At 68.8% G+C, this 57,671-nt stretch carries 47 protein-coding genes (1 of these 47 running past the window's edge); 23 read left to right on the top strand and 24 right to left on the bottom strand.

The window, feature by feature from the left end; all coding sequences use genetic code 11:
* Positions 1 to 99: 99 nt before the first annotated feature.
* Positions 100 to 516 carry a hypothetical protein gene (locus CAP_RS34430; protein WP_231511855.1) on the top strand — a complete coding sequence of 139 codons (417 nt, stop codon included), beginning with the start codon at positions 100 to 102 and terminating at the stop codon, positions 514 to 516.
* 68 nt (positions 517 to 584) lie between these two features.
* Here the strand turns inward: CAP_RS34430 and CAP_RS34435 are convergent, their stop codons facing one another.
* Entirely contained in the window at positions 585 to 1,688 is a 1,104-nt protein-coding gene (locus CAP_RS34435) for a hypothetical protein (RefSeq protein ID WP_044248744.1), read from the bottom strand.
* A gap of 268 nt (positions 1,689 to 1,956) precedes the next feature.
* On the opposite strand from CAP_RS34435, the gene CAP_RS34440 reads away from it, so the two are divergent.
* On the top strand, positions 1,957 to 2,475 hold the full coding sequence (locus tag CAP_RS34440) for a tRNA (cytidine(34)-2'-O)-methyltransferase (protein WP_044248746.1): 519 nt from the start codon (positions 1,957 to 1,959) through the stop codon (positions 2,473 to 2,475).
* A gap of 284 nt (positions 2,476 to 2,759) precedes the next feature.
* A complete protein-coding gene (locus CAP_RS49095) occupies positions 2,760 to 3,122 on the top strand; it encodes a hypothetical protein (protein WP_231511856.1) in 363 nt (120 codons plus the stop codon).
* A 75-nt stretch (positions 3,123 to 3,197) separates the two neighbouring features.
* Here the strand turns inward: CAP_RS49095 and CAP_RS34445 are convergent, their stop codons facing one another.
* The 3 genes from CAP_RS34445 to CAP_RS49100 form a co-directional block, all read right to left on the bottom strand.
* Positions 3,198 to 3,704 carry a CarD family transcriptional regulator gene (locus CAP_RS34445; protein WP_044248748.1) on the bottom strand — a complete coding sequence of 169 codons (507 nt, stop codon included), beginning with the start codon at positions 3,702 to 3,704 and terminating at the stop codon, positions 3,198 to 3,200.
* 720 nt (positions 3,705 to 4,424) lie between these two features.
* On the bottom strand, positions 4,425 to 5,336 hold the full coding sequence (locus CAP_RS34450) for a Ppx/GppA phosphatase family protein (RefSeq protein WP_231511857.1): 912 nt from the start codon (positions 5,334 to 5,336) through the stop codon (positions 4,425 to 4,427).
* A 40-nt stretch (positions 5,337 to 5,376) separates the two neighbouring features.
* Positions 5,377 to 6,201: an OmpA/MotB family protein gene (locus tag CAP_RS49100; RefSeq protein ID WP_081865563.1), complete on the bottom strand. Its 825-nt coding sequence runs from the start codon at positions 6,199 to 6,201 to the stop codon at positions 5,377 to 5,379.
* A gap of 416 nt (positions 6,202 to 6,617) precedes the next feature.
* Between CAP_RS49100 and CAP_RS34460 the strand changes: the two genes are divergently transcribed.
* The gene (locus CAP_RS34460; RefSeq protein WP_044248754.1) at positions 6,618 to 7,004 is read left to right on the top strand and encodes a hypothetical protein; all 387 of its coding nucleotides are present in this window, start codon (positions 6,618 to 6,620) and stop codon (positions 7,002 to 7,004) included.
* A gap of 397 nt (positions 7,005 to 7,401) precedes the next feature.
* Here the strand turns inward: CAP_RS34460 and CAP_RS34465 are convergent, their stop codons facing one another.
* Together CAP_RS34465 and CAP_RS52840 are read right to left on the bottom strand one after the other, a co-directional pair.
* Positions 7,402 to 8,991 (bottom strand): hypothetical protein, encoded by a 1,590-nt coding sequence (locus CAP_RS34465; protein ID WP_156041400.1) that lies wholly within the window; start codon positions 8,989 to 8,991, stop codon positions 7,402 to 7,404.
* 35 nt (positions 8,992 to 9,026) lie between these two features.
* On the bottom strand, positions 9,027 to 9,407 hold the full coding sequence (locus CAP_RS52840; RefSeq protein WP_044248761.1) for an AgmX/PglI C-terminal domain-containing protein: 381 nt from the start codon (positions 9,405 to 9,407) through the stop codon (positions 9,027 to 9,029).
* Between the two features lie 843 nt (positions 9,408 to 10,250).
* Between CAP_RS52840 and CAP_RS52845 the strand changes: the two genes are divergently transcribed.
* Positions 10,251 to 10,760: a hypothetical protein gene (locus tag CAP_RS52845; protein WP_197041483.1), complete on the top strand. Its 510-nt coding sequence runs from the start codon at positions 10,251 to 10,253 to the stop codon at positions 10,758 to 10,760.
* Here the strand turns inward: CAP_RS52845 and CAP_RS34475 are convergent.
* Positions 10,720 to 11,364 (bottom strand): HNH endonuclease, encoded by a 645-nt coding sequence (locus CAP_RS34475; RefSeq protein WP_231511858.1) that lies wholly within the window; start codon positions 11,362 to 11,364, stop codon positions 10,720 to 10,722. The two genes, CAP_RS52845 and CAP_RS34475, sit on opposite strands and share 41 nt — an antisense overlap.
* Positions 11,365 to 11,574: 210 nt before the next feature.
* Here CAP_RS34475 and CAP_RS49110 point away from each other — a divergent pair, with 210 nt between their 5' ends.
* The 3 genes from CAP_RS49110 to coaD all read left to right on the top strand — a co-directional run bounded on the left by CAP_RS49110 (position 11,575) and on the right by coaD (position 14,559).
* On the top strand, positions 11,575 to 12,489 hold the full coding sequence (locus tag CAP_RS49110; RefSeq protein ID WP_081865564.1) for a 3'-5' exonuclease: 915 nt from the start codon (positions 11,575 to 11,577) through the stop codon (positions 12,487 to 12,489).
* 116 nt (positions 12,490 to 12,605) lie between these two features.
* Positions 12,606 to 14,045, top strand: coding sequence for a tetratricopeptide repeat protein (locus CAP_RS34485; RefSeq protein WP_156041402.1), 1,440 nt, complete (start codon positions 12,606 to 12,608; stop codon positions 14,043 to 14,045).
* 13 nt (positions 14,046 to 14,058) lie between these two features.
* On the top strand, positions 14,059 to 14,559 hold the full coding sequence (gene coaD / locus CAP_RS34490; protein WP_044248769.1) for a pantetheine-phosphate adenylyltransferase: 501 nt from the start codon (positions 14,059 to 14,061) through the stop codon (positions 14,557 to 14,559).
* Positions 14,560 to 14,671: 112 nt separating this feature from the next.
* Here the strand turns inward: coaD and CAP_RS34495 are convergent, their stop codons facing one another.
* Positions 14,672 to 15,619, bottom strand: coding sequence for a site-2 protease family protein (locus tag CAP_RS34495; RefSeq protein ID WP_156041403.1), 948 nt, complete (start codon positions 15,617 to 15,619; stop codon positions 14,672 to 14,674).
* Positions 15,620 to 15,849: 230 nt separating this feature from the next.
* Here CAP_RS34495 and CAP_RS34500 point away from each other — a divergent pair, with 230 nt between their 5' ends.
* The 5 genes from CAP_RS34500 (at position 15,850) to CAP_RS34520 (ending at position 21,181) form a co-directional block, all read left to right on the top strand.
* Positions 15,850 to 16,914, top strand: a complete 1,065-nt coding sequence (locus CAP_RS34500) for a serine/threonine-protein kinase (protein ID WP_052376519.1) — start codon at positions 15,850 to 15,852, stop codon at positions 16,912 to 16,914.
* Between the two features lie 190 nt (positions 16,915 to 17,104).
* Positions 17,105 to 18,619, top strand: a complete 1,515-nt coding sequence (pcnB, locus tag CAP_RS34505; RefSeq protein ID WP_231511859.1) for a polynucleotide adenylyltransferase PcnB — start codon at positions 17,105 to 17,107, stop codon at positions 18,617 to 18,619.
* Positions 18,620 to 18,669: 50 nt separating this feature from the next.
* Positions 18,670 to 20,331, top strand: coding sequence for a transglutaminase family protein (locus tag CAP_RS55325; RefSeq protein WP_081865565.1), 1,662 nt, complete (start codon positions 18,670 to 18,672; stop codon positions 20,329 to 20,331).
* Between the two features lie 44 nt (positions 20,332 to 20,375).
* Positions 20,376 to 20,792 (top strand): NUDIX hydrolase, encoded by a 417-nt coding sequence (locus tag CAP_RS34515; RefSeq protein ID WP_231511860.1) that lies wholly within the window; start codon positions 20,376 to 20,378, stop codon positions 20,790 to 20,792.
* On the top strand, positions 20,789 to 21,181 hold the full coding sequence (locus CAP_RS34520) for a hypothetical protein (protein WP_044248775.1): 393 nt from the start codon (positions 20,789 to 20,791) through the stop codon (positions 21,179 to 21,181). The genes CAP_RS34515 and CAP_RS34520 overlap by 4 nt, the downstream gene beginning before the upstream one ends.
* Here the strand turns inward: CAP_RS34520 and CAP_RS34525 are convergent.
* The 11 genes from CAP_RS34525 to CAP_RS34570 form a co-directional block, all read right to left on the bottom strand.
* Positions 21,141 to 23,300, bottom strand: coding sequence for a carboxypeptidase-like regulatory domain-containing protein (locus tag CAP_RS34525; RefSeq protein WP_063748795.1), 2,160 nt, complete (start codon positions 23,298 to 23,300; stop codon positions 21,141 to 21,143). The genes CAP_RS34520 and CAP_RS34525 overlap by 41 nt on opposite strands.
* A gap of 194 nt (positions 23,301 to 23,494) precedes the next feature.
* Entirely contained in the window at positions 23,495 to 25,018 is a 1,524-nt protein-coding gene (locus CAP_RS52850; protein WP_081865566.1) for a radical SAM protein, read from the bottom strand.
* Positions 25,005 to 25,907, bottom strand: a complete 903-nt coding sequence (locus tag CAP_RS34535) for a hypothetical protein (RefSeq protein ID WP_156041404.1) — start codon at positions 25,905 to 25,907, stop codon at positions 25,005 to 25,007. Before CAP_RS34535 ends, CAP_RS52850 begins: the two co-directional genes overlap by 14 nt.
* On the bottom strand, positions 25,907 to 28,102 hold the full coding sequence (locus CAP_RS34540; protein ID WP_081865567.1) for a C1 family peptidase: 2,196 nt from the start codon (positions 28,100 to 28,102) through the stop codon (positions 25,907 to 25,909). The genes CAP_RS34535 and CAP_RS34540 overlap by 1 nt, the downstream gene beginning before the upstream one ends.
* Positions 28,103 to 28,356: 254 nt before the next feature.
* Positions 28,357 to 28,653, bottom strand: a complete 297-nt coding sequence (locus CAP_RS34545) for a hypothetical protein (RefSeq protein WP_156041405.1) — start codon at positions 28,651 to 28,653, stop codon at positions 28,357 to 28,359.
* 799 nt (positions 28,654 to 29,452) lie between these two features.
* Positions 29,453 to 30,070, bottom strand: a complete 618-nt coding sequence (locus CAP_RS49115) for a DUF488 family protein (protein ID WP_156041406.1) — start codon at positions 30,068 to 30,070, stop codon at positions 29,453 to 29,455.
* A gap of 3 nt (positions 30,071 to 30,073) precedes the next feature.
* Positions 30,074 to 31,636, bottom strand: a complete 1,563-nt coding sequence (locus CAP_RS49120) for an anti-phage dCTP deaminase (protein ID WP_081865569.1) — start codon at positions 31,634 to 31,636, stop codon at positions 30,074 to 30,076.
* A 223-nt stretch (positions 31,637 to 31,859) separates the two neighbouring features.
* Complete coding sequence (locus CAP_RS34550; RefSeq protein WP_231511864.1) at positions 31,860 to 32,750, bottom strand: phytanoyl-CoA dioxygenase family protein; 891 nt, start codon at positions 32,748 to 32,750, stop codon at positions 31,860 to 31,862.
* The gene (locus tag CAP_RS46195) at positions 32,750 to 34,021 is read right to left on the bottom strand and encodes an aromatic ring-hydroxylating oxygenase subunit alpha (protein ID WP_052376520.1); all 1,272 of its coding nucleotides are present in this window, start codon (positions 34,019 to 34,021) and stop codon (positions 32,750 to 32,752) included. Before CAP_RS46195 ends, CAP_RS34550 begins: the two co-directional genes overlap by 1 nt.
* Positions 34,018 to 35,052 (bottom strand): hypothetical protein, encoded by a 1,035-nt coding sequence (locus tag CAP_RS34565; RefSeq protein WP_156041407.1) that lies wholly within the window; start codon positions 35,050 to 35,052, stop codon positions 34,018 to 34,020. Before CAP_RS34565 ends, CAP_RS46195 begins: the two co-directional genes overlap by 4 nt.
* The gene (locus tag CAP_RS34570; RefSeq protein ID WP_052376521.1) at positions 35,049 to 37,022 is read right to left on the bottom strand and encodes a B12-binding domain-containing radical SAM protein; all 1,974 of its coding nucleotides are present in this window, start codon (positions 37,020 to 37,022) and stop codon (positions 35,049 to 35,051) included. The genes CAP_RS34565 and CAP_RS34570 overlap by 4 nt, the downstream gene beginning before the upstream one ends.
* Positions 37,023 to 37,216: 194 nt before the next feature.
* Here CAP_RS34570 and CAP_RS54390 point away from each other — a divergent pair, with 194 nt between their 5' ends.
* Entirely contained in the window at positions 37,217 to 37,555 is a 339-nt protein-coding gene (locus tag CAP_RS54390) for a response regulator (RefSeq protein WP_231511861.1), read from the top strand.
* A 176-nt stretch (positions 37,556 to 37,731) separates the two neighbouring features.
* Here the strand turns inward: CAP_RS54390 and CAP_RS34580 are convergent, their stop codons facing one another.
* The gene (locus CAP_RS34580; protein WP_231511862.1) at positions 37,732 to 38,373 is read right to left on the bottom strand and encodes a TetR/AcrR family transcriptional regulator; all 642 of its coding nucleotides are present in this window, start codon (positions 38,371 to 38,373) and stop codon (positions 37,732 to 37,734) included.
* 205 nt (positions 38,374 to 38,578) lie between these two features.
* On the opposite strand from CAP_RS34580, the gene CAP_RS34585 reads away from it, so the two are divergent.
* The 3 genes from CAP_RS34585 to CAP_RS34595 all read left to right on the top strand — a co-directional run bounded on the left by CAP_RS34585 (position 38,579) and on the right by CAP_RS34595 (position 41,972).
* Entirely contained in the window at positions 38,579 to 40,477 is a 1,899-nt protein-coding gene (locus CAP_RS34585; RefSeq protein ID WP_044248798.1) for a potassium transporter Kup, read from the top strand.
* A 146-nt stretch (positions 40,478 to 40,623) separates the two neighbouring features.
* Positions 40,624 to 41,328 (top strand): hypothetical protein, encoded by a 705-nt coding sequence (locus CAP_RS34590; RefSeq protein WP_156041408.1) that lies wholly within the window; start codon positions 40,624 to 40,626, stop codon positions 41,326 to 41,328.
* Positions 41,325 to 41,972 carry an RES family NAD+ phosphorylase gene (locus CAP_RS34595; protein WP_044248801.1) on the top strand — a complete coding sequence of 216 codons (648 nt, stop codon included), beginning with the start codon at positions 41,325 to 41,327 and terminating at the stop codon, positions 41,970 to 41,972. The genes CAP_RS34590 and CAP_RS34595 overlap by 4 nt, the downstream gene beginning before the upstream one ends.
* On the opposite strand, the gene CAP_RS34600 is transcribed toward CAP_RS34595, so the two are convergent.
* On the bottom strand, positions 41,942 to 43,447 hold the full coding sequence (locus CAP_RS34600; RefSeq protein WP_231511863.1) for a citrate synthase family protein: 1,506 nt from the start codon (positions 43,445 to 43,447) through the stop codon (positions 41,942 to 41,944). The two genes, CAP_RS34595 and CAP_RS34600, sit on opposite strands and share 31 nt — an antisense overlap.
* 276 nt (positions 43,448 to 43,723) lie before the next feature.
* On the opposite strand from CAP_RS34600, the gene CAP_RS34605 reads away from it, so the two are divergent.
* The gene (locus tag CAP_RS34605) at positions 43,724 to 44,914 is read left to right on the top strand and encodes a citrate synthase (protein WP_081865571.1); all 1,191 of its coding nucleotides are present in this window, start codon (positions 43,724 to 43,726) and stop codon (positions 44,912 to 44,914) included.
* Between the two features lie 72 nt (positions 44,915 to 44,986).
* On the opposite strand, the gene CAP_RS54395 is transcribed toward CAP_RS34605, so the two are convergent.
* Positions 44,987 to 45,589: a methylated-DNA--[protein]-cysteine S-methyltransferase gene (locus tag CAP_RS54395; protein WP_044248803.1), complete on the bottom strand. Its 603-nt coding sequence runs from the start codon at positions 45,587 to 45,589 to the stop codon at positions 44,987 to 44,989.
* Between the two features lie 65 nt (positions 45,590 to 45,654).
* Here CAP_RS54395 and CAP_RS34615 point away from each other — a divergent pair, with 65 nt between their 5' ends.
* The gene (locus tag CAP_RS34615; protein WP_081865572.1) at positions 45,655 to 46,557 is read left to right on the top strand and encodes a class I SAM-dependent methyltransferase; all 903 of its coding nucleotides are present in this window, start codon (positions 45,655 to 45,657) and stop codon (positions 46,555 to 46,557) included.
* A 64-nt stretch (positions 46,558 to 46,621) separates the two neighbouring features.
* On the opposite strand, the gene CAP_RS34620 is transcribed toward CAP_RS34615, so the two are convergent.
* A complete protein-coding gene (locus CAP_RS34620) occupies positions 46,622 to 47,881 on the bottom strand; it encodes a TCR/Tet family MFS transporter (protein ID WP_044248806.1) in 1,260 nt (419 codons plus the stop codon).
* Positions 47,882 to 48,338: 457 nt separating this feature from the next.
* Complete coding sequence (locus tag CAP_RS34625; RefSeq protein ID WP_044248809.1) at positions 48,339 to 48,986, bottom strand: hypothetical protein; 648 nt, start codon at positions 48,984 to 48,986, stop codon at positions 48,339 to 48,341.
* 174 nt (positions 48,987 to 49,160) lie between these two features.
* On the opposite strand from CAP_RS34625, the gene CAP_RS46200 reads away from it, so the two are divergent.
* From CAP_RS46200 to CAP_RS34645, 4 genes are all read left to right on the top strand, one after another.
* On the top strand, positions 49,161 to 49,982 hold the full coding sequence (locus CAP_RS46200; RefSeq protein WP_052376523.1) for an ImuA'/RecA-like NTPase: 822 nt from the start codon (positions 49,161 to 49,163) through the stop codon (positions 49,980 to 49,982).
* 10 nt (positions 49,983 to 49,992) lie between these two features.
* Positions 49,993 to 51,849 carry a DinB/UmuC family translesion DNA polymerase gene (locus CAP_RS55330; RefSeq protein WP_156041409.1) on the top strand — a complete coding sequence of 619 codons (1,857 nt, stop codon included), beginning with the start codon at positions 49,993 to 49,995 and terminating at the stop codon, positions 51,847 to 51,849.
* Entirely contained in the window at positions 51,846 to 55,163 is a 3,318-nt protein-coding gene (locus CAP_RS34640) for an error-prone DNA polymerase (protein ID WP_052376524.1), read from the top strand. The genes CAP_RS55330 and CAP_RS34640 overlap by 4 nt, the downstream gene beginning before the upstream one ends.
* A gap of 113 nt (positions 55,164 to 55,276) precedes the next feature.
* Positions 55,277 to 57,671: the 5' portion of a PEP/pyruvate-binding domain-containing protein gene (locus tag CAP_RS34645; RefSeq protein ID WP_081865574.1), read on the top strand. Its footprint extends 92 nt past the window's final position; only the first 2,395 of its 2,487 coding nucleotides appear in the window; it begins with the start codon at positions 55,277 to 55,279; its stop codon lies off the right edge, out of view.

Below are 57,671 nucleotides of genomic sequence, written 5' to 3' on the forward strand. Positions count from 1 at the left end.
GGGAGGGATGGAGACGGGTGGGGGAGGGATGGAGACGGAGGGGGGGACGGGGGCGCCGCCGTCCCGTAGCTTGGGCGATGTGGCAGTGAGGTCGGAGTGATGGGAAAGGTCTTCGTTGCGTTCGCGCTCATGCTCTCGGGGTTGCTGTTCGCGCTGCCAACGTGGGCTGGTAGCTACCTGGACCGGGCATCTTTGTTGCTGGATGAGGCGCGGCGGGAAGGAGATCTGCTGCAGCCTCGGACGCACGATCGGGAGCTGGTGCTCGTGATCCAGGCGCTGGCCGAGGCGCGCGTGAAGGCGGCGCGCAAGATGGAGTGCCCGGCGGCGGTGGCGAAGGTGCACCCTCACCTGCTGCTGGTGATGGAGAACAGTGAACGGGCAGCGGATGCGGCGGTGCAGGGGAACTTCAAGAAGTTCATGGAGCACCTGACGGCGGCGCGGAACGAGGAGCGCGCGTTCCGGGCGATGCTCTCACAGCTCGGGTTCACGCTGCCGGAGTCGGAGTCGCGGCGCTGAGGCGGCGAGAGGCCTAGCGCTGGAGGAGCCCCTTCCAAGGGGGCGCCGGCGTGGGCGAGAGGCGTGGGTCAGAAGACGGCGCCGAGATCGAGGGCCAGGGTCCACTGGCGGCCGACGCCTGCGAACTTGTTGGCTCCGTCGATTTCGTAGTCCTGGCCCTGGTTGGCATCCTCTGCGCTGGTGAGGTCGGTGATGAAGTGCATCCCGAACTTCACCATCTGGAACCGGAGCTGGGCGCCGAAGTTCAGGCGGTGGCGCGTGAGCCGCACGGCGTCGAAGACGACGGTGTTGTTGAAGTCGGCGCTGGAGCCTGCGCCGCAGACGGGCTGACCATCGTAGGCGCCCGTGGTGCCCCCAGGGGTGGCAGGGGTGTTGGCGCCGCGGAAGTCGCAGTAGTCGAGGGCGTCGGTGTTGGGGGTGGTGTCGATCAGGCCGGAGTCACCGAAGATGCGGATCCACTGGTAGCCGACGTAGGGGGTGAGCACGACCGTGCCGGCGATGGGGAGAGGTTTCGAGATCTGCGCGTCCACGCCCGCGACAGTGAGCTGGAAGTCCTCGGTGCCCGTGATGGTGCGGACGCTGCCACCGACGGCGATCTCAGGGAAGATGGCGGGGATGCCCGTGCGGAAGCCCTCAAAGACGGACATGCGGACGTCGGCGCCAGCGGTGACGATGCTGGTGTTGCCCAGAAAGCCGACGGCGCTCGCGAGCTCGAGACCGAACGGGAAACCCTTCCTGACCTTGAGGGCGTAGTGCTGAAGGAGGCTGTTAGGCTCCTTGTTGTAGTACGAGGACTCCTTGGTGGTGGGATCCTGGGGGCCTCGGGTTCCCTGCTTCCAGTACTCGGCGTCGCTATCGATCTTGGTGTACGCCGCTTCCACCCCCAGCTCGAAGCCGCCGTACCCGGTCGTTCGAGCGGAGTGCATTGCGGTCGGCGCGACAGCGAAGCCGTACTGAGCGATGAGCTTGGCGAACGAGGCATTGTCAGGCTGGCAGCGGGTGAAGCCTGACTGAGGATTGTAGAAGAGTCCGCCATCCGGCCCGGCGGTTCGACAACCGGCGTTCGTGACCAGGCGCGAGATAGCCGGGTCCATGGTGTCTGCGGCCGCCGCTGAGGACAGCGCTGCACCTGCAATGGCGGTTGCCAGGGCGAGCCAGGAGGTTGCGCGCATGACGTGTCTCCGAGCGGGAGGCTACGTTTGCGTTTGCGCGGTCGTCAAGCCAGCAGACGAGGCACTTGGCTTTTGTCTGCAGGCTCAAGGCTAGCTGGGCTGTTCGGCGCACGTGGTTCCGTAAGCCGAAGGGTTCGGCTCCTGACTGGGTGGTTGCGTCCGGGTGCCGCTGGTGGGTGTGTCGGAAGAGGCGTGGTCCAACGCTGGCGACGCTCGTTGAGCAGCGGCGGGTCCTTGCGTCGAGGCCGTGGCTCGTGGAGAAGAGGGTGTGGCCAACGAGCACCGACCTCGCCTCCGTGCGGCACCACTCGATCCGCCTTTCAGGATCGTGCTGGTCGAGCCAGAGATTCCGCAGAACACGGGCAACATTGGCCGCATCGCAGCCGCGACGCAGAGCCCTCTGCATCTCATCGGTCGGCTTGGCTTTCGAATCGATGAGCATGCGGTGCGTCGGGCTGGGCTCGACTACTGGCCCCTGGTTCAGCTTGAGCAGCACGTTCACCTGGACCACTTCCATCACCGCTACCCCGAGGCACGGCCGCGGCTCTTCAGCGCATCCGGCGAGCGGAGCTATCTCGAAGCGGACTTTCGCCCTGGAGATGCATTGATCTTCGGCAAGGAAAGCACCGGCCTCGATCAGGAACTGCTCGACCGGATGCGGAGCTCCGTGTTCGCCATCCCTTTGCTAGGCGCGGTACGGTCGCTCAATCTGGCGAATGCGGTCTCCATTGTACTCTATGAAGCATTGAGACAAGTGGGAGCGTTGGGAAAGGTAGTTCCGGAATGAACGTGCCGGGGTGCGAGTGAGAAGACCACCAGCGGTCCATTCATTCACGCAACCAGCAAGCTGAGGCGCCGCCCAGCAAGCTCCATCGGTATTCGGGATTTACGATGAATGACAGCAAGAACAGACGGTGACCGGCAGTGCTGACGGCCGATGTACGAACAGTGAAGCGACAGCACGAGCGGGCAAGAGCACGGTGGGTACGGCTCGCACTCTCCTGCATGGCCTTCGTTGTTGCCAGCACGGGGTGCGGCCGCAGACCACCGCATGCGACCCCGGACGGATCCGTGCGTGAGTTTGTCGAGCGTATGAGACAACTGCAGGGGGGGCCGGGCGATGCAAAGAGCGTGTATGAACTGCTCTCGCAACGCGCACGAGACAACCTGAGCGCTCGAGCGCAGCGCTATAGCGCTGCTACAGGAAAGATGATCGCGCCTGAAGCGATGCTCGTCCCGTCGCATTTTCAGCTACGATTCGAGCCGCAGCACTACACCGCTCAGATATCAGGTATGCACGGTATCGTCGAAGTGGCCGGGATTTTGCCCAGTGAGCGAGCGCAGATCCCATGCCTCTTCGAGGATTCTGCTTGGAGGGTTGATCTGATGTTGCCGCCGCTTCCGGCAGTGCAGGTGCGACCAGGAAGCGAGTGATGGGTGCGCCTTGAACCCGTCCCGGGGACAGTTGCGGCGAATCGAAAGGCGCTACGAGGAGGAGCGTGCCTGTCTTCAGTTGGCCATGAAGATGGCTTCGATCTCGTTCTTCACTTGTTCTTCAGTCTGGCCGCGCGCAATGGCGATCTCTTTGACGATGAGGGTACGAGCGGTGTCAAGCATTCGGCGCTCTCCGAAGGAGAGCTGCTTGTCCGTCTTGAGCCTGTACAGATCCCGTAGGACTTCCGCCACGTCGTAGATCGACCCAGTTTTGATCTTGTCCATGAAGCCGCGGTAGCGGCGGTTCCACGTCTGGTTGTCGAAGGCGATCGTTCGTTCGCGCAAAATGTCGAAGATCTCTCGGATTTCCTGCTCAGAGATGACTTGACGAAGGCCAACGGCGCTGGCGTTGCTTACGGGAACCATGATCTTTCGGTCGGTATCGAGGATGCGCAGGACGTAGAACCGCTGACGGTTACCAGCGATGTCCTTCTCCTCGATGTTTACAACCTCGGCAACGCCTTGAGCGGGATACACAGCCTTGTCGCCAACCTTGAACTGGATCTCCGTACGAGCCTGCATATTCTCTCCTTTGACTCCCACCCTTGCATCCGCAGTTTCCTCAGATTTCTTATTGCTTGGACGATTCCCTTGAGTCATCGCCCACTCACCTCACCTGCAGGATCGGCCGATGAAACAGATTCGACCCGCCCGACATTCCTGAAGAAGCACCAAGTGTGACACGAGTCAGTGGGTTGTGACGGGGCATGGGATGGACTCGGGGGAGCCTAGCGGCCTGAGGCGACGAGGGGGGACTTCGCCGATGTACGCGAAGCAAGATTCTGAAACTGGAATATACCACCCAAGCCGAGTGAGCCACGCGGCACAGGTCTCAGTGTTCGATCAACGGACCGAAGGTGTATGACTGGATTGCGCAGGGCGCGCGCAATCTAGTCAGATTGACACGCAACGTCAACAAAAAAGTGTTGACCGGTCTGGTACGTTTGGCTCCTTCGCAATTTGATCTCGAACTGTAGCCCAATGAGATTGCTGCGAAGTTGACGGCGAGAGCGAGGGGAGACGCAAGTGAATACGCCAGCGAGCTTCCCACCTGGCAAGCTGCGAGTGAGCTTCAGAGATGTATACGAGTTCGTGGCAAGAACGACGGGCGGTCGTACGTGCGGCGACGGCAGCCCCAAGCGCGCCGTGCCACGACGTCCACATCTCTGTGCTAACGGGAGGAAGTGGGCGGATTCACTGCCGTCGTGGCAGAGATTCACTGCTTCCTTAGAAGAGGCTCCGTTAAGCCAGGCCCGCAAGCTGCAGGGCCAGACCCCAGCGTACGCCCCTGCCAGAGATTGTGAGTTCGCTACTGGATTGACCAAAGAACTCCTCTGACCAGCGCAATAGTTCTTCGACGATCATGCTGCCGGCCACGATGACATCTGCACGAGCGGGGTCGATCGCCTGCAGTTGCCGTCGACGAGCCAGCGGCAGAGACGCCACACGCGCCGCCACCTCTTCAACCTCTTTGCGACCAATCTTTGCACCATGAAGGGACGGGGCATCGTGAGCATCGAGGTTGAGAGCAAGTGTGGCGATTGTCGTCACGGTGCCCGCAACACCGACCAGCAGAGGCTGCGAGTCCCTGGGTGGGCTGGGTAGATGCACCGAGGTGAGCGCAGCGCGGATGTCGGCACGTATCGCCTCGAGTTCGGCATGCGCAGGTGGATCCGTTCGCACATGGCGCTCGGTCAATCGAACGCTGCCGATATTCAGGCTGAACGCCTCCAGATCAGGCCTCTCGTGAGCGAGATTGGCGATGATCTCCGTGCTGCCGCCACCGACATCGAAGACGATGCAAGGACAGGCGTTGGCGGAGATCCCCGCCATGGCACCCTGGAAGGAGAGAGCAGCTTCTTCCTCTCCCGAAATGACTCTGGGCGTTGTGCCGATGAGATGGCGCGCTTGGGCGAGGAAGGTGTCGGTGCCAACGGCATCTCGCATGGCGCTGGTGCCCACGGCATCGACACGGTCGACAGTATGGCGACGAATCTCCTCTCCGTAGCGCGCCAAGCACGAGAGTGTACGTTCGACGGCATCTGGAGAGAGAGCGCCCGTCCTGTCGACCCCCTGCCCGAGCCGAGTGATGGTTGCCCGGTCGACAAGAGGCACGAGTTCGGTCGCGCTCTGCTCGGCGATGAGCAGCAACACGGAGTTCGTGCCAATGTCGATCGCAGCAACTCGCATTGGTCTATTGAATCAACGTTTTCAGGTCGAGCATCTCCTCGACATTGGGCACCACCACGATCTCGCAGCGACGATTCGCTTGCTTGTTTTCGGGTGAGTCGTTGGTCTTTATCGGGTCGGTCTCCCCATAGCCAGAAGCACTCCAGCGTGTAGGATTGAGTCCTCCTCCTCCTTTCTCAACCGGGGTGACGAGGAATGCCAGAACTTCGCGAGCTCGCATCACGCTCAATCCCCAGTTGTCCTTGAACCTACCGCCTTGTAGCGGAGCATCGTCCGTGTGACCGGCTACCTGGAAAGTACGTGATGCCAATCCAGCGTCGCTACGAATGACCTCTGCTACCTTGAGGATGATGTCCTGCCCATCCTTCTTGAGGGTCTCTCGGCCCGAATCGAAGAGGACATCTCCTGGCATCTGGATCACCATGCGGTTGTTACGCACGGTGACGTTGAGTCCGAGCTTGGTGAGAGCTTGCAGTTTCTCACGCAGGAGCTCGAAGCGCTTCTTGATGGCTTCGAGCTGCTCGGCACGCTTTCGATAGTCTTCCAGTGCTCGAGCCTGCTGCTCCAGGTTGGCATTGAGATTGGAGATGTCGACTCCTGCTGCTTTGAGCTGAGCCTTGAGTTGACCGACCTTCGTGGCGGCCTCCTCGATTTCTGCGCGTGCCTTCTTGTTTTGAGCTTGTTCTTTGCTGAGTTCGGCCTGCAGGTCGTTGATCTCTCGGAGTTTCGCCTGCATCTCCTCCTCGGAATAGCCGCATCCAATCACTCCCAAGCCTGAGAGGAGCGTGATGCCCAAGAACAAAGCCCGTGTTGAGCTACGAAGCCGCATCGGTTTCCTCCTGAAGAACCAGCAAACAGATTTCCGTTGTCACGGTAGCAGTGGAAAGCGCTCGGACCCTACTCACACCCCTCAAGGGGTACAAGCTCCCTTGAAGGCCTGACTGCTCAGCCAGCAAGCGTTCGCCTTCAGGGCACCAAGGGGGGTGCAGTGCGCAACGCTCAGGTCCCCTGGTTACGCACTGGTGGGCAGCGAGGAGCCCTGCTCTGGCGTTTACCCCCCCGCAAGCCTTGCAGGGTGATTCCGCCCAAAGGCGAGGGGGAAGCAACTATAGGCCACGCAACAATTTCCTTGACCATCACCATGCATGGCAATATATGTCTCGCAACATCTGTTGTTCTGGTGGGCGGTCGGCGCGTTCAAACCCTACGCGGCCGTCAGCTAGGACACATGCAGGAGGATTCCCGATGGCTACGAAGAAGACGGCAAAGACCGGGAGGAAGGCCGCGAAGAAGGTGACCAAGTCGGCCAAGAAGCCGGCCGCTGCGAAGGCTGCGAAGGTCGCCAAGAAGACGCCGGCCCGTAAGGCTGCGAAGAAGACGACCGCAAAGCGCGGCGCGGCGAAGAAGACGACCAAGCGCGTGGCCGCGAAGAAGGCGCCGAAGAAGGCAGCCACCAAGCGCAAGCCGCGTGCCGCAGCGAAGCGGACGGCAGCGCCCCGCAAGGCTGCTGCTACCCGCAGCACTCGCTCGGCCGGGAAGCGCGCTTCGAAGGGGAGCACGCGTGCCCCGAAGGCAGCGGCTGCTCCGGCTCCCGCTCAGTCCTCGCAGGGCGGCGGCGACGAGTCCGAATAGTCATCCAGTCGCCGACCGCTCGTGTAGGTCGGCTTGACTGCATGGCGTTACGATTCCCTGTTCGCGGCACTCCCAATACCCTCTGAGGCCGCGCGGTCTGTTCTTCAATGAGGGTGGCGATAAGCAGAGTCGCTGGTCGCCTGGTCGAGTACATCCCAGTTAAATGGTGGACTGGCTGAGCCGAACGACGGTTTGGCTGGTTGATGCTACCAGCTCGACGAGTTCGTCGTGGCCACGCTGAGCGCGTGAGTTCTGTCTGTGAGCAGGCCGGGGGCGTTTGAGACCAGCCTGCTTCCCGGCACCCGTGAGATCATCATCGGGCGGCGTTCGAGTTCACCACTCCTGGTCGTCTCTCAACGATTGAGAGACCTTTCTGCCCTTCAGGTGGGGTGCTGCTTCAAGAGCGTTCGCCCAGGTAAAGGCGCAGGGCACGCGCGGCATCTTTGCGATCAAAAGCAACGCCCGCCAGCTCGTCTCGCTTGGAGATCTGCTCGAAGAGAGTCGTCAGGAACTCGTAAAACGCTTCGGATTCGAGGATGGCGGCTTCCATGGTTGCCGGATCGAGCAGGTCGGTCTCTTCCAGGCGACTCATTGCAGCCATGAAGGTATCAACGCGCGGATAGTCGCCCACCCGCAAAAGCGGGTAACCCATGGCACGGAAGTAAGACAAGAACTCGCGTATGAAGGCGAAGCTCGTGATCCCCGTCCAGCGGTCTGGTGCAGGGCCCGTGTGTCGGGCTTTGCTGGCGAATGCGCGGGCGATCTGGGCGAACATCCATACGTCGCGTCTGAGGCGCTCGCTCGTGGCGCGTCGCGCCGCTTGATCATCAAAGACTCCGCCTTCCTCTAGGGGAGTGCCGAGTGAACGCCCCAGGAAGAGAATTGCATTCTGGAGGGCAGGACGAAGGCTGGCCGTGGCGGCGCGGAGGCGTGCACGGTGTTCCCCTTCGGGCAGCAAGCTGTCTGCTGCCGGCAGGTCATGCTCGAAGGTCCGGCGCATCTCCAGGCGGAGATTTGCAGCGACACCGGTGAGCGCTGCCTTGATGGCGAGGAGTCTGTGTCCTTCGGCTGTCAGCTCGTCATAGCGAGCGTGGAGGTCCGTTGCAGGAATGCGCAGCAGGTCGCGCTCGTAACTATCTGCGAGCATCACCCCGGCACGCCGACGCAAGTAGTTTGAAAGTGCTCGGGCGTCACTGCGCAGTACGGCAAGCACCAGGTGGGCGCGGCCAGCAATGCGCCGATCGGAGTAATCCAGTGCGATGGCGTCGACCAGACGCAGGTACCGCAGCATCCGGAAGAACGAGAGGAAGGTCAGCGCGACCAGTCGGTGCGCGTGCTCGCCAGGTACGTGCTGGATCAGCTCCAGAACCTGTGTGGACGCAATTCGATCGAACTCGGGTCTGAATTCAAGAGCATGCAGCGGGTTGAAGAACGAGCTTTGCGCGATCTCGCGCATTCCTGTGGCGAGATGAGCGTAGAACAACCTGAAGTTGAGCCGAGGGACGCGGAGCAGCCCTCCGGCCACCTCGATGAGGTTGGTGAACCCGTGTCGCAGTACGAACAGGCTGCCCTCTGGCGTCTCCTGTGCCATCGCTGCCTGGAGCAGGCGTGTACGGGCAGTATCCTCGGGCAGCACAGTCTCCAGGTACCGCTGGAAGACGAAAGCTCGGTCCCGGTCACCAAGCATGGTGCGGGCCAGCTGGACCACCCGTGACATGCCGTCACGGGCATGCTGCAGATGTTCGCGAAAGTCCTGGCCGACGATCGTCTGGCGGCGCGCGACCCCGGGGTGATTGCGCGGATTGGCAAAGCAGGCGAGGCCCTTGAGAAGAATCTCGAGCTCGAAGAGCGTGTCTTCCTTTTTGTCGGCCGCGAGACGCGCAAACCAGGCTTCACGGGCCTGCTGCTGCTCGCGCCGAAGACCTCGGGTGTCCCGAAGGAGCTCAGCATAAGCATTGCGGCCGCCCAGAGTATTGCTGTTGCGCAAGGGCGGCGCTGCGTCACTTGACACGGTGGACCTGTTCAGTTTTTGGGCTTGAAATCGAATCGGTGAGTGTAAAGAGTCTCTTTGCCACTGGGCGATTTCGGCCAGGAGATCGTTTTCACCAGATCGGTCATGCACGACTCCACCTCGCCTGCGGTGATGTCGCTCTCATCTTGCTTGATCTTGGCCTCCATGAACTTGCCTTCCGGGTCGAGCTTTATCTGGAAGGCAAGCCTGCCCTTCGCACCCCGGTTGTTTCGAGCGTAGAGGTCGAAGCAGCAGCGGAAGCTGTCACGATTTGATTTCACGACCTCGAGAATCGAATAGAGACGATCGCTCGAACCCGCATCCTTGGCGGTCATCGCGTTGTTCATCACCACTCCCTCGCTGGGCGGAACGTTCGCGATCTCAGAGAGCATCTCTTTGCAATCGGCAACTGTCTCCGGGGCCTTCCTCGGAGTGGATGCCGTGGCAGGTTGGGGAGCCTGCGCGGCCTTGTCTGTCGTGGAAGGACCAGTCGCACTGGGCTGTACCCCTGAAGTGGTGTCCGACGACGCCGATTCTCCGCTCGGTACCTGCGACGGTGTGGAACCGCTCGAGCAAGCCGCGACAAGAGCAAGAGAGATCGTGAGTCCCATGAAGAGGGCGTTTGCAGTGGCGCATGCACGCATGCGGGGCATGATAGTCTTTCCTCATCCCAGAGTAGAGACCACGTAGCCAGCTTGCACTTTTCCTGGTTTAGGCAAGAATGGCATCCGCATGAGGGAAAAGTGCCGCTTGGGCAGCGAACCCCGGGAGAGAAGGTTTGTTGCGGCGGTTGCCTGGGCGCTCTTGGCGATGCTGGTGGTCGGCTCAGCGTGCACCGGTGCTGACCCGCTGCAGCTTTGCGGAGAGATCCCGGAGGCCGGTTGTCCTCTGGGTCGCGGCGGAACGTGCGACGACAGAACCTGTGCGGCGCTCTACGACTGCAGGGATGGAAAGTGGACGCTCGCGACGACCTGTGAGCCCGCGGATGGACCGCCTGCCGAAGAGCAGCCGGACGATGAAGATCAGAGCGACTGTGAGCGGCCCTCGATCGACTGGGCTGAAGAAGCCACCGGTTGCGAACCCGACTTGCAGCACCCCGACTGCCCGGCGTCGGCTGCCGATATGTGTGCTTCAGCGGTTTGCTTGACGGACTGTAGTGATTTTTTCCTCTGCACGGATGCCGGTTGGACAGTGGTTGCCTACTGCGCCGACGACGGACAGGTCGTGCTCACCCAGTGAGGCCTCCTGTTCAGAGTGCAGGCAAGCTCTCCATCGCAGGGCTCTTCTTCCTGCGCATCCTCGGCTGTCATGCCGACGATCCCGCCTCGAGTGTGTCCTCCACCCGCCCGACGACGCTCCAGAGCACAGCCGAGCCAGGCGCCGATCTCACCATCGCAGTTGCTGAAGTTCGTGCGGATCCCGGCATCGATCCAGCAGCCATCGGTGTGGCGCTTCGTGACGCTGACGCCGCGCTACGCTGGTGCGTAGAACCAGACAGATCTACGGGCATCATCGCGCTACGCCTGTCCCTTGAGCGCGATGGTGCCGTCAGAGATCTTCGGCTGCTCGATGCCACCACCTACGGAAGCGACGAGGCGCGCGGTTGCTTCATGCGCATCCTGGGAGCCATGCGGTTCTCCTCGTCACTCGCTGCTCAGGCGAATGTGGACGTGACGCTCGAGATTCGCTCTCGTCCTCGTCCTCTCAGCTTGCCCGGAGGAAGGGATTCCACTCCTCGAAAATGAGAGGCGATCCCATCACGATGAGCGCCGCGAGCGACCAGCGCGGGGCCTGAGGGGCACGAATGAGCCGCATGCTTGCTTCATCGGGGGTTCGCCATCCCTTGCGGAGATTGCAGGTGCGGCAAGCCGTCACCAGGTTCTCCCACGAACTGTTGCCCCCGCGAGAGCGCGGAATCACATGGTCGATGTTGAGGTCACGGATGGCTGGCTGTTTCGAGCAGTACTGACACTGGTGACCATCACGCAGCATGACGGTCTTGCGCGTGAGCGGGACCGTGGGGCGCCGCACGCGGTCGTAGTGGCGCAGATGGACGACGCGAGGAACCCGCAGCGAGCCCCCCACGATGGGCACGCGGTGATCCTTCTCCCGGACAGGTAGACGGCGCCATGCAGAAAAATCGTGCAGCTCACCTGCCTCATCCAGGGCCAGGGCTGAGCCGGAGTAGAGAAGAAGAAAGGCGCGCCGGGCGCTCGTGAGCTTCACCGGGTGAAACTGACGGTTCACCACGAGGACAGGCAGATCAAGGGGCTCTGAACGCTGCAGTGAAGTGCGCTCTTCATCTTCCCCGAGCGGGTCTTCACGCTGGTCGTCACGCTTGCTCGCCACCGCCGCGTCGACGTCTTCCGAGCCTGGCTCATCTCGGTGGGGATGGCCTACCTTCCGCACCCCAGGAATCTAGCAGTGAATGGCCGCCGCAGAAACTCGCTCTGCACGAGGGCTGGTGGACGATAGGGACTCGCTGCACAGGCGTCGCGCTTCCCATGCCTGGACCCCTCGGTGAAGCCATGCGAGGCAGGGACGAGAGCTGGTGAGATCATGACGGCTGAAGCCCCACGAAATCGAAGGAAAAACCTGGATGGGACGGCACAGGAAGAACCACCCCTGGGACCTCCCTGGGATCTACCTCTCGCGTCTGCGCCACTGCTGTTCGTCGACCTGGAAATGACGGGCCTGCATCCGGCAACCGATCGCATCATCGAGATCTGCGCCCAGCGTGTTCGCGGGGACGTGCTCGAGGCGTCTCTCACCTCACTGGTGCGTCCTGAGTCGGAGGTTTTCGGCAATTCACACGTGCATGGCATCCAGCCCGGTGACCTGGCGAACGCACCCCCTTTCTCCGCGCTCTGTGAGCCTCTGGAGGCGCTGGCCGAGGGGGCCATCGTGGTTGCCCACGCTGCAGACTGGGATGTCGCCTTCCTGGAGGCGGAGCTGGCCCGTGCCGGCAGGCCCAGGAGGTTCTCTCACTTCCTCGATTCGCTGGTCCTCGCCCGCCGTGCCTTTGCATTTACCAGCCACAGTCTCGCTTCCCTCTGTCGTGAGTTTGGAATCGTGCGCGAGCGGGAGCATCGTGCCGAGGATGATGTCCTGGCCCTTCGAGCAATCTTCGGGCGCATCGTGACGGAGCTTTCGCCAGCAACCCCTCGGCATCTGTGGCGTGTCCGCGTCGGGGAGCGTCGTGCGCGTCCAGAGCTCGTCGAAGCCGCGAAAGAAGCGGCGGCCAGAGGCGAACCGGTTCGACTGCGCTACCGACCTGCTGGCCGAGCCGCGCAGGAGCTCACCGTCCGGATAACGGGAGTGCGAACGGACCTCGACCCTCCCCTGGTTCTCGGCTATCTCCTCCCCTCGCGCAGCCGCCGTGAACTCCGGGCCGACCGCATCCTTGCGCTCGAGCCGCTCCACCCCTCCAGGCCGGGTGGGACCGACCCTGACGGCGCGGCGCGAGGAGCGTGAGGAACGACGTGCGAAGTCTGTTGAATCGAAGGGTGACTGCGAGGCCATGTGCTCGGACCTGCCAGCATGAGCAGGGCACGGGAGAACGGCCCTGGCGCGTCGGCATGGCGCTCGGAATGCTCGCGATTCCCCTGCTGCTCGGAGCCTGCTCTGGCGCGATGGGTACTGCGGCGACCCGGCCGCAGGCGGCAGACAAGTGGTTCCTGCGCGCGCAGCAGGAGTTCCAGAGCGCTGACGTGGAGAACGCTCGCGACGCTGTCGCGAAGGCCCTCGCCATCGTCCCGGAAGACAAGGACGTGCGGTTGCTCGCTGGCCGGATCGCTCTCGCGCGTCTGGACTTCGCGGAGACGCTCCGGCTACTGAAGGGCGTTGGCGGCTCCGAGGCTGCCGGCCTGAGAGGACGTGCGTACTGGTACAAAGGCGACCTCGAAGCGGCAGCAGACGAGCTGGAGGCGATGCTCGACGATCCTGACGTGGTGGACGACTGGGCAAAGTCGATCGCCAAGCTCGCCCGTCGCGGTGCAGGGCGGGTGCCCTTCTCTCTCTCCGGCGCTCTCCTCGCTCCCGTGGAGATGCCGCACGTCAGCCCCTACGCCCCATTCTTCGTCGTGCCCGTGGAGATCGACGGCGAATCGGCGCTGGCGATGGTGTCCACCGGTACGGGTGAGGTCGTGCTGGACAGCGCAACGCGCCCCGAGCCCAGCTGGGTTTCGCTCCGCTTCGGCAAGAAGCTGGAGGTCAACGACGTCCCCGCGCTCTCCCAGGATCTCTCGGGGATATCCAAGCAGATGGGGGCACCGATCAAGGCGCTGCTCGGGGTGAACCTCCTCCGGCACCTCAATGCGACCCTCGACTACGCAGGTCGTCAATTCGTCGTGCGGTCCTTCTCTCCTCCTTCTCCCCCCAACGCGACCCGCGTGGACATCTTCTACGTCCGCGGTGGTGGCATGATCCTGCGCAGTGGTGTCAGCAGCGACAAGGAGATCCGCGGCCCCATGCTCATCGACACCTCGATGAGCTTCCCCGTCGCTCTGGACAAAGACGGCTGGCAAAAGGCCGGGGTCGACATCTCCAGCCTGAAGCCACTGGAGCAGGACCCGGAGCAGAAGCTCAAGCAGGGGCTGATCTCCACCCTCCGCCTCGGTGCATACGACATCCCCAAGGTACCGGGCGTGTATGGTGCTCCGCTCTCGGACATCGAGAAACAGCTCAAGCTCGACGTGGATGGCGTGATCGGTGCGGGCCTGCTCGCCTACTTCCGGATCACCTTCGCCGATGGCGGACGGCTGATGTGGATTGAAGACGATGCAGCGGCGGAACAGGTACTCCGCGGCGGTCGGAGCGCACCCACCCCTCAGGATGCGCCGCAAGCCTCTCCTGGGCTCCCCGCGTCTGACGGCTCCCCAGCCTCTCCACCTTCGCTCGCTCCTGCGTCGCCTGGCGCTGCTGGTTCTCCTGGTACTCCCGGCGCCCCTTCCCCGGCGCTGTCGGCCCCGAAACAAGGAACACCGGCACCCCCTCCTCCCTCCCCGAAGCCCACCGGCAAGACTCCCTGACAGCGAACACGCCATGGTCCAGGATCTCCTCGCGGTCTACGCAGGCAGCTTCGACCCCCTCACGTTCGGGCACCTCGACCTGATCGAACGTGCGTCGAAGCTCTTCGGCCACGTCATCATCGCCATCGGCCGTCACCCCACGAAGAAGCCGCTGTTCTCCTACCAGGAGCGCCTCGATCTTCTGCGCGAGGTCTCTCATCCCTTTCCGAACGTGCGCGTCGATTCGTTCGAAGGCCTGCTCATCGGCTACTGCCAGCGGGTAGGTGCGCGGGTCATCGTGCGCGGCCTCCGCGCCGCCACGGACTTCGAGTACGAACTGCAGATCGCCCACGCCAACGCCGACATGGTCCCCGGCGTGGACACCGTGTTCCTTCCCACGCGCGCCAACTACGGCTTCGTCTCTGCTTCGCTGGTGCGAGAGATCGCGAGCCATGGAGGCGACGTGAGCCACTACGCTCCCCCCGTGGTGTGCGAAGCGCTTCGGACAAAGTTCGCGACGCCGCCCAAGAGCTGAGAAACACCTCCTCTGCGTCGGCGCGCGTCCCGCTCGCATCCTCACCGAACCTCGCTCCTGCACCGCACTTCTGGTGCAGGAGCCCCCCTCGATCTGCAGCGCTCGTCCCCCTTCAGTACGTCGACACGGGGGTGGGCATGAACAGCAGCACGAAGATGACGAGCGACACGATGGCGACGAGCCGCCGCGGGGCCGAGATCTCCCCCGGGTCTGTCGGAGGGTGGTCCGTCCCTCCGACCCGCTGAAGCACGAGGACGAGCACGAACCAGGCGAACCAGAAGCTCGAATTGCCGATCGCCTGCCAGATGGCGTCCCCCGTGCCCGCCGCGATCGCCCCCGGGAGGAACCTCGCCAGATTGTAAGCGACGATGACGAGCAGCAGCGGATGGATCACGCGCGCCACGCGGTTCTGCACCGGGCCGAGCAAGGCGTAGGCGATGTGCCCTCCATCGAGCTGCCCCACCGGCAAGAGGTTGATCATCGTGATGAGGAGCCCGGCCCAGCCAGCGAGTGCCGTCGGGCTCAGGAAAACATCGTGGCCCTCCGGGATGGGGCCCAGGAGGAGCCGCTTGAGCCCCATGTAGAACAGGCTCTGCCCCTCCAGGATGCCCGAGCCACTCACCGGCTCCACCCTGGATTGCAGCAAGCCGATCACCAGGACGGGGATCGCGACCGCGAGCCCTGCAAGCGGCCCGGCCGCGCCGATATCGAGCAGCGCATTGCGTGACTTGATGCGTTCGGGCATCGAGATCACAGCGCCCATCGTCCCGAGCAACCCGACGCCGGGCAAGGGAATGAAGTACGGGAGCGAGGCTGCGACCCCGTGCACACGGGCCGCGAAGTAGTGCCCGAACTCGTGAACGAGGAGGATGGCCAGCAGCGGTACCGCGAAGCGCCACCCGCTCGGCAGGATGTCGATGACCCCGAGCAGTCCTGGCCTCGTCGGCGCCACACCGGCCCACCCTGCACCGGCAAAGAACACGGTGACGACCGTCAGGAGGAACAGGGCCAGGTTCGTCTTCCAGCGGAGAGGCACGGACGGGTCGAGAGTCTGGGACATCCAGCGCGAAGCGTGGCTGTCCGCAGGTCCGGCCTCAAGCACCCTTTGAAGAATGCGCGACAAGGATGGGGGCGAGCGTCTGCGCACGCGGACCTCACCACCACCCCGAGACGGCCCTCCACGCTGGCCCCACGCTGACCCCACGCTGCACCCCACCGCGCAGCCGCGGATTGCCAGAGCGCCGCTTCCCTGACTACCCCGCGCCGTGTCGGCTGCGCTACCCTGCCTCCATGCCCTGGCATCGCGCCCCCGCCGACGCGCTCGTGGGCAGGATCATCTGTGGAAGCTACCGGGTGATACAGCGCCTCGGCAGTGGTGGAACAGGTGACGTCTACCTCGCCGAACGGACCGGGGCGCGCCTGACGGAACGCCTGGCGCTGAAAGTCCTGCGCGCCGAGCACGCAGCGTTCCCCGACGTCGTCGCCCGGTTCGAGCGGGAAGCAGAAGCGGCTGCCCGGGTGAGGCACCCCAGCGTTCTGCGCGTGGAGCGGCCCGAACGCGACGGAGAGATCCGCTGCTTCGCCATGGAGTTGCTCGTCGGCCTGGACCTCGCCGACACCCTCGCTTCTGCTCGGGCTCTTACCCCCTCCCGTGCGGTTCGCATTGCGCTTGAGGCTTCCAGCGGCCTCCATGCCGCGCACCTCGCAGGCGTGATCCACCGCGATGTGAAACCCGAGAACCTGTTCCTCGTCCATGCGCGCGACGGGCGTGAAGTGGTGCGGGTCCTCGATTTCGGGCTGGCCTACGTGACCGAGCAGAACCCTGGCCTCCCTGTCCCACCCACCGCCGGCCGACCACCAGCCGCAGGCGCCACGCAGTCCTTCGGAACCCTGGAGTATCTCGCCCCCGAACTCATCCGCGGTGCCCAGCCATCACCTGGCTCGGACGTCTACGCGCTGGGCACTGTCCTCTACGAAATGCTCGCGGGCCGCACTCCCTTCTCGGGACCCGCGCCAACCCTTCTGCTGCAGCACCAGCGCGAGCCCCTCCCGCCGCTGCACCGCTTTCACCCAGGCCTCCTCATCTCTCGCGATCTCGACGCGGTCGCCCGGAAAGCCTTGCTCAAGGACCCTGGCACCCGGTTTTCATCCATGGCTGCGTTTCATGCCGCGCTGCTCGAGACGCCCGAAGCCCTGGAAGATCCGACCCGCAGCGCTGCCGCCCGGACGGGGGTGACCCCCTTCCCAGGCCCGCCTGGAAGGCGCGCGACCACCCCCTCTACATGCACACCGGCCGCTTCGGGCGGCCTCGTCAACGCCAGCGACGCCACTGGATCCCGGAAAACTGATCCATGACTCCGCTTTCGCGCGCTCTCCTTTGCTCTCCCAGCGAACCCCTGCTAGACGCCCAGGAGGTCTCCTTACAAGCCGGCAGTGCTCATGGGCCCTGCCCGGCTGACATTGGTTCCCAGCCATGGGTCGGTCGACCCCCACTCCTGAAGACAATACTCCCTCGGTAAGCGACGCTGTCCTTACCGCTACCCCAGTGGTCGCGCTCCGCGCGCCTCACCCCACCGCCCCCGAACGCGCAGACTTGCCAGACGACGCCCCGTCCTCTGCGCCCGAGGAAGACGAGCCCGCTCCCGAGGGTGACCTCGACGTCGCCGCGGACGCCGAGTTCGAACCCGACATCTTCGAGGACCTCCCTCCGGACGACGTTGCAGAGCCGGTGCTCGAGCCAGATCCCGATCTGGAAGCCGAGCACATCGCCTTCGCCGACGAGCCCGACGGATCTGCGCCGCCGCTCCCGCCGCTCGATCCCGAGGCCCTGGCGGCGGTCAAGAACCCCTTCCAGGTTGAGCTCGTTTCCGAGACCATCCCGGAGCCTCGCCGCTACCACGTGGTCTTCGACGACCAGCGGCTCGACCCCGACGTCCAGAAGGTCATCCGGCGCCTCACCCGCCATCGCCACGAGGCTTACCTCGTGGGCGGCTGCGTGCGTGACCTCCTCCTCGACCGCCGCCCCAAGGACTTCGACGTTGCCACCAGCGCTCGCCCCGAAGAAGTCCGCGACCTCTTCCGCAACTCGCGCATCATCGGACGCCGCTTCCGGCTGGTGCACGTGCTGTTCGGTGGCGGCAAGGTCATCGAGGTCGCCACCTTCCGCAGAAATCCCAAGGAAGACGGCGACGAGGCCTCGGAGCTGCTCATCCGCAACGACAACGTCTTCGGCGCCGCGCACGAGGACGCCCTCCGACGCGACTTCCGCATCAACGCCCTCTTCTACGACCTCGAAGCGCGGCAGGTCCTCGACTGGGTGGGCGGCATGGAAGATCTCCGGCGCCAGGTGGTGCACACCATCGGCGGTCCGGAGACGCGCTTCCGCGAGGATCCCATCCGCATCCTCCGCGCCCTCAAGTTCGCTGGCCGCCTCGGCTTCGGCATCACCCCCGACGTCTACGACGCCATCGTCTTCTGCCGTGACGTCCTCGCCCTCGCCGCGCGGCCGCGCCTCTCCGAGGAGATCCTCAGGCTGATGCGTGGCGGCCAGGCCCGCCGCACCATCTACCTCGCCTGGGAGACCGGCGTCCTCGACATCCTCCTCCCCGAGGTCAGCGCCCTCATCTACGACGACCGTGGCGACGATGGCCCGGGTCAGCGCATGTGGCGCTTGCTCGACTTCGCGGACCGCCGCACCGCCGAGGGGCGCCCCCTCGACGACACCGTGCTGTGGACGCTGCTCCTCCTCGAACCCATGAAGGAGGCCTGCGACGGTGCCCGTGACCGCGCTGGCGCCGTGGCCGACTTCCTGGAGCCGCTCATCGAACGCCTCGCCATCTCGCGCCGCTACGCCGACGGCATGCGCCGCATCGTGGCCGTCCTGCCCCGCCTCACCAGTGGCCGCGCCGGCAGGTTCGCCCGCACCGAGATATTTCAGGCCTCCGTGGAGGTCGCCGCCGCCGATCTCGCCGCCCGCGGCCTCTCGACCGAGCCGGTGGACCGCTTCCTCGCCCCTCCGCCCTCTCGCCGTCCTCGTTACGAAGGGCACTTCGGTCGCTGAGAGGTCTCGTTGGAACAAGCGGCACTGCCGTGGTTTCATACGACGACCCGATGACCCACCGCCGCCCCTCCCGCTCTGGAGCCACCGCATCCCGCGCCGGCGGCTCCGTGACGCCGGCTTCTGCGCGCCGGCTCGGTCGCGTCGGCCTCGCCCTCGCCTTCCTCCTCTCGCTCTCCCCCTTCGCCGACGCCCAGAGCACCCTCCTCCACGAGCGCTTCGAGCCCGACCCCAAGGAGGACCTGGCGCTCTCGACGACCATCCCGGACGGCGACATCCCCGCGTACCTGCAGACCCCGAGCGGCATGGCGACCGCACCCGACCCGCGGACCCCGCCCTCCACCAGCCAGCAGATCTACAACAACACGGCCGCCGACGCGTCCGCCGACTCCACGTACGAACCGGACCGCGACACCCGCCGGCCCAACGTGGAGAACTACGACGACCCCTTCTCCCCCGCGACGGCGCCCTTCAAGCGGCTTCGTGCGTACGACGCCGTGCACCCCAACTACACCCTGTTCGTCTGGAGGAAAGAGCTTCACCTGGTGAAGGTCGGCGGCTCCCTGGGCGCCGGGGACGAGCCCTTCTACGGCGACATCGGCGTCGACCTGATCCCCAACGAACCCATCCGCATCCCCACCGTCGGTCCCGGCACCCGCATCCTCCGCATGCACGTCGCCCCCGACGCGGACGTCACCGTCCTCCGCGACGGCGCCGACAACTGGTTCGCGCGTGGAACCACGCGACAGCGCGTGCGCCTCGTCGTGCAGCTCGCCATCCCCCGCGCCACCTTTGGCAGCGAGTTTGCCAACGTCGACTGGTCGGTGCTCGACAGGCAGCCGCGCTTCCAGCCGTCGCAGGGCGCAGCCTACGAGGAGGTCGCCCGCACCATCGGCATCTCCCGCGCCATGCGCCCCCGCGAGGCCGTGCGCAAGATGGTCGAGTACTTCCGAGCCTTCGCTCCCTCCGACGATCCGCCCCGCGAACGCGGCGACATCTACCTCGACCTCGCCCTCTCCCGGAAGGGCGTATGCCGTCACCGCGCCTTCGCCTTCCTGGTCACTGCCCTGCACCTCGGCATCCCCACCCGCATGGTGGTGAACGAGGCCCACGCCTGGGTCGAAGTCTCCGACGGAACGCTCTGGCACCGCATCGATCTCGGTGGCGCGGCCCTCAACATGGAGCAGGACCTCGACGAGAACCGCCCTCCCTACGTCCCGCCCCCCGATCCCTACACCTGGCCCGAGACCCCCGACTCTGGCCAGCAGCTCGCCGAGCGCTCCCGCGCCGAGCAGCAGACCCGCGGCCAGCAGGGACCTGGCGACGCTGGCAACGGCGCGAACGGCCCTCCGACCACCGCCCCTTCCGCCGCGCCCGCACCCACCGCCAGCGCCGCCCCCGATCCGCGCGCGGGGCGCACCCAGATCACGGTCGCCGCCATCGATCGCGACATCCGCCGCGGCTTGCCGCTCCACCTGCAGGGCCAGGTCTCGAACGACAACGGCCCCTGCATGCGCCTCCGCGTCGACGTACTCCTCCGCAGCGACTCCCTCCCTCAGGGCGCCGTCATCGGCTCGCTCTCCACCGACGAACGAGGCCGCTACGACGGCGCCGTGGTCGTCCCGCGTGACTTCCCGGTCGGCGATCACGACCTCGTGGTCTCCACCCCTGGCGACATCCGCTGCGCCTCTGGCCGCACCGACGCCTCCCCGTGAGTGCCGAGCCTCCCGGCTACGCGCCGGGCACTCCCCGCATCGCCGTGGGCGCCGTCGTGCTCGACCGGAGCGGTCCCGGTGCGCCCCGCGTGGTGCTCGTGCGTCGTGCACGCCCACCCCTCGCGGGACGCTGGTCACTCCCTGGCGGCAGCGTCGAACCCGGTGAGCGACTTGCCGACGCCGTTGTGCGCGAGGTGCACGAAGAGACCGGCCTCGCTGTCCAGGTCGGGCCTCTGATCGAGATCCTCGAGATCCTCGAACCGCCCTACCACTACGTGATCCTCGACTATGTGTGCGAGATCGTCTCAGGTGTCCTGCGCGCCGATGACGATGCGTCCGAAGCCGTCATGGTGCCGCTCGATGCGCTCTCGGCGTACGACCTTACGGAAGATGCGGAGCGCGTGATCCAGGGAAGCCCTGGGCTGCCGGTTCATCCGGTGCGCTCTACGCTTCCTGTATGACGGGGAAGATCGGACTGTTGCCTGGAGTTTGCGGGCTACTGGCCGGAGCTGCACTGCTCACGGCATCCGGCTCGGCGGCAGCCGACGTCGACGGTGCGGCCCTCTTCGTCCTCCCCACCGACCGCGCCTGGATCCAGGAAGCCCTGAGCATCGAGGCCGAGGAGGCGCGTGCCGATGCCCTCGCGGCAGCGCGTGCCGAAGCTGCCGAACAGGAACACGACGAGGAAGAAGCGGGCGCAGCGCCTAACGGCGTGGTCGCGCTCCTCTCTCCTCTGCGCTTCCTCGTCCCCCGCATCGAGCGCCTCCAGGACATCGGCGTGATGCCGGTCATGCCCCTCTGGATGGGCTTCAACGGCTTCGGCCTGAAGGTGCGCGGGAAGATGCCGTGATCCCTGTCACCACCCTGCTCAGCGTCCCCATCACGTAATCCCGCGCCTCCGCGCCCCGCTCGCGACCGAGCGAAAGCGGCACAGGCCGGTACAGCACGACCACCTCCACCCGTGCCTCCGTGCACCCATCGGCCAGCGCGAACCTGTGCACGCTGAACCCATCGGCCCGGGGCGGGATGCGGTTGTCGCTCACCATGTCCACCGCGCGGTGGTGCGGTACGTGCCGGTTCCCTGCCGGATCCACCAGCACCCGCGCGAAGGTGCTCCCGGTCGCCCCCGCGAGCGCACGCACCGCCTGCCCATCGACTGGCGGCCACGCCAGCGCCTCACCCAGCAGCACCACGTCTCCATCGTGCACGGCGAGCGCCCCGCCCAGCGTCAGTGCGCCTCCAGCCACCGCCACCACCGCCGCCTCGCCCACGGGAGCGTGGATCTCCACCCCTTTCTCCTGCGCGCTCAGCAGCGGATCCGCGAACCGCTCCACCCCCACGTAGTCATCGAACACCCCCGTCGGGCGCACCACCCGCACCACCTGACCTGGCGTTGCCCGTGCCGCTCCCTCCGCCCACGCCAGCGTCGCCCCCGAGAACGCAGCGCCTTGCCCGACCACCCCTCGCGCCAGCGCCCCCCCCACGTCGCTCACCGTCATGCCACCCACCGGAGACAGCGGCATGTCGCACCCCTCGGCCCGCACCAGCGCCACGAGCGCCCGCATCGGCTCTCCTGTCGGCAGCGCGTGCCCTGCGCCCTGGTTCCGGAGCTGCACCGACACCCCCAGCTCCCCGCCCTGCGCCGTCACCGTCATCCCCAGGAGCAGCGCCTCGTCGAGGAGCCGCGGGCTTCCCCCGAGCGGACCCCGGAACGCATGCGAGCGAATCGTCCCCTGCGGCCGCAGGAACCCGAACACGATCCCTGCGTTCTCCTCGGTCGTCACATCCACGGAGCTCTTCAGCCCCTCCACCTCGGGCATGTGACAGAACTGGCACGGCGTCCCTGGCGTCCCCCACGGGCTCGCCGCCCACTCCGCGTACGTGCTGTGCACCGGAAGCCCTGAAGGCCAGCGCGCAGCATCGAGCGACGTCCCTGGCACGAGCGCCGCCTGCTCCTGCTGGTGGCACCCCGCGCAGAACTCGGCGCGCGAGAACACCGGCTGGTAGCTCCCTCCCATGAACTCGTTGGGCACATCCGGGTAGGGACCGAACATCACCTGCATCAGGTCCGCGCCTGGCAAGCCCGACACCCGCTCCCGTGGCCGCTGCAGCAGCAGCGCGCCGCCCGTACCTGGCGGTCGCGTCAGGTCCACGCCGCTGACCTTGTGGCACACGTCGCAGTGGTTCCCGTTCTCGAACGCCACCCCCACCGCGTCGAGCAGGTCCCTGCCACCGGCCTCACCGTCCATCCCTGCCGCGTGGCAGTCCGCGCACCCTCCGAACGCCACCGGACGGCTCCCCGCCGGCAACCCCGGATCATCGCAGGACAGCTCCCCGGCCCCACCGCACCCCGGGTTCAGATCGGGCAGCACCCCACCGCCCAGATAACACCGCATCTCCGAACCGCCCGCCGCCCCTGGCGTGCGCCCGGCCCTGAACACGCCACCCGCCGCCGCGCACGACGCCGCGGTCCCGTGCGCGCGTGAGGTCCCCGCGTACAGGTCCTGCACCAGCGGATCGCGCGTCGCCCGTGCATGGGCCGACGTCTGGAACTGCGCGACGAGCGTGGTGTGGCAGTGGCCGCAGAACGCCGTCGAGCTGTCGTGCGCAGGATCCCCCGTCCCCGGATCCCCGAACACGTACGCCGTGTTGTCTGGCGGTGCCGCTGCCACGATCTCGATCCCGATCGGCCCCTCTGGCACCTCCGTGATCTCCACCCCCCGGCTGCGGTAGCCCACCTTTGCGGCCACCACCGTGGGCACCCCCGGGATCGCCTTCCGCAGCGTGATGGAGAACGCCCCGTCCTCTCCTGTCACCAGCTCCGCGACCCCTCCCCCCTGCATCACCATCGCCCCGGCGACGGGCACGCCCTTCTCCGTCACCACCCCGCTCACGACGAATTCCTCGGGGAGCGCTCCCCCGCTTCCCCCGCTACCCACCGACGTCACGGCACCCGTCGTGCTCGTCATCCCGGAGGCACCTGCGCCTCCTCCTCCCGACGCGCTCGGCCCGTCCTCTCCTCCGCACGCGCCCACTGCCCACGCCCCCATCACCGCGCAAGCCGCACCGAAGAGCAGCCCTCCCCAGCCCACCTGCGCGCGCCGCGAGGTGCCCCTCCTCCGCGCGACCACCCCGCGCCTCCCCCTGCACCCCTCGCTTCCCCTCACGGCACCCGCAGCCCCCCCGGATCCCGCGTGTCGAGCTGCGTCACCAGCGCCCGCAGCAGCGCCGCGGCCTCACCCCCTGCGGCCTCGCCCTCCACCCGGTACGCCACATCGAAGCTCTTCGTCCTCACCGCGCACTTCCGCGCCGCCTCCCGCGCGTACAGCCGCACCACCACCCGCCCCTCGCCTTGCCCCGCCGCGAACGTCAGGCTCACCGCCATCCCGCCCGCGCCTGCCGCGCCCCCTGCGCCCCCTGCGCCTCCTGCGCCTCCTGCGCCTCCTGCGCCTCCCGCGCCACGTTCCCCACCTGGCTCACCGCTGCGCGACCGCGTGGCCTCGACCAGCGACCACCCCTCGAGCCCCGCGCCCACCTGCAGCCCCAGCGGCTCCAGGAACGCGGCCATCACCGCCTGCTCACTCCGTCGCGGCCCTGCGTCTCCCACCAGCGAGCGCCCCACCCCTCCCGGGTCGGCGACCCTCGCCCCTCCTGCCTCGCCTGGCCTTCCCTGTGCCCGCGCCGCCATCACCCGCCGCGGCACCAGCACCTGCTCTTCCCACCCGTGCTCGAACACGTACGCATCGCTCAGCCCCACGCACGCTCCCGCCGTCGAGCCCCCCGGCCGCGCTGGCGCCTCCGCGCACATCCCCTCGTAAATGCACCCGTACCCGGGCTCCCGCTCCCAGTACCGATCCTCGATCAACGAAGGCGGCTGCCCGTCGTCGTGGCAGAACGCAAACTCCCCCAGCAGACAGCGCGGGAACCACTTCACCACCGGCGGGATACCCCGCGCCACGCACGCCCCCAGGGCCGCGCGCAGCGGCTCCTGCACCTCCGCCACCCGCGCGTTCATGCCCCGCGACCCCTCCTCGTCGGCGCGTGGCCAGTAGTTCCAGAACTCCATGGACCGTGGCCCGAACGGCGCGGCGAGCGCCACGATCTCGGGCAGGGAACGGTAGTTCGCCTTCACGATCGCCGTGTTCGTGAACAGCGCCGCCCCGCTCTCCACCACCGCCTCCATCCCGGCCAGGATCCTGCGGAACGATCCCCGCCGCTGCGTGATCGCGTCGCAGGTCTCCGCGTCCGCCGCGTGCAGCGAGATGAACAGCTCATCCACCCCCGCCTCGCGCAGCGCGCGCAGGTACGCCTTGTCTCCGAGCCGCACCCCGTTCGTCTGCAGGCGCACGTGCTCGATCCCGGGCAGCTTTCGCGCCGCCTCCACGTACGCCAGCAGATCCTTCGCCAGCGTCACCTCGCCGCCGCTGAAGATGATCCGCCGCGCCCCCCGCAGCACCGCCGGATCCTCGGTCGCCCGCTGCATGTCCGCGAGCGAGGTCCCCGCGTAGACATCGAGCGCATCCTCCACCATGCAGAACGTGCAGGCGAGGTTGCACCGGAACGCGAAGGTCACCAGCAGGCTCTCGGCCCACCACGGCTCCGCCCGCAGCACCGGCTCCGCCCGCAGTGCCGGCGCCGCGTGCACCACCGGGAGCGACTCCCTCCGCCGCGCCTCAGAAGCTTCCATACACCCCGGTCTTCCGCGCCGTGAGCACCCCACCTGCCCGGTCGAAGTCCACCCCCACGTCCCACAGCAGATGATCGAGCTCCATCGCCCGCCCTCCCACGAGCGCCGTCATCTCCTCGGGCCAGGCGTGCGTGCGCAGGAACCAGGCGAGATCCGGCGTCCGGATCCGCGAGAAGTACACCGCGTCGGACGACCGCTTGTTGGCCACGCACACCTTCCCGCAGCGCCGGAGCGGCGGCGGCATCAGCGCAGCCACCCCGTCCCGCTCCGGATCGAAGTGCACCGATGACTTCAGCCGGTGCAGGATCATGTCCACCTCCGTCCGCGGATCGTGGAACGTGTACACGTTCTCGAAGGTGAACTTCTCGCCGAGCAGCGCGTAGCTCCGCATGTCGATGTACAGGTGCGCCCCCACCCGACCGCGGCGCGCCAGCGCCTCCCTGGACACCTCGATGGACACCATGTGCCAGGGCAGGGGATACGGCTCCCGCGCGTCCACCTCCACCACCGGCGCGAAGATCTCCTGCAGCCGCGGCAGCGAGAGATCCGCGTGCGCCCGCTCCCAGTCGTAGAAGTACAGCTCCCAGCCCAGCGCCCCCGTCGCGTGCACCCGCTTCACGCCCCACACCGTCCGGAAGGCGCCGAGCCCCTCGCGCACGCAGCGCAGGAGCGACAGCCCCTCCGCCTCCAGCCCTGCTACCGCGAACGACTCCACGAGCAGGTTCAGCGAGCGCAGCTTCCCCACGTGCGGCGCGAGCGGCGCGTACGCCGACAGCACGTAGTCGTGGAACAGATCCTCCTCGCCCGCGCGCTCCAGCGGGCTCCTGGCCAGGGGCGCCGCGGCGGGGCGCGCGTGCACGACGGGCAGCGAGGACCTCGCTGCCGCCATCACCACGGCTCCCGCGACGGCGTCGGCTGCGCGTCCTCGCCCGGATCCCGGTTCAGGATCCGCGCGCTGATCGAGCGCCACGTCGTGGCATCGGTCTCGAAGTCCTCGTGCCGCCGCGCCTCCGATCCATACGGCGCCGGCCACGTGTTCGGCCCCCGGATCCACTCCGCCCGCGGGAAGCCGACCCGCTTCTCCCGCTGCGAGCGCTGCGACCGCAGCGAGCCTCCGCTGAGCATCGTCTGCGGCTCCACGAACCCGCCGCTCCCCCCACCCTCGCGGAGCGCCCCTCTCCCGGCGCCGACGCCCGTGCTCCCCGGGCTGATCAGCGTCTGCCCCACCCCGGACTGACCTGCCAGGGGCGCCAGCTTCTCCACCATCACCTGCGGCGCCTCGCGCGGAATGGACAGGAGCCCCAGCACGTCCCCGCTCTCCGGATCGAGCAGCGCCTGCTCCATCCCGAGCAGCCCCACCCCTGTCCCACCGGGCACCCGCGGCCGCCGCTCCAGCGCGTTCGACACCAGGTAGAGCAGCGAACGCCCGTACACCTCCACGTCGTCCTGCAGCTCTGCCTCGTCGGTCAGCGTGAACAGCGTGAACCGCCGCACGAGACCCGCCTTGATCGCCGGCATGAACGTGTCCCTGAACGCCTCGATCGGGCACGCCGGTGCCAGCAGCGCCGCCGACTCCACCGGCAGCCCGAGCCCGCTCTGCCCCCGCATCGGCCCGCCCTCGATCTTCTTCCCCCGGTCCGAGGTGATGAGCTGCACGAGGGGCGCCAGCAGGAACACTCCCGCCGAGTGCCCCACCAGATGCAGCTCGATGCTGGGATCCTTCACCATCATCTCGGCGATTCGCCCGATGGTCTCCCGCACCCCCCCACCTTCACCGTCCATCACCGCGTCGCCGGCCGCGAGCTTCATCCGATCCCACTCGGCCTTGCCCCCCATGCGCCGCACCATCGGCTCCAGCGCATCGTCGCGCCGGTCGATCATGAAGCTGAACTCCCGCGGATCGTGCCCGTCCTGCCGCCTGCCCTCGGCCGCGCGGCTCAGGATCTCCACGAGCCGCGCGTGGTGATCCGTCTCCCACAGGAACGCCAGCGGGTAGATCTCCTGCTGCAGGAGCCGCGGCCTGAGGCGCGACATCCGGTCCACCACCTCCAGTTGCCGCCGCAGCCCGCCGCCCGCGATGAGCAGGAGCCGCTTCTTCTTCCAGTCGCGGGTGATGCTCGGAAAGTCCTCCTCGATGATCACCCGCACGTCCTCGGACGTGGTCCCGTACGCCCCGCGCCGCTGGAGCTGCCCGTGATCGTCGATGCTCACCAGGTGGGGCCGGAGATCGGCGAACGTGCGGCTCGCGAACGACGTCCCCCGCCGCTCCCGGGACGAGTTGAGCTTCACGGGCGCGCCGAGCCGCCCCACCCACGCATCCATCCCGAAGCTCATCCAGTCGTCGTAGCTGATCCGCCCGAACCCGTTCTTCCCCCACTCGGCGCTCCACGAGTTCTGCAGCCAGAACCCCTCGCTGTCGTACCCCACGATGGCAAACGCATGCCCACCCCAGGGCGCGATGAACGGGTTCGACCGGTCCACCGGCTGCACGATCCCGTCCTCGCGCGTCCCGTAGTACCAGCCGCCCAGCGGGATCAGCGCCGACGCCACGATCACCCCCACCTCCGAGAGCGCGCTGTGCATCAGGGTGATGTCCTTGTGGTTCACCCGCTGGTAGAGCCCCAGCGGCCGCAGCGCCGCGTCCTCGCTCCGCTCCTGGGTGAGTGACCCGTACAGATCGTTCGGGTCCCAGGGCCACCGCTCGTACGAGCACACCCCGTGCTTCTGCCAGCCCTTCATCGCCCCGCGCAGGCTCGACCCCTTCGCGTCGTCCTCGCCCGGGTACTCGTCGTACTTCCGGGCCATCGTGTAGAGCATGTTCTGGCTGACCAGCGACTGGTCCGCATCGATCCGCCGCTTGCGCATCAGGTAGTGCGCGAGCGTCGCCGTCGCGAACCCGGTGCACCCGTTCGCCCGCCCCTGATCGAGCACCGGGATCTCGTACTTCTGGAACTCCTCCAGCGGCAGCCGCGGCGGCACCTCGGCCATGGTCGGCCTGTAAAGGCTGTCGCGGAAGTCGAGGACATCGGCGCGCGCATCGGTCCACGCGCCGAAGCGTTCGGAGAAGCGTTCGGGTTCACTCATGAGGGGCCGCCGTACGGCATGCGATGTTCGCACGGGGGCGGTGTCCCGAGCAAAAGGGGGACATGGCCGGGCCTGCTGGCGCGGCACGAAAGCTGCTCTACCCCTCCCTCGAGGAGACCTTTGCGCCTCCAGGCAGGGCTCGATGCCCCCGAATGAAGCGTCCGAGCGACAGACCGCCCCCGTCTTTCACGCGCACCATGCGCGCCGAGAGCGCGTGGCGTGTGACGTCGTGGAGGAACTTGCATGAAACAGCGTCAGACCGACGAGATGAGCGTACCCACTGTGGAGAAGACGGAAGCCTCTCCTCCGGCGCCTCCCGAGGCCCCCCGGCGATCGGCTCCCGCCCGCCGGAAGACCTCGAAGACCTCGAAGACCTCGAAGAACTCCAGCAGCACCCCGCAGGCCGCCCGGACCACCGGGACCAAGCGCAAGACGGCGAAGTCTGCCGGCGAGCCGACAGCAACGAGCAAGAGCCTCGCTCCCGCCGCTCCCGCGGCGAAGCGCCGGACCACGAAGGCTTCCGGCGAGCCATCTGCGACTCCTGCGAGCACAACTCCTGCGAGCGCCACCGAGCGCCGACCGCGCCGCAGGTCCAGGCAAGCCACCAAGGCTGGATCGGAAGCGACCGAGGCGAAACCCGCGAAGGCGCCCCGCGTGTCCGGCGAACGACCGCGCCGCACGCAGAGGACCACGAAGGCCAGGACCACAACCCCTGCTGCTGCGCAGGTCGCAGACGCTCCGGCCCCCGAGCAGGAGATGAGCAAGCAGGAGGTCGAGGCGACCACAGCCGCGACGGCTCCCCAAGCGTCCCTCCAGGACGAGGCGACCCGCCGGGAGACTTCCGAGACGGCGGCCGCGACATCGTCCGAGGCTCCCCTCCAGGACGAGGCCGTCCCTCACGAAACCGAGACCACCGCCGTCGCGGCATCCTCCGGATCACCCTCCCGAGACGAGCCCGCACCTGCGGAGCCCAGCGCAGCCGCCGCCAAGCCTCCCGAGGCCCCTGCGAAACGCAGGCGCACCTCGGCGCGACCTGCCCGCACTGCCGTGAACGCCCCCAAGGCGACGCGCTCCAGGCCGTTGCATCTCGGCGATCTCGTCTGGGGCACCCTGCGCGTGATCGCCAGCGAACTTGTGGCGGGCAAGACTCACATACGATCTGCGAGACGAAAGCCCGCGCCTTCTTCGAAGCGCACCAGCCAACCCTCACGCAGTGGCGGGTAACGTACGTAAGTCACCGTGCATGGTGCTCAGCTAGTTTGGGCGTGGGTACTCTGCAGCGCTTCTCTTCAGAACTGCCTGTAACGGGTTACTTGTTCATGCAGCAGGATGGACTGCAGGAACTTCTCTTCATCGTGGTCCACGTTCCAGAGAAGCAACGACCAGTTCGAAGGTGTGACCCAAGCGGGCTACAGCATCGATGAGGATCGAACGTTCTGAGGGCGAGTGATTTTCATCCCATCCCAAGAGGAGCAAGGGCCCTGCATCAACAGCTTCACAGAACTCGCGCAGAGCAGCCTCTTGATTGGTGACGTACCGCTCATACATATCCAATACGACGTGCGGATTGAGCGACTCCCCGACGAAGCGGTTAGCTAGAGAAGAGAACCGCTGGTAGGTGATGCCGTTCATGTGGAAGAGCGAGGTGATGGTAGCGAGGTCAAAGTCTCTCCCTCGAAACGAAGGAGAAACGCGGATATCAGCTACGCGCCGAATTCCATAGCGCCGGATCACCTGAACGAGGTCAGCCTTAACAGCACCTTTCAGACCAAGGCTGATGATCGTCCGCTTCGTCGGATTCAGCCAGGGCAGGCTAAGTTGCTGCGCTGCTACTGGCTGCAACGGGCTCAACACATGGAGATGTGCACGGGCAGAGAGGGCCTCATGCATCTCACCAGCGACATGATCTGATGCTGCCTTGGCACCACTGATCACCCTGAGACGAGGCTGCTTGACACTGTTAGCCACGCCTCACACCTCCTTCACGTTCCACTCATCTGCGATGCCAGCAATCTTCTCTTCAAGCTCAAGGAAGCTCTTATCGAGCACAGGATCTTTGTGACGTGCACCCTCAGGAGGAGCCACCTGGTGGCCCTTGCTCTTCAACTCGTCACGTTTCTCAAACAGTGCAGCGAAGCGCCGTGGAGCAACGCCAGAAAATAGACGGAAACGGACCCGGTGCGGTTCTTTGATGCGGTCTTGGGAACCCGAGGCCATGGCTTTCGAGGTATCTACCATGGCGTCGTCATGGAGTTCTTCTGTGCGGCTCTTCGGATAGGGCTCGATGTACACAACTTCATCGATGCCCGAAGCGATGATGTGCCTCGCGCAACTGTGGCAAGGATACGTTGTACAGAAGAGCACGGCACGTTTCGCGGAACCTCGCCCGGTCCTCGCAAGACTGATGATGGCATCCATTTCTGCGTGGACAGCTCTAGAAAACTCGATGAGGTCGCGCACTCCACTTTCTTCTACGCAGGCGCGTACTTGCTGCGCGCTTACCTCAGCTGTGAGCAACTTGGCTTGAGATAGCCGGTCATAAATTTGCTCGTAGAGCTGTTCTTTAGTGGTGTCATTTCGGCAGTAGCCCCCGTGAGTTGTACAGCGCTTATCGGGCGAGCTGCCTTCTTCGTAAAGGCCACCGCCTGCCTTCGGTGCATCGTTAGTGCCTACGGCGATGATGGTTCCATCAACATCCATGATGGCAGCACCGACCTGCCGTGAGAGGCACGCGGACCGGAAACTGGCGTTCCATGCGGCATGCATACCGCGTTCATCCCTCGTTGGACGAACAACACGCTTGCCAGTGATGATGTCCATGATGCGCGAGAGGTTGTCAGCCAGCTGATCAGCGTCTTCAGGCGGATTGTCGACATCGTTGTCGATGAAGAAATCTCCTAGGTGGAGAGTCTTGCGAACCTGCTGACCCTCCCTTGCGTCGTCAGCCTCATCGCGGTCGGTCAGATCATCGATCTCCTTCATCCCTGTCGTATCAGAAGCCGCCACCTTGAACTTCATACGGAGTCTACGTCGACGTGTCTCTTTGCGACAGATTACGCTCAGTAGATAGAAAGAGTTCCCGTAGACACGTCGGAGGAGTTCTACCTCGCTTGGATGCTTCAGTTGGTCGATCACGAAGGCGAACGGATTACTTTGTTCTCCTGCTTCCTTGCGTTTCGCACGGATTTCCTTGATGGCCAAAGCGGCTGTGATGCTGCCCGTCTGCCCACCACGTAGCGACGCGCCAGCATCTTGAAGGGATCGCATACGCTGAAGTCCCTCTCCTGCGGATGACGCGCCCGGTCGACTTCGATGCTTGGCCGCTGTTTGGATGAGGGTACTAAGTTTGATTCTGATGGGAGTGAACCCATGGGTTTGGAGCTGTCCCGAGAGCTGAGCGGCAACCCACCCGGGGCCTGCGCCGGCATAGCCAACAATGGCGAACACAACTTCGTGCGACGTAGACGAGAGTAAGACGTCGTCAGGTGATGACCTGGAGACGATGGGAAGACGTGTGCGAGCGGGATCTGCCATGTTGAGATGATCTGTAGTGCGTGACTCTGTAACGACTAGGAAAGCCCCAAGTATGACAGGGGGATCGCTTCATGTTCTTCTGCCGTCGTGCCGTTTCTAGGACGAGCTGGAACGGTGTGTCAGACGCCTGGCTAACACTTTGAAGGACAGAGATTCTGGTAGACGATCATGCGTTTGTATACCCTGCAACAGGGTCGTAACCCCTTCGTCAGCCAAGGTGGAGTCATCTACCCTCGGGAGCGCGAGTCGCCGCCCTCTGTTGCTCGTCCGCTTCGGCAAGGCGCGTGAATCCCCCGGGCGGCGCCTGGATCCAGCTCGACGCCTGCATCCGCGATCCGGCGCCGAGCGCGTGCGCGATGAACGCGCGCCGTGGCCGGTCCGAGCGGTTGGGACCGGAGGCGTGGTACGTGCGCCCGTGCGCGAGGATGATCGTCCCCTTCGCCGCCGGCAGCAGCACCGCGCGCTCGGGGTGACGTGGCGCGGGCAGCCCCTGCGTGCGCCCCAGCGAGACGTAGCCCTTGTCGCCGAGCACCAGGCGCGTCCCCAGCCCCTCGCGGTGGCTGCCGGGGATGACCGCGAGGCAGCCGTTCTCCTCGTCCATGTCGTCGAGCGCCACGAACGCCAGCACCAGCGTGTCCGGCTCTGCGCTCAGGTACCAGGAGTCCTGGTGGAAGCCGAACTGGACCACCTCGCTGCGCGGCTGCTTGTAGATGACCGCCGTCTGCACCACCACGGCCGGCTCCGGCGTGATCGCCGCGAGCGGCCCTGCCACCGCCTCCGACCGACACAGCGCCCCGAACTGCGCGTCCACGCGGTGCAGCCCGTGGCCGATGCGCGTCACCGCCCTCTCCCAGCTCTCCGGCGGCAGCGCGCGGGGTGGACCCACCGCGGGATCCAGGAACACCTCGACCTCGTGCGCCGAGCGGCGGAGCGACGCCCAGAACCCCGCCTCCTCGGACACCCCGCGCTCCCCACGCGCGTGCTCCCCGGCCACGCGCAGGATCAGGTCCGACACGTGTGCGCAGAGCGCCTCGCACGCCTCCCGCGGCACCGCGTCCGGCAGCACCAGGTAGCCCTCCTCGGCGAAGGCGCGCCGCGACCCCTCGTCGAGCATCACCCGCGAGGCCCCGGCCGCGCCGCCCGCTCTGTCTGCGCCGCCCCCTCCGCCCCGAAAAGGTAATGATCCAGCCCGCGGTGCATCGTCTCGATCGCCGCTTCCCCCTCGGTGAGGAGCAGCTCCGCGACCCCGCGCGACGCCATCCCGCGCTGCAGCTCGGGGAGCAGATCCACATCGGCGCCCATCACCGGCCCGAGCGGCGCCTCCCCGTGCTTGATGCGCCGCCGCGCCGGCACCGCCCGCGCCCCCGCCCGCCCCGCGGCCCCGGGGCTCGCGCGCTCGTATGCCTGCTCGTCGAAGTACATCTGCTGCGGGTCGTGCGGGTGGGGCCGGTGCCGGTAGATCTCCAGCGTCCGCAGCGTGAAGTTGAGCTGCACGTTGGGGAACACGTAGTACTGGTGCTTGTCGAGGAGCTGCGTGTCGTCCAGCCCCCGGAGCGCCATCCCCTCCGCCCCCGCCCGCGCCTTCGCCGCAGCGAGCAGCGCCGGCCTCGCTGCCGCCGGGTTCCCCGCGAACTGCGCCGGATCCAGCCCGCTCTGCCGCAAGAGCTCCCGCAGCGGCCCCGCGACGGTCCCCGCGTGCGGCGTCCCTGGCGATGGCGCCCCGATCGGCACGGTGATGCTCCCGTGCAGCCCCAGGCGCTCCACGACGATCTGCGTATCGTCCACCACCGCGCACAGCTCCGGGTGCAGCACCCGCAGGTGGTACGCCTCGTTCGACACGTCCGCCGAGGTCTTCCAGTTGCAGGCAATCTCCACGGTCTGATCGTGGGTGAGCCGGTACGCCTCGGCCTCGTACGCCAGCAGCCTTGGCAGGAGCGGCCCGAGGAAGGTCTCGAGCGGCTCTGGATCGTCCGCGAGGCACACCCACACGAACCCCCCGAGCACCTCGCAGCGCACCTCGGGCAGCCCCCGCGGCAGCGCCTCGCGCGGCGCCTTGACCCCGGGCGCCTGCAGGAGCGCGCCATCGAGCCCGTAGGTCCACGCATGGTAGGGACAGCGAAACCGCGCCGCCCGCCCTTGATCCTCGGCGCACAGCCGCGTCCCCCGGTGCTGGCAGACGTTGTGGAACGCGCGCGCCTCTCCCCCCTCGCCGCGCGTGACGAGCAGGGTCTCCGCGCCGGTCTCGAACGTGAAGAAGCTCCCTGGCCCGTCGAGCAGCCCGGCGTGTCCCGCGAGCAGCCACACCCGCGCCCAGAGCCGCTCCTGTTCGAGCAGCATGAACTCCCGGCTCAGGTAGCGATCCTTGGCGATGCGGATCAGGCTCACCGCGCGACCTCCGGCCCGAGCACGTAGTACAGGTTCACCTTGTCGTCGCGCCCCACGGGCGTCGACAGCCGCCTCGGCACCAGCGGCACCGCCGCCTCCAGCCGCGCGAGCGCGCTCCCTTCACCCCGCGCCGCCACCGGCAACAGCGCCCGCAGCGCGGGCCAGCCGAGCCCCGTGTCCCCGACCGCCACGTCGATCTCCACCGGCCGCTCCACCCCCGCATCGTCCGGCCCCTCCAGCCGGTGAATGGCGAGCACCTCCCGGAGCACCGCGCCCCCCGCCCCGCCAGACGCCCCTGCCTGCGCCGTGGTGCGAGGCTTCGTGGAGAGCGCCTCGCCGAGCGCCTCGCCGAGCGCTTCCAGCAAAGGCACCGGCCCGATCCGCGCCGCCACCTCGCGGAGCGGCACGCGCGCATGCCGGAGGTAGAGCTTGGCCCCGGTCAGATCCCCGTGCGCGCCGAGATCCAGCCCCACCAGGTGCAGCGCCGCCCCCACCGGCAAGCGCCCCGCGAGGCGCGCCCCGAGCAAGCGCTCCGTGAGCGCCACCGCAGCGTCCCCGGCCCCGTCATGGAGCTGCAGGTACAGCTTGATCCGCAGCGCCCCCGGCCCATCGTCGGCGAGCCCGAAGATCGGCTGCACCACGGCCGGATGCCGCGCGGCGCGCACCACCCGTTCGACCTGCGCGGCGACCGCTCCCCCGAACGGCCCGCACAGCATCCGCAGCGCGTCGGCCCCCTCCTCGGCGCCTCCACCGCCTGCGCGCCCGCGGAACCCCGGCAGCCCGTACGAGAGCCTGCGCCACGATGCGCGCCCCTTCTCCCACGACAGCGAAGGCTCCAGCACGTCCCCGAACCGACCGCGATCCTCCTCGAACCGCGCCAGCACCCGCGCGAGTGAGATCGCCACCGCTGGCGCCGCCTCCCCTTGCCAGAGGCCCCACGCCGCGAACAGCTCCCGGTAGGCACCCGTCGTGGCGTTGCGCGACAGTGGCCCCCTGTCCTCGCCCACTGCTGGGGCGGGGACCGCGCTCACGGCGCCACCGGCAGACGCCTCACCGCCTTGACCGCCGGCACTGCGGGAGACGACGACACCGCGCTCGTATCCACAGGCGCGGCCCCATGCGCCTCCGCGCCCTTGCCTCCTGCGCCGTTCGCGTCGCCCACGCGGCTCGCGTTGTCCGCGTCCACCTCGGCCGCGCCGAGGCCGAGCACCTCCCGCGCGCTCCCGTGCAGCCGCCGGAGCACCCGATCGAGCAGCCGCCCCGCTCCATCACTGAGCCGTCCCCCGGCCGCCATCCGGTAGGTGAACGCCACGCCGTCGATCACCTTGTACGCGCGTGGCATGGTCGTCGCGGGCGTCGCCTCCACCACCACCGACGCCTCGCGCGTCTTCACGGTCAGCGTGAGCCGCGCCTTGCCATCCGTGATCGTCGAGATCTCCACCAGCGACCACAGCCCGCCGGTCACCTCCCGCAGCACCGACGACACCTTCTCCCGCACGTCCCGCAGCGCCTCCGACCCGGGCTCGCTCTGCGCCACGACCCGCGCCGTCCCCACGCTCGCCGTCTTCACGCTCGCCGTCTTCACGCTCGCCGTCTTCACGCTCGCTGCCCGCGCACTCGCTGCCCGCGCGCCCGTCGTCCGTGCGCTTGCCGTCCGCGCGCTCGCCGCCCGCGCCGCCGCCCGCTCCTGGGCGTACTTCGGCGCCGGGAACGACCACATGTCCGCCGCGATCTCCCCGTCCACCCGGCCCACCTCCTCGACGAGCCAGGCGCGCTCCTTCGCCAGCGCCTCCTCCGACCAGCCGAGGCACGACTGCATGCGCAGCGTCAGCGGATCGAACGTCATCGCGGAGGACGGCGCCGCGCGGGTCATCAGCGCGTCCGGCAGCACCAGGCAGTGGAACACCCGCACCTTGCACGGCAGCTCCCTGGCGCGCTCCACCGTCTTCCGGAACGCCTCCGGGCTGTCGCCGGGCAGCCCCAGGATGACCTCCACCTCCACCTGCGCGAGCCGCGAGAGATCCTCGATCACCTGCCCGAAGCGCGACTCCTTGAACGGGCGCTGGTTCGTGTCCAGCGTCTCCTTGTTGAAGGACTGTAGCCCCACGTCGAGGCACGCCCGCGGCACCCCGCTCAGGAACTCCAGGTGCTGCTCGGTGAGGTACGTCGGGTACACGCACGCGAACAGGATCGCCTCCCGGAACAGCCCCACCTGCCGCTCTGCCGACGCCAGGTTGCGGAACGCCCGCGAGTTCAGGTTCAGCGCCGCGTCCACGAGCTGCGCGCTCGGCGCTCCCGCGTCGCGCAGCGCGGTCAGCTCCGCGACCAGGTACTCCTCCGAGAAGATCCGATCCGGCCGGTTCAGATCCCCCCACTGACAGAACGCGCACGACAGCGGACACCCCCGGTACGTCTCCAGCGGCACCGTGCGGCCCCCATGAATGAGCCCCATCCGGGCAGGAGAGGGGAGGGCGTCGAGCTGCATCAGCTCGGGCGCGGGTGCGGTCGCCACGAACCCCCCCGCCGAAGAGATGTGGAGCCCGGGCACCTCCCGCAGATCCTCTCGCCCCCGCGGCCGCGCATGCACCAGGTCCCTGAAGATCAGCTCCCCGTCCGTCACCACCAGCGCGTCCACATCGGCCACTGCCGCGCGCCAGGGGGGGAGCGCGAACATCGCCGGCCGCGCCGACGGCCCCCCGAGCACGATCACCCGCCCGGGCTGCGCGCGCTTCAGCCGCCGCGCCACCTCCAGGAACGTCGCGAAGGACCAGGTGTAGGTCGAGAACCCGACCACCCCTGCGTCGCACGCCTCCACCTCGGCCACCCAGGCCTCCGGATCCCGGCTCTGGGACTCGACGAGGTGCACCTCCACGTCGGAGAGCCGCGGATCGTCGAGGAGCGCGGCCTGCAGCCGCCGGACCCCGTAGCTGAACGGCGTGTAGTCGTTGCCGACGATCCCCGGCTCCATGGAGAGCAGCGCGACACGGCTGGGATCGGGCATCCATGCCAGGCTACCAGGGGGCCCGCCCCTCCGTCAGCCTGGTGCGCCCGGTCCGACGCGGGCACATCTCGTGCGGGCACACAGATCTGCGTGGCACCTCAGAGCTGATCCGGGATTTCCCTGATTCGCCACCCCGGCGTTGTGACGTACAAATTGACCCTCTCGTGACGGGCCATCGCAAAACGATTCTGGTCGTGGACGACGACCAAGACATCCGGGACACGCTCACCGAGCTGCTCACGGACGAGGGCTACTCCGTGCTCAACGCGTCGAACGGGGAAGAGGCCCTGGCCACGCTGCGCACGAAGGAGCGGCCCGATCTCATCCTCCTCGACCTGATGATGCCGGTGATGGATGGCTGGCAGTTCCGCGCGGCCCAGCAGAACGAGCCGGGCGTGGCCGACATCCCCGTGGTGGTCGTCTCGGCGACGCCCAAGGACGACAAGGTCCAGAAGCTCGGCGCCGCGCAGCTCCTCAAGAAGCCCATCCGCCTCGAAGAGCTGCTCGACGCCGTGTCGCGCCACATCTGCTGACCGCCCCGAACCCCTGGATGTCGTGCTGTCTGGGCACCGTGCCTCACGCGCCTCACGCGCCTCACGCGCCTCACGCGCCTCACGCGCCTCACGCGCCTCACGCGCCTCACGCGCCTCGCGCGGATGATCCACCCGCCTGATCGCCTCCCCTCCGCCTGCGCCTCCGTGGCGCCAGCTCAACCCGCCTTGGCGGCCGGGACCTCGTTCGTGACCGGCCGGTCACGAATCGCGCGGGCTTCCGGGGTGAGCATCCCGTCCTGGAAGAGCCGGTGGACCTGGGTGCACCAGGCCAGCAGATCGGGCCGCTTGTCCTGCTGGATGAGCTCACGCACGAGCCGCTCGTAGCCGCCCGACAGCACCGCGGCTGCGAGCACCGGATCCAGATCGGGCCGGTAGAGGCCGATGGCGATCCCGTCGCGCAGCCACCGCTCCGTCCTGCCGCCTACGCGCGTCGCGAACTCGTCGATCAGGTAGGCGTACGGCGCGCCGCCGCCGCCCGCGAGCATCATCCGCAGGAGCGAGCGGTTCTGCCAGCAGAACTCCAGCACCGCCACGTGGTGCTCGCGCAGCCGCTCCAGGATGACCTCGATCGAGCACAGGGCGCCGTCGTGCAGATTCTCCGGCGGCTCCGTGCAGCTCGCGAGCCGCGCCACGAAGCCCTCCACGATCTGCTGGAAGCAGTCCTCCTTGCTCTTGAAGTGCAGGTAGAATGCCCCCTTCGACACCCCCGCGCGCCCGGTGATGTCCTCCACGCGCGCCCCTGCGAGGCCCCGCTCCGAGAAAACGGCCTCGGCGGCCCGGAGGAGCTCGATCTTCACCCGACGATCAGCAACGCGCGGCATGGTTGACTGACGGGTCAGACTGCGGGTCTCGCGTGGAACCGTCAAGCCTCTCGCGTCAATTGTTTTCGCAGACCGCGCCGCGCGCGCTGGTTCGCACCATGCTGCGGCGCGGCAAGCAGCCTCTTCCCGCGCTGAATCCTCCTCACGGGCGCCTCGGGGAGCCGACTAGGATGCGCCGCCGATGACGACGCAGACGACGGCGCATGCCGGAGAGGGTGCTTCCAGCTCCAGGACATGGGCGCTCATGCTCGCCGCGCTCGGGGTCGTCTACGGCGACATCGGCACGAGCCCCCTCTACGCCGTGAAGGAGTGCTTCAGCCCCGCGAGCCTCCACCGCGTCGCCACCACGCCCGCCAACATCCTCGGCGTCCTCTCCCTCGTCTTCTGGTCTCTGATGATGGTGGTCACGGTCAAGTACCTGGCCTTCATCACCCGCGCCGACAACGAAGGCGCGGGCGGCATCCTCGCGCTCCTCGCCCTCGTCCCCACCAAGCCTGGCGGCGGACGTGGCCTCTTCATCCTCGTCGTGCTCTTCGGCGCCGCGCTCCTCTACGGCGACGGCGTGGTCACCCCCGCGATCTCCGTCCTCTCCGCCATGGAGGGCCTGGAGATCGCCACCTCCAAGCTCAAGCCCGTCGTCGTCCCCATCACCTGCGCCATCATCCTCGCCCTCTTCCTCGTGCAGAAGCGCGGCACCGAGGGCGTGGGCAAGGTCTTCGGCCCCGTCACCCTCCTCTGGTTCATCGTCATCGCCGTCCTCGGCCTGAAGGAGATCGCGGGCAACCCCGGCGTGCTCGTGGCCATGTGGCCGGGCTACGCGGTCGACTTCTTCGTGCAGAACAGGATGCACGGCTTCCTCATCCTCGGCTCCGTGGTCCTCTGCATCACCGGCGGCGAGGCCCTCTACGCGGACATGTCCCACTTCGGCCGCGGCCCCATCGTGCGCACCTGGTTCGCCATCGTCTGGCCGGCGCTGCTCCTCAACTACTTCGGCCAGGGCGCGCACCTCCTCGCGCACCCCGACGCCGCCGTGAACCCCTTCTACGCCATCGTCCCCTCGTGGGCCCTCTACCCCACGGTCGCCATCGCCACCGCCGCCGCCGTCGTCGCCTCTCAGGCCCTCATCTCGGGCGCCTACTCGCTGACCCAGCAGGCCGTGCAGCTCGGCTACTTCCCCCGCGTCACCATCGTCCACACCTCCAAGACCGAGCACGGCCAGATCTACATCCCCGAGATCAACGACATCATGCTTGTGGTCTGCCTGCTCCTGGTGCTCGCCTTCCGCAGCTCCAGCGGCCTCGCCGCCGCCTACGGCATCGCCGTCACCGGCACCATGACCGTCACCACCATCGTCTACTACGTGGTGGTGCGCGAAGCCTGGGGCTGGCCCGTCTGGAAGGCCGCCCCCCTCGCTGCCCTGTTCCTCGCCTTCGACGTCCCCTTCTTCGTCGCCAACTGGGCGAAGTTCATCCACGGCGGCTGGGTCCCCGTGGCCTTGAGCCTCGCCATCTTCATCGTGATGACCACCTGGAAGACCGGCCGCAAACACCTCGCCGAGGTCTTCCGGAGCTCCCTCCTCCCGCTCCCCACCTTCCTCGACGACGTCAAGAACACCGCCCCGCACCGCGTGCGCGGCACCGCCGTCTTCATGGCCTCGAACCCCGACGGCACCCCTCCCGCCCTGCTCCACCACTTCAAGCACAACCAGGTCCTCCACGCCCAGGTCGTGCTCCTCTCCATCCAGGTCCTCAAGGTCCCCGAGGTCCCCGCCGAGCGCCGCGTCACTGTCGCCGAGCTCGGCGAGGGCTTCTTCCAGGTCACGGCCCTCTACGGCTTCATGCAGACCCCCCACGTCCCCTCGCTCCTCGAAGCCTGCAAGGCACACGGCCTCACCGTCGACCCGCACCGCACCAGCTACTACCTGGGCCGCGAGACCCTCCTCACCACCGGCACCTCCGGCATGTCCCGCTGGCGCAAGGCCCTCTTCGCCTTCATCTCCCGCAACGCCCGCCCCGCCACCTCCTACTTCGGCCTCCCCCCGAACCGCGTGGTGGAGCTGGGCATGCAGATCGATCTGTAGCGTCGGTGCGTGGATGAACTCTGGAGCGTAGTTACGCGCTCGGCTTCCAGAGCACTTCGCAATCAGCCTGTCTTTGTGCGGCGCTGCGCTGCTTCGTGCAGCACTGTGCTGTTGACGGGTCAGAGCTGCAGCGACAGAGTTTCTTCATGCCCATGACGAAGGATTCGTCCGCTGTCACCAGCGAGTCGGGAGATCTCGATGCCTCTTCGGGCGTGGAGAATGAACTGTCCGTCTTCGCCGAGAAGCTCGTCGCCAAGCACCTTGGAAAGGTCGAGCGGACTCCTCATCAGGCCAAGATCCTCACGCGCAACCTGGCGCGCTCCCTCGATGCAGTCACACAGATCGTGACCGAGTTGAAGTTCGAGGAACTGATCAAGATGGACAGCCAACCGAGTGCTGCAATGGCAGTCCTTACCGCGTTCAGGCAGCCGAGTGCTGGCAGGACGTTTCAGGACCCGCTCGCACCTGCTCGTGCCAGAGCCGTGGAAGGGGTGAAGGAGATTCTCGCTGCAGAGGGAGGAACACTCCAGGTTGAGGAAGCGGCGACGCAACTCGGAATCACGCCTGCGGAACTGGAGCAGCGTCGTGCTGCAGGCAAAGTGCTCGGCGTAGAACTTGAACCAGAGGGCTATGGCTATCCATCCTGGCAGTTCATCGGGCCTCATATGCTCCTGGGCATCGAGGAGATCATGCCGCTCCTTGCCGACGACCCCCCTCTCGCACAGATGCGGTTCTTCCTGACCAGCAACCCTCGGTTGCAGGGGAAGAGCCCGTTGCAGATGCTGCGCCACGGCGCGGTCGACAAGGTGCGCAAGGCCGCCCTCGTCTTCGGAGAGCAGGGCGCTGCATGAGCGAGGCCGTGAAGGGATCCCATCCAGATCCTCCTGCCGACTGGAAAGGCCGCTCGCTCCCCATCACAGAGTACGAGCATGGCTGGTTTCGCATTTACAGACTCAAGCATGACCCTCTGTTCTTCAGTATCTCCAACGAGAACCGCTTCGACGCACCCTCGGAAGAGTTTGGTGTGCTCTATGTAGCGAAGGACATTCAAGGTTCGTTCATCGAGACGCTTGGCAGGCTGCCCGAGAACCGCACCTTGGAACGGGCAGAAATCGCGGCGCGCGGCCTGTCCATGATCGTGCCGAAGCGACCGCTCCTCCTGGTCGACCTGACGGGTGCGGGGCTCGCCCGCATGGGCGCAGATGCACGTCTGACGACCGACATAGAGAACACCTATGAGTCACCACGGCGCTGGTCGCTCTCGATACACGAACATCCGAGCAAACCTGACGGCATCGTCTATCTGTCGCGTCTCGATCCAAGCTGCTTCTGCGCAGCTCTGTTCGACCGTGTGAAGTCAGAACTCAACGTTGAGAAGCTCGGGGCACTCACCGAATCCATCCACGCGGAACTTCTCGGCGAACTCCTGGACAGGTATGACTTCGCGCTCCGAGATCCCTCTCCTCACGGCGAGCCTCCTGCAGGCCCCGTGTAGCGCGCGCGGGGTCGCAGCAGGAAGCCTGCCGCGCGCTGCTCGAAGACGTGCGCGATCCACCCGACCGCGCGCCCGACCGCGAAGAACCCCGCCGCCGCGCCGCGCGGCAGGTCGAGCGCCGTGGCGAGCGCCACCAGGCCCACGTCCAGCGTCGGCGGCGGCTGCCCCGCGGCCCGCATCGCCTCCATGAGCGCGTGCAGCACCGCGAGCCGCGCCCCACGCGGCCTCCAGCCGGGCCCGCGCACGACGCCCGCGAGCGTCGCTTCCCGGCCCACAGGAGGCCCGAGCTCCGCGCCCGCATCCAGCGCCCACGCCGTCTCCAGGAGCAGCGCCGCGCGCGGATCGACCTCGGGGTAGAGCGGGTGCCCGAACCCCACCACCTCCTCGCCCCGGGCGATCCGTGACCGCACCAGCGCCGCGGCGTCCTCGGCGCCCCGCACCTCGTCGAGCTGCTCCTCCAGCCGATCGCTGCACCCTCCGTGGAGAGGCCCCGAGAGCGTCGCGATCCCTGCCGCCACGCAGGCGTGCATGTCGGCCCCCGCCGACGCCGCCACCCGCACCGCGAAGGTCGAGGCGTTCAGCTCGTGATCGGCCGAGATCACCAGGGCACGGTTGATCGCGCGCGCGGCGTCGCTGGAGGACACCTCGTCCGGGGACACTTCCTCCGACGATGCTCCGCTGGGTGCCGCCTGCCGCAGCGTTGGCGCCCGCAGCACCCGCAGCACCCGCCTTGCCACCGAGCGCTCCGACAGCGCTGCCCGGACCGACTGCACCGCCTCCGCGTCACGTCCGAGCCCCACCAGCGCCGCGAGCGCCCCGACGATGGCGCGTCCCCGCGCGCGCTCGTCCTCCAGCGCCACGCCCTGGCCCGCGACCCACCCATGCGACGGCTCCTGCGCGCCGAGCGCCGCGATGGAGAGCCCGAGGGACGCGAACGGATGCGCCCTCTCCGGCAGCAGCGCCGCGATCCCCTCGACCGGCAGCGCTGACGACGCTGACGACGCTGACGACGCTGACGACGCCGCCGCCGCCGCCGCCGCCGCGCCCTCCCACGCGGCCTCCCACGCCGCCTCTCCGCCGTCGTCCGGCAGCGTGCCGGTCCAGAGCAGCTCTGCCACCGCCTCCAGCGGCACGTCGGCCTGCGCGAGCCCCACTGCGTCGTGCCCGCGGTACATCGGCCCCCGCGGCCCGATCCCGGTGAGCGCCGACTCCAGCACCGGCTCGCCCCACCGCAGCGCCCCTGCGGCCACGGGCCCGTGCCCCGACCGCGCGTCGCTGCGCACCTTGAGCCGCTCCACGTCCGCGCGCAGGTAGAGCCGCGCGCGCCCCCGACCCGACGGCGCGCCCCGCAACAGCCCGCGGCTCACGTAGGCGTAGAGCGTCTCCCGCTTCACCTCCAGCAGGGCCGCCGCCTCCTCGCCCGTCAGGTAGTCGGATGGTTGATTGTCGATTCGAGATTGATCAACCTTGCCCACTCCCCAACATTATCCGTGTCCGCGCAGCATGCGCGAGACGTAGCGAGACGGTGCGAGACGGTTGAGGCGCGCGACGCGGGGCCATGGCGGCCTGCCGCACGGGTGAGCTGCGAGAGCGGCGCGCCTGACGGGCGCACCACGAGCGTGATGGCCTGGTGGGCCACGACGCGGAGATCCCGCCGAGGCGGGTGTCTCTGCAAGGCCGAGGTGTGCCCGGAGCCCTGCGTCGCACCGCGCGGCGCGTGAGTGACAGCCGACGTGATGATGGAGGAACCCATGAGCGACACGAACAAGGTCGAGCCGAACGAATCATCGGGCAGCGCGAACGGGGCGGCGAGCAGCGCCGACGCCTCCGCCAAGCCGCCTCCCGCGCAGGCGCGCGCCGGAGGTCTCGACGGCGTGGTGGTGGCCGACACGCTCCTCTCCGAGGTCGACGGCGAGCGCGGTCACCTCCTCCTCGCCGGCTACGATCTCGAGACCCTCTCCTCTGACGGGGGCACCACCTTCGAGGACCTCTGCGGCCTGCTCTGGACGGGCACCTTGCCTCGCCCCGAGGGCCGCGACTCGCTTCGGGAAGCCCTCGCCGCCGGCCGTGTCGAGGCCTTCGCGCGCCTCGATCGTCTCGGCGACGCCCTCGCCGCCGACGACGGCATGGACGCGCTCCGCGCCGCGATGGCCCACCTCGGCGGTGACGTCGCCCCCGCGGTGCTCGCTGGCGCCGCCGCGACCTTCGCCGCCGCCTGGGCCCGCCGCCGCGAGGGCCACGCGCCCGTCGCGCCCGACCCTTCCCTCCGGCAGGCCGAGGACATGCTGCGCATGGTGCGCGGCGCCCCTCCGAGCGACGCCGAGGCCCGCGCGCTCGACACGTACCTGGTCACCGTCTCCGACCACGGCATGAACGCCTCCACCTTCACCGCGCGCGTGGTGACCTCCACCGGCTCCGACCGCGTCTCCGCCGTGGTCGCCGCGATCGGCGCCCTCAAGGGCCCGCTCCACGGCGGCGCCCCGGGCCCGGTGCTCGACATGCTCGACGCCGTGGGCTCCGCCGATCGCGCTGCCGCGTGGGTCGACGGCGAGCTCACCGCAGGCCGCCGGATCATGGGCATGGGCCACCGCATCTACCGGGTGCGCGACCCGCGCGCCGCCGTCCTGGAGCGCGCCGTCGAGCGCCTCTTCCGCGAAGCCCGAGGCGGCGCCGCCGCCCGCCTCGAGCTGTCCCGCGCCGTGGAGCAGGCTGCCGAGAAGGCCCTCGCCGCCCGCCACCCCGATCGCCCCCTGCGCGCCAACGTCGAGTTCTACACGGCCGTGCTCCTCGAAGCGGTGGGCCTCCCCCGCGCGCTCTTCTCCCCCACCTTCGCCGTGGGCCGCATCGCCGGCTGGTGTGCCCACGTCGAGGAGCAACGCCGCACCGGCCGCCTGATCCGCCCGAATTCCCGCTACGTGGGACCGCGCCCAGCGACATCCTGAAAGAGACCCCGCGACGCTCGTGACAGGGGATGACGTTCCTCCGCAGGCGCAGCGCTCACGCAGACGCAGCGCTCACCCGAGCAGCGAGAGCTGCCTTGGCGGGAGCGCTGCGCCTTCCAGCGCGAGCAGCCGCGCCTTCGTATCGAGCCCACCCGGCGCCGAGAACCCTCCCGGCCGCCGACCTGCAGCAAGCACCCGGTGACAGGGCACCACCACCACGAACGGGTTCCTCGCCATCGCCTGTCCCACCGCGCGCGCTGCCCCCTGCGCCCCGAGCACCGCCGCCAGCTCTCCGTAGCCGATGGTGCATCCCGGCTCCACGCGCCGCGCCGCCTCGTACGCCTGCCGGTGGAAGTCCGGCAGCCCCCGCATGTCGAGCGGAATCCCGCTGAGATCCTGAGGCTCTCCACCGAGGTGCCGCACGAGCAGCGCCACCGCCTCCTGCACGAACGCCGGCATGTCTTCCCGCTCTGGCAGCTCCGCGCCATCACCCGCCGTCAGCCCCGCGCCATCGCCCGCCGCCCGCTCCTCGGCTGCGCTCGCCGCCTCCGCCTCCCTCTCCTTCTCCGCCAGGAGCCGCACCCTCGTCAGCCCCAGCGCACTCCAGCCGATCCTGCACGCCCCGAACGCCGTGCCCACCACCCTCGTGCCCTGCTCGTGCAGCGCGACCTTCATCGAGCACCTCTCCCGCCCCGCAACGTCTGCCATTCTTCAACCCCGAGAGAAAGGAAGTCCTCCCCATGACCGAGCACGCCAGCGACTCCAGCGACTCCGGCGACACCCGCGACGCTCGCGACCCTCACGACGCCAGCGCGGACCCCACGCGAACCGCCGCCCCCGGCACGCCCGGCACGCCCGAGGGCCCCATCGAGTGGGACGCGACCGCGTACCACCGCATCTCCGACCCGCAGTTCCGCTGGGGCCTGCGCGTGCTCGACCGCCTCACGCTCCAGGGCGACGAGGTGGTCATGGACGCCGGCTGCGGCTCGGGGCGGCTCACGGCGGAGCTGTGCGCGCGCCTTCCGCGGGGTCGGGTGGTCGCCGTGGACCGCTCGCAGAACATGCTGGAGGAGGCGCGCCGCACGCTCGCGCCCTTCGGCGACCGGGTGAGCTTCCGGGTCGTCAACCTCCAGGAGGAGTCCGCCGAGGAGCCCGTCGACGTCGTGTTCAGCACGGCGACCTTCCACTGGATCCGCGACCACCGCCGCCTCTTCGGCAACCTCTTCGCCTCCCTGCGCCCCGGCGGCCGCCTGCACGCGCAGTGTGGCGGCGCCGGCAACCTCCACCTCGTGCACCACCGCGCCGAGGCCCTCATGCAGCGCCCGGAGTACGCGCCCTTCTTCGAGGGATGGACCGATCCGTGGGAGTTTGCGTCGGCCGAGAGCACCGCCGAGCGCCTCCGCGACGCGGGCTTCGAGGACGTGAAGACCGATCTGGAGGAGGCTCCGACCCCCTTCCCGGACGCCGCCTCGTTCCGGATCTTCATCGAGCGCGTGGTGCTGCGCCACCACCTGGCGAGGCTCCCGGACGAGGCCACGGTCGCGGCCTTCCTCGACACCCTGGTCGCGCAGTCCTCCCGCGACGAGCCCCCCTACAACCTCGCCTACATCCGCCTCAACATGCAGGCCCGCCGGCCCGCGTGAAGCGCTGACCAGCAACGCTGCTCCGCGCCCCACGTCATCGGTCAGCTCTTGCGTCACGCTCGCGTCACACGCCGTCAGCCGACGGCGCGCGCGTGGCCTGCGCCTTCATCCCGACGCTCAGGATCGTGGAGAGCATGAACAGCCCCGCCGCCAGCAGGTACGGCGCACCGACCAGGCTCGCGCCAAGCCAGGTGTCGCCGCGCTCCGGCGCGCGCGCCCAGGCGTAGACCGCGCCGAAGACGAGAGGGGCGACGAGCCCCGCGGAGGAGAGCAGGCTCGTGTTCGCCCCCTGGAGCTTGCCCTGATCCATCGCCGAGACGCGCTGGCTCATCAGCGCCTGCAAGGCGGGTATCGCCAGCCCCGCCAGCGCCAGCGGGAAGAACGCCGCGACGAAGGTGCCGAGGTTCGGCGCGAGGCCCATGCCGGCGAGCCCGAGGGCGCCGAAGAGCAGGCCGGCGCGCAGGGTGACGACCTCCCCGAAGCGCTTCACCGTCCAGGCGATGAGCCCCATCTGCACGCCCATGTCGATGATCGAGGAGAACGTCAGCAGGAGACCCGTCGCCGTGGTCCCGATCCCGAAGCGGTGCATCGCGTGCAGCACGAACACCGCCGGGTACACGTAGTGGCAGCAGTACATGACGAAGCTCACCCGGGCCAGCCGCGGCAGCTCCGGGTGCGAGCGGAGCAGGGCGAGTGCGGCGAGCGGGCTGCCGCTCTTCCACGAGATCGGCGTGCGGCGCTCGACGGGCAGCGACTCGGGCAGCACGAACACGCCGTAGAGGAACGCGAGCGCGTTCAGCCCCGCCGCGACCACGAACGGCGCCCGCGGCCCCAGCGCGCCGGCAGCGCCGCCGAGCACCGGCCCGAGGATGATGCCCGCGCTGAAGGCAGCGCCGAGGTGCCCGAAGGCGCGCGCCCGCTGCGCCTCGGGCGTCACGTCGGCGATGAAGGCGTACACGGTGGCCACGCTCGCCGAGGTCAAGCCGCCGAGGATGCGGCCGACGACGAGCCACCCGAGGCTCGGCGCGAAGGCCATCAGGAGGTAGTCGGCGGCGAGGCCCGCCGTGGAGATCAGGATCACCGGGCGCCGCCCGAAGCGGTCGGAGAGCGCGCCGAGCCAGGGCGACGCGAGGGTCTGCATCAGCCCGAAGAGGGCGACGAACACGCCCGTGAGCCAGCTCGCGTCGGCGCTCGACCCCGAGAGCTCCTCGATGAGGCTCGGCAGGACGGGCGCGATGACGCCGATCGTGACGGCGTCGAGCACGGTGATGACGAAAGCAAACGCGAGCGCGACGCGGTGAGATCCACCCGAGAACGAGGCCATGACACAGCTCCAAACAGGGACGAGACGGGACACGCCGGCGGCGGCGGTCAGAGGACGTCTGCGGATTGGAGGGCGCGGCATGCCGCGCCGGGATCAGGCACTCACGGGGCGGGAGCCTAGCACCTCCGCGACGAGGTCGTCGACGGCGGGGCCCGCCGTGGAGATCAGGAGAGTGGTGGAGCTGACCTTCGGAGGTATGGGGCGAAGGGTCCGGAGGTATGGGGTGATGGGTCCGGAGGTATGGGGTGATGGGTCCGGAGGCATCGGGCTGACCCTCGGAGGCATCGGTCGATGGGTCCGGAGGCATCGGGCTGACCTTCGGAGGTATCGGGCGATGGGTCCGGAGGTATCGGGCGATGGGTCCGGAGGCATCGGTCGATGGGTCCGGAGGCATGAGGCTGAGCCTCGGAGAGGCCGCCGTCCTCCTTACATGGCCGTCGTCGCCGCTTCCGGGGCGTCAGTCGCCCCAGATCTGGACCACGAAGCTGCCCCGGCCGCGCACCACGGCGACCTCGACACCGTAGACGCCGTCCTCCTCGACACAGAGCGGGCCGCGCGGGGGCACCACGGGGAAGCGGTCGTCGGAAGCGTCACCAGCGGCGAGGCGACCGTCGGGGGCCGTCACGGCGAGGTCGAGATCGCGCACCTCGGGGGTGCTCACCGAGAAGAAGCGGTAGCAGCGGCCGGCGCGGGCGCGGAAGGCGAAGCGCTCGGAGCGATCGCCCTCGCCCTGGAGCGCGCCGCCGTGGATGGGGGTGACCGCGACGAGGCCGAGGGGAGGGCCACACGCGGTCGTCAGCCGTTCGAGATCGCCGACGGTATCGTCTCCGGGCTCGAAGTCCGCGTAGCAGGCGGACCAGGGGCCCCCGCGCTTCTGCCGGAGGCTTTCGCGCTCGCCGGAGGTGTCGGCGGTGTCTTCCCGGTCCCCGGCTTCCTCCGACGCCCCGGTGCTGTTCAGGTCGGGGGGGCTGTTCAGGTCCCCGGAGCTGTTCAGTGGTTCCGAGGCCGTGGAGGAGGCGGTGGAGGGGGGGGAGGCCGGGAGGCAGCCGGACGACAGGGCGGCCAGCAGGGAAAAGGTCCACGCGGGGAGGGAGCGTCGGAGCACGGGGGCAGCGTACCGCGTCGGATCTCGTGGACGCGAGATCGAGCAGCGCAGGGGGTTCCGGTGACGGATGGAGCGCGCCATGGACAGGCTCGTAGGCTGCCAGGATCGCGTTAGGACATTCCCTGTCCGTCCATGGACTTGGCCCGGACGGGGCTTACTGGTAACGTGTTCAGTATGCCGCTGCCCGCCACAATCTCCCGGGACCTGCTGCGCCACACCCTGCCCGAGCTCGAGCCTCGGGCCAAGGCGCTCCCGCTCGGCCTCGAAGAAATCAACGAGGTCCTGCCGGAAGGCGGCCTGCCCCGGGGAGGGGTGGTGGAGATCGCCAGTCCGCGGGGGCTGGCCCGGGCGACCTCGATCGCGCTCTCGGCGTGCGCCGCGGCCCAGGCCGAGGCCAAGCTGCGGGGAGGGGAGGGGACGCAGGGGGCGTGGTGTGCCTGGATCGATGCGACCTCGACCCTGTATGCGCCGGCGGTCGCGGCGGCAGGGGTCGATCTCGACAGGCTCCTGGTGGTGCGGCCTCCGCTGGAGTCGCTGGCGCGGGTGGCGGTGCGGATGGCGACGAGCCGGGCGTTCGTGCTGCTCGTGGTGGACACGGTGGGGGTGCCCGGAGCGCGGGGGGCCGCGGGGCTGTCCCGGGGAGCACCGGAGGCGAGGGGTCGGGCGGCCGGTCGGTACGAGCGATCCCGGGGGTCGGACGCGGGGGAGGGGGCCGATCTCGGGCGGTGGCTGAACGTGGTGAGGAAGCTGGCGGTGGCGGTCGAGGGGAGCGACGCGGCGGTGCTCCTGCTGACGGACCGGCTGGCGGCGCGGCCGATGCCGCTGCCGGTGGCGATGCGGATCGAGGTGGACAGGCTCGACGAGGGGCGGCTGTCGGTGCGTGTGGCCAAGGATCGGCGGGGCCGGATCACGGCGCCCTCGGCGGTGCCGCTCCGGACGACGGGGGGGCCGCTCACGGATGCCTCCACCTCAGCCGCGTGGCCGCGGAGCGCGTAACGTGGCGGTCATGGGTCCTTCCAGACGGATCGCGGCGATCGTGCTCCCGCAGCTCGCCTGCGAGCTGGTGCGGCAGCGGGTCACGGCGTCGACGGCGGACAGGGGCAAGGCGCCGCTCGCGGTGATCCTGGAAGAGTCGGTGCACGCGGTCGGGTCGTCGCCCGCGCAAGGGCGCGAGGGGCTGCCGGCGACGGCGGTGATCCACGTGGTCGACGAGGAGGCGCGGCGCTACGGGGTGCGGCCGGGTCAGCGGGTGACGGAGGCGTCGGCGCTGGTGGCGCACCTGGCGATCCACCGGGTGACGTTCGCGGAGATCGACGCGGCGCTCGGGCGGGTGGCGGAGCTTGCGCTGGCGCTGGGGCCGACGGCGGCGATCCAGCTCGGCGCGCGCATCGAGCCGGGAGATCGCAGCGCGTGGGGGCGCGGTCCGTACGACACGGTGTGGCTCGACATCACGGGCGCGGCGCACCTCGTGGGGGGCGAGGAGGCGCTCTGCGACGAGCTGGCGGAGCGGCTCTCGGTGCTGGGACACCGGGCGCGCATCGGCATCTCGGACGGGCCGCGGATCGCGCAGGCGCTGGCGCGGTGGGGCGTGTCGGAGGGCGGGCACGGATCGGGCTCGCGGGGAGAGCGGGGAGAGCGCGGGGATGGAGAGCGCGCGGGGGCGCTGCCGTCGCGGGGCCTCATCGCGCCCGCGGGCCGCGGGGCCGAGGCGCTGGCGCCGCTGCCGGTGCAGGCGCTGCCGCTGGAGTCGGAGGTGGCGAGCTTCCTGGTGCGGGTGGGGCTGCTCAAGGTGGGGGACCTGGCGAAGCTGCCGCGGGCAGCGGCTGCGGCGCGCCTGGGGAAGGCGGCGGCGGAGATCATGGCGCTCACGGGCGGCTTCGATGCGGCGCCGCTCGTGCCGTTCCAGCCGCCGCGGGTGCTGGAGGAGGAGACCTCGTTCGAGGACAGCGTGGAGGGCTCGGAGCCGCTGCTCTTCGTGCTGCGGGGGATGACGTCGCGGGTGGGGGCGAGGCTGGAGGCGCGCGGGGAGGCGGCGGGCCTGCTGGAGGTGATGATCCCCTACGACCGGTCGGTGTCGCGGCTGCGCTTGCTGGATCTGGATCGGCCGCTCGCGGAAGGGGAAGACGGCGAGGGGCTGCGCTTCTCGGTGGAGCTGCCGGCGCCGCTCGCCGACGCGGCGGATCTGCTGCGGCCGCTCAAGGCGCGGCTCGAACAGATCGCGCTGCTCGCGCCCGCAGTGGGGGTGAAGCTCACGGCGTCGCAGATCGTGCCGGCGCGGCGGGTGCAGATGGATCTGTCGCGCGATCAGAGCACCGATCCAGACAGCTTGCCGGCGCTGCTCGCGGAGCTGTCGGCCGAGATCGGGGCGGAGCGGATCGGGGTGCTGGAGGTGGTGGACGCGCACCGGCCAGAGTCACGCTCGCGGCTCGCGCCAGCGTCGCTGGACAAGGCGAACAGGGCCGCGGCGCCCGCGCCTGCCGGGGTCGAGGGGATGGCACCACCTGCGCCAGCGCGGATGCTGCCGCGGCCGATCCCGCTCGGGCAGGTGGGGCGCGGGGCGATCGTGGCCGTGGAGCGGCAGATCTTCACGGTGGAGCGGATGCGGTTCGTGATGCGGCTCGACGGGGTGGAGTGGTGGACGTCGACGCCAGTCTCGCGGGACTACTTCAAGGCGTGGTTCTCCGCGAGCGCGCCAGGGTCAGTGGGCGGCGTGGGCGGCGCGACGTCGGGCGGCGCGGGCGGCGCGGGCGGCGCGCGGCTGTCGGCGGCGGGGGAAGGGCGCTCGGCGGGGCCGGCGGGTGAGGCGTGGATCTACGTGGATCGCGCGACGGGGGAAGCGTTCCTGCAGGGGTGGTGCGAGTGAGCACGCCGTTCGCGGAGCTGCTGGGTCGGTCGAGCTTTTCGTTCCTGGAGGGGGCGTCGCACCCGGAGGAGCTGTGCGAGCGCGCCAGCGAGATCGGGCTTTCGGCGTTCGCGCTGTGCGATCGGGACGGCCTCTACGGGAGCGTGCGCGCGCACAGCGCGGCGAAGAAGGTGAACCAGCGGGTGATCGTGGGCGCGGAGCTGACCATCGAGCTGCCCGCGGAGGCCGGCCTCACGCCCGCGCCCGCGGGGCCCGGCGGGGTGGTGCCGACGCCGACGGTGGCGCTGCTCGTGGAGGACCACGACGGCTACTCGAACCTGTGCAAGCTGCTCACCGCGGCGCACGCCGAGCACGAGAAGGGGACGGCGGGCATCTCGCCGGAGGCGATCGCGGCGAGCGCTTCGGGGCTTACGGCGGTGGTGCCGCTCGATCCGAGGGTGCCGGTGGCGCAGTGGGAGGCGGTGCTCGGTCCGGTGCGGGAGGCGTTCGGGGAGAGGGCGCACGTGGCCACGTGGCGCCGCCTCGACGGGCGCGATCCGGCGCGCGCTGCGGCGGCGCGGGAGGCGTCGGCGCGGTTCGGGGTGCAGGTCGTGGCCTCGGCGCGGCCGCTCTACCACCACCCCTCGCGCAAGCCGGTGGCCGACGTGCTGGCGTGCATCCGGAGGGGGACCACGCTCGATCAGGCGGGGACCTTGCTCGCGGCCAACGGGGAGGCGTCGCTGCGGGCGCCCGCGCAGATGGCGGCGCTGTTCCGGGAGGAGCCGTCGTGGGTGATGCGCACGCTCGACGTGGCAGAGCGCTGCCGGTTCTCGCTGTCGGAGCTGCGCTACAGCTTCCCGAGCGACACGCTCTGTCTGCCGGGAGAGTCGGCCGACGAGGCGCTGCGGCGGCACACCATGGAGGGCTGCAAGGAGCGCTACCCGGAGGGGACGCCGGAGGGGGTGCGCGCGCAGATCGAGAAGGAGCTTCTGCTCATCCAGAAGCTCGGGGTCGCGCCCTACTTCCTGAGCGTGCAGGAGATCGTGAAGATGGCGCGGGCGCGGCGGGTGCTCTGCCAGGGGCGCGGCAGCGCGGCGAACAGCGCGGTGTGCTTCGTACTCGGGGTGACGGCGGTGGACCCGGCGCGCTCGAACCTGCTCTTCGAGCGGTTCCTGTCGGAGGAGCGCAACGAGCCGCCCGACATCGACGTGGACTTCGAGCACGAGCGCCGGGAAGAGGTCATCCAGGACATCTACGCGCGCTACGGGCGCGAGCGCGCGGCGATGGTGTCGGAGGTGATCAGCTACCGCGGCAAGAGCGCGCTGCGGGAGGTGGGCAAGGTGTTCGGGCTGTCGCAGGACCAGCTCGACAGGTTGAGCGGGCTGTCGACCTACCACGAGATCGAGGTCTCGGAGCGGCGGGTGGCCGAGGCGGGGCTCGATCCGCACGACGGTCGGGTGCGGCAGACGGTGCTGATGGCGCAGGCGATCGAGGGGTTCCCGCGGCACCTGTCGATCCACGTGGGCGGGTTCGTGCTGTCGTCGGAGGCGCTCCACCGCGTCGCGCCCATCGAGCCGGCGCGCATGGAAGGCCGCACGGTGATCCCCTGGGACAAGGACGATCTCGACGATCTCGGCTTCTTCAAGATCGACGTGCTCGGCCTGGGGATGCTGACCGCGATCCGGAAGACGCTGGGCCTCGTGCACGCGCGGGCGATGGAGCCGCTCGGCGCGGCGCTCGCGGCGCGGGGGGAGTTCGATCCCATCCTGGCCCTGGCCGAGGTGCCGCCGGAAGACCCGGAGGTGTACGAGGCCATCGGTCACGCGGACACGGTGGGGGTGTTCCAGATCGAGAGCCGCGCGCAGATGGCGATGCTGCCGCGGCTCAAGCCGAAGACGTTCTACGACCTGGTGATCGAGGTGGCCATCGTGCGGCCCGGCCCGATCCAGGGCGGGATGGTGCACCCGTACCTGCGGCGGCGCACCGGCGAGGAGGCGCCCGTGTCGCCGCACCCGTGCCTGGATCCGATCCTGGACCGGACGCTGGGGGTGCCGATGTTCCAGGAGCAGGTGATGCAGATCGCGATGGTCGGCGCCGGCTACACGCCCGGCGAGGCCGATCAGCTCCGGCGCGACATGGCGGCCTGGAAGAAGCACGGGCGGCTTTCGCGGCACCGGGAGCGGCTCCTGCGCGGCTTCGCAGAGCGGGGGATCTCGGCGCGCTTCGGGGAGATGCTCTACCAGCAGGTGCAGGGCTTCGGGGAGTACGGGTTCCCGGAGTCGCACGCGGCGAGCTTCGCGCTGCTGGTGTACGCGTCGTCATGGCTGAAGGTGCACCACCCGGCAGCCTTCGTGTGCGCGCTGCTGAACTCGCAGCCGATGGGCTTCTACAGTCCGTCGGCGCTGGTGCAGGACGCGCAGCGGCACGGGGTGGAGGTGCGGACGGTGTGCGTGGTGCGGAGCGACTGGGACTGCACGCTGGAGGAGGCGGCAGGGGAAGAGGCGACGGCAGAGGAAGAGGCGACGGCAGGGGAAGAGGCGACGGCAGAGGAGAGGGGAGCGGAGGCGACGGGAGCGCGGGACGCGAAGGGGCAGGGGAGGCGCGTGAACGGGGAAGGGACGCCGCAGCCGGCGATGCGGCTGGGGATGCGGCTGATCAAGGGCTTCGGGGAGGCCGCGGGGAGGGCCGTGGTGGTCGCGCGCGCCGAAGGGCCGTTCACGAGCCTGGAGGACCTGGTGCGGCGCGCCGGGTTGAAGAAGAACGAGATCGAGGCGCTGGCCGAGGCAGGGGCGCTGGGAGAGCTGGTGCCGGCGCGGCGCGAGGCGCTGTGGCAAGCACGGGCGCCGCGGCTGGAGGGGCTGTTCGAGGGGGTGCCGCTGGAGGCAGGGAAGGACGTGGGGCTGCCCGCGCTGGCGCCGATCGAGCAGCTCAGCCTCGACTACGGGCGGGTGGGGCTGTCGGTGGACGACCACCCGATGCGGCACCTGCGGGCGATGCTGAAGCGGCGGCGGGTGCGGCGCGCCGAGGAGCTGCCGAAGATGCGCGACGGGGAGAGCGTGCGGATCGCCGGGATCGTGACGGGCCGGCAGCGGCCAGCGACGGCGAGCGGGGTGACGTTCGTGACGCTGGAAGACGAGACGGGCTCGGTGAACGTGATCGTGCAGAAGCAGCTCTTCGCCGACAGCTACCAGGTGGCACGCCACGCGAAGATCATGCTGGTGGTGGGGAGGCTGGAGCGTCAGGGGGAAGTGGTGCACGTGCTGGCGCGAGAGCTGGAGCGGCTCGACATGCCCGGCGGTGGCGGGCTACCCGCCAAGTCACGCGACTTCCACTAGGTGCTGCGTACCCTGGAGCAGGGGCCTCTCGGCGCGGGGGGCGCGGTCACGAATCCGGGGAGCGATGCCACTGGAATCAGGGGCGAGGAGGGGAGTACGGATGGAGTCCCCCCATGATGATCCATCCCCTGAGCGAGCTTTCCAGAGCCCATCTCTCCACGGCCGGCGGCAAGGGCGCGAACCTCGGTGAGCTGACGCGGCTCGGGCTCTCCGTGCCGGCCGGGTTCGTGGTGAGCGCCGAGGCGTACGCGGAGCATGCGCGGGCGTGGGGGCTCGCTGAGCGGGTCGCGGAGCACCTCGCCAGCGCGCGCTGGGAGGCGGCGGCCGCGGAGGTGGCCGAGATCTTCGCGCGCGGGGCGCTGTCGCCTGCGCTCGAAGGGGCAGTGCGGGAGGCCTACCGCGCGCTCGGGGCGCCGAAGGTCGCGGTGCGGTCGTCGGCGACGGCGGAGGATCTCGCCGAGGCGTCGTTCGCGGGGCAGCACGACACGTTCCTCGACGTCGAGGGCGAGGAGGCGGTGCTCGTGGCGCTGCGGCGTTGCTGGGCGTCGCTGTGGACGCCGCGGGCGCTGCGCTACCGGGCGGCGCGCGGGATCGAGCACCTGGGGGTGGACATCGCGGTCGTGGTGCAGCGGATGGTGCCGGCCGATTTCGCCGGGGTGCTGTTCACGGTGGATCCGGTGGCCCAGCGCGCGGATCGGATGCTGCTGGAGGTCACGCCCGGCCTCGGTGAGGCGGTGGTCTCGGGGCAGGCCACGGGCGATGTGTACCGGGTGCGGCGGGAGCCGCTGGCGATCGAGGACCGCGATCGCCGGGAGGCGGATCGTCCGGCGCCGAGCGAGGCGCTGGTGCTGGCGCTGTGCCGCGTCGGGCTCCAGCTCGAAGCCCACTTCGGCTGCCCTCAGGACGTGGAGTTCGCCTTCGCAGGCGACGCGGTTCACCTCTTGCAGTCGCGTCCCATCACCACGCTCGGCGCGGCCGAGATCGAGCCGCTCCCGCCGCTCCCGAAGCTCACGCGCCTGCAGGAGAAGATGAGCAGCGGGAACGACGACCGCTTCCCCGTCGCCCCGAAGCCGCTCGACCAGTGGGGCTTCCGGATGTTCATCCCGGCGCTGCTCCGTACGCTGCGCTTCCTCGGGGCCGAGGTGGACGCGGCCGAGGAGCGCGCGATGCTGGACCAGGTCTGGCGGGAGATGCTGGTGATGCCGCAGCCGCGCCCCACCCTGCGGCTGCTCGGGCTGCCCGGGAAGGTCGCGGCCAGCCTGCGTCGCGACTGGATGGGGTGGTGGGAGGGCGAGGCGTTCGGGCGGATCCAGGAGGCGTGCGCGCCGGTCGATCTCCGCGCGCTGGACGACGCCGCGCTGCTCGGGCGCGCCGACCGGATCGCGGCGATGACGGCCGACGTGCTCGGGGAGCGGTTCCAGGGGATCGTGGGGATGCTGGCCTCGGTGGCGCTGCAGGTCCCCGTGACCGCCGCCGTGGGAAAGAAGCGGGCCGCGGTGCTGATGGCCGATCTCTTCTCGGGCCTGCACACCCGGACTTCCGAGGTGAACCTCGCGCTCCACCAGCTCGCGCGCCGCGCCGCGAGCGCCGGGCCCGAGGTCTCGGGGGCGATCCGTGAGGGGCGCCCGGAGGCGCTCGCCGACACGGAGGGCGGCCGGGCTTTCCTCGGGGAGGTGGAGGCGTTTCTCGACGCGCACGGGCACCGGGAGACCACGGGCCAGTACCTCTCGGCGCCGACCTGGCGGCAAGATCCGGCGCCCGTGTGGGGGCTGCTCCGGGGCTTGATCGATGTGACGGAGCCTCCGTCGGAGGAGGCCGGGCTCGCGCGTCACCAGGCGGCGCTCGAGGAGGTCACCCAGGCGCTGCGCTTCGTCCCCGGGTTGCCCGGAGCGTTCCGCCGCACCCTGGAGCGCCTGCGGGAGAGGACGGTCTTCCGGGAGCGCTCGCATTACGACCTGACCCGTCCGATCTCGGCGATGCAGGCCGTGATCGCCGAGATCGCGCGCAGGCTGCACGAGCGCGGGCACCTGCCGAACCCCGAGGACGTCTTCTACCTGACGGAGGCCGAGGTCAGGGCGTGGCTCGGCGGGGAGGCTCCGCCGAGGGGCGAGGTGGAGGCGCTCGTGCGGCGGAGGCGCGCGACGTACGCGGTGGTCAACGGGCGCTGGCAGCGGAGGGCGCACCCGCCAGACGCGGCGGGGACCTCGGGGAGCGAGCTGCGCGGCGTGGGGGCGTCGTCCGGGGTGGTCCGGGGCAAGGCGCGCATCGTGCGCGAGGAGCGCGAGTTCGCGCGGCTGAAGCCGGGCGAGATCCTGGTCTGCCCGTACACGAACCCGGCGTGGACGTCGCTCTTCGGCATCGCCGCAGGCCTGGTGACGAACGTCGGCGGCGCGGCCTCCCACGGCGCCATCGTGGCGCGGGAGTACGGCATCCCGGCGGTGCTGGGGGCTGCCGGGGCGACCGAGCGGATCGTGGACGGCCAGGAGATCCTCGTGGACGGGACGGAAG

Source organism: Chondromyces apiculatus DSM 436 (assembly GCF_000601485.1).
GTDB classification, from domain to species: Bacteria; Myxococcota_A; Polyangia; order Polyangiales; family Polyangiaceae; genus Chondromyces; species Chondromyces apiculatus.

Coding starts and splice junctions, on each gene's coding strand:
- CAP_RS49120 (WP_081865569.1), bottom strand. CDS start 31,636: ATGGCAGATCCCGCTCGCACACGTCTTCCCATCGTCTCCAGGTCATCA.
- CAP_RS34605 (WP_081865571.1), top strand. CDS start 43,724: ATGAGCGACACGAACAAGGTCGAGCCGAACGAATCATCGGGCAGCGCG.
- CAP_RS34445 (WP_044248748.1), bottom strand. CDS start 3,704: ATGCAGGCTCGTACGGAGATCCAGTTCAAGGTTGGCGACAAGGCTGTG.
- CAP_RS52850 (WP_081865566.1), bottom strand. CDS start 25,018: ATGGAAGCTTCTGAGGCGCGGCGGAGGGAGTCGCTCCCGGTGGTGCAC.
- CAP_RS34430 (WP_231511855.1), top strand. CDS start 100: ATGGGAAAGGTCTTCGTTGCGTTCGCGCTCATGCTCTCGGGGTTGCTG.
- CAP_RS34460 (WP_044248754.1), top strand. CDS start 6,618: ATGGCTACGAAGAAGACGGCAAAGACCGGGAGGAAGGCCGCGAAGAAG.
- CAP_RS34620 (WP_044248806.1), bottom strand. CDS start 47,881: ATGGCCTCGTTCTCGGGTGGATCTCACCGCGTCGCGCTCGCGTTTGCT.
- CAP_RS34550 (WP_231511864.1), bottom strand. CDS start 32,750: ATGCTCGACGAGGGGTCGCGGCGCGCCTTCGCCGAGGAGGGCTACCTG.
- CAP_RS52840 (WP_044248761.1), bottom strand. CDS start 9,407: ATGCTCTCTGAGATCGCGAACGTTCCGCCCAGCGAGGGAGTGGTGATG.
- CAP_RS34535 (WP_156041404.1), bottom strand. CDS start 25,907: ATGGCGGCAGCGAGGTCCTCGCTGCCCGTCGTGCACGCGCGCCCCGCC.
- CAP_RS34495 (WP_156041403.1), bottom strand. CDS start 15,619: ATGTCCCAGACTCTCGACCCGTCCGTGCCTCTCCGCTGGAAGACGAAC.
- CAP_RS55330 (WP_156041409.1), top strand. CDS start 49,993: ATGGGTCCTTCCAGACGGATCGCGGCGATCGTGCTCCCGCAGCTCGCC.
- CAP_RS34585 (WP_044248798.1), top strand. CDS start 38,579: ATGACGACGCAGACGACGGCGCATGCCGGAGAGGGTGCTTCCAGCTCC.
- CAP_RS34500 (WP_052376519.1), top strand. CDS start 15,850: ATGCCCTGGCATCGCGCCCCCGCCGACGCGCTCGTGGGCAGGATCATC.
- CAP_RS46200 (WP_052376523.1), top strand. CDS start 49,161: ATGCCGCTGCCCGCCACAATCTCCCGGGACCTGCTGCGCCACACCCTG.
- CAP_RS49110 (WP_081865564.1), top strand. CDS start 11,575: ATGACGGCTGAAGCCCCACGAAATCGAAGGAAAAACCTGGATGGGACG.
- CAP_RS34435 (WP_044248744.1), bottom strand. CDS start 1,688: ATGCGCGCAACCTCCTGGCTCGCCCTGGCAACCGCCATTGCAGGTGCA.
- CAP_RS49100 (WP_081865563.1), bottom strand. CDS start 6,201: ATGCGGCTTCGTAGCTCAACACGGGCTTTGTTCTTGGGCATCACGCTC.
- coaD (WP_044248769.1), top strand. CDS start 14,059: ATGGTCCAGGATCTCCTCGCGGTCTACGCAGGCAGCTTCGACCCCCTC.
- CAP_RS34615 (WP_081865572.1), top strand. CDS start 45,655: ATGACCGAGCACGCCAGCGACTCCAGCGACTCCGGCGACACCCGCGAC.
- CAP_RS34570 (WP_052376521.1), bottom strand. CDS start 37,022: ATGCCCGATCCCAGCCGTGTCGCGCTGCTCTCCATGGAGCCGGGGATC.
- CAP_RS34540 (WP_081865567.1), bottom strand. CDS start 28,102: ATGAGTGAACCCGAACGCTTCTCCGAACGCTTCGGCGCGTGGACCGAT.
- CAP_RS34595 (WP_044248801.1), top strand. CDS start 41,325: ATGAGCGAGGCCGTGAAGGGATCCCATCCAGATCCTCCTGCCGACTGG.
- CAP_RS34525 (WP_063748795.1), bottom strand. CDS start 23,300: ATGACGAGCACGACGGGTGCCGTGACGTCGGTGGGTAGCGGGGGAAGC.
- CAP_RS54395 (WP_044248803.1), bottom strand. CDS start 45,589: ATGAAGGTCGCGCTGCACGAGCAGGGCACGAGGGTGGTGGGCACGGCG.
- CAP_RS55325 (WP_081865565.1), top strand. CDS start 18,670: ATGACCCACCGCCGCCCCTCCCGCTCTGGAGCCACCGCATCCCGCGCC.
- CAP_RS34520 (WP_044248775.1), top strand. CDS start 20,789: ATGACGGGGAAGATCGGACTGTTGCCTGGAGTTTGCGGGCTACTGGCC.
- CAP_RS34485 (WP_156041402.1), top strand. CDS start 12,606: ATGCTCGCGATTCCCCTGCTGCTCGGAGCCTGCTCTGGCGCGATGGGT.
- CAP_RS34590 (WP_156041408.1), top strand. CDS start 40,624: ATGCCCATGACGAAGGATTCGTCCGCTGTCACCAGCGAGTCGGGAGAT.